At 64.4% G+C, this 45,335-nt stretch carries 42 protein-coding genes and 3 pseudogenes; 20 read left to right on the top strand and 25 right to left on the bottom strand.

Features of this window, described 5'->3' with window-relative positions; translation table 11 throughout:
- Window positions 1-118, top strand: a pseudogene (locus tag GVL12_RS22135) (IS5/IS1182 family transposase); the annotation flags it as partial.
- On the opposite strand, the gene GVL12_RS22130 reads toward GVL12_RS22135, so the two are convergent.
- On the bottom strand, window positions 105-401 hold the full coding sequence (locus GVL12_RS22130) for a hypothetical protein (protein ID WP_235033949.1): 297 nt from the start codon (window positions 399-401) through the stop codon (window positions 105-107). The pseudogene GVL12_RS22135 and the gene GVL12_RS22130 overlap by 14 nt on opposite strands.
- 141 nt (window positions 402-542) lie before the next feature.
- Between GVL12_RS22130 and GVL12_RS22125 the strand changes: the two genes are divergently transcribed.
- Complete coding sequence (locus tag GVL12_RS22125) at window positions 543-923, top strand: hypothetical protein (protein ID WP_200843998.1); 381 nt, start codon at window positions 543-545, stop codon at window positions 921-923.
- A gap of 5 nt (window positions 924-928) precedes the next feature.
- Window positions 929-1,225: a helix-turn-helix transcriptional regulator gene (locus GVL12_RS22120; protein WP_159917726.1), complete on the top strand. Its 297-nt coding sequence runs from the start codon at window positions 929-931 to the stop codon at window positions 1,223-1,225.
- Between the two features lie 145 nt (window positions 1,226-1,370).
- Here the strand turns inward: GVL12_RS22120 and GVL12_RS22115 are convergent, their stop codons facing one another.
- The 7 genes and pseudogenes from GVL12_RS22115 to GVL12_RS22085 form a co-directional block, all read right to left on the bottom strand.
- Window positions 1,371-2,741: a Fic family protein gene (locus tag GVL12_RS22115; protein ID WP_159917725.1), complete on the bottom strand. Its 1,371-nt coding sequence runs from the start codon at window positions 2,739-2,741 to the stop codon at window positions 1,371-1,373.
- A gap of 199 nt (window positions 2,742-2,940) precedes the next feature.
- A complete protein-coding gene (locus GVL12_RS22110; protein WP_159917724.1) occupies window positions 2,941-4,116 on the bottom strand; it encodes a DUF4010 domain-containing protein in 1,176 nt (391 codons plus the stop codon).
- 155 nt (window positions 4,117-4,271) lie between these two features.
- Window positions 4,272-5,790: pseudogene (locus tag GVL12_RS22105) on the bottom strand (heavy metal translocating P-type ATPase); the annotation flags it as partial.
- Between the two features lie 26 nt (window positions 5,791-5,816).
- Window positions 5,817-6,239 (bottom strand): DUF6691 family protein, encoded by a 423-nt coding sequence (locus tag GVL12_RS22100; protein ID WP_159917723.1) that lies wholly within the window; start codon window positions 6,237-6,239, stop codon window positions 5,817-5,819.
- 6 nt (window positions 6,240-6,245) lie between these two features.
- Window positions 6,246-6,671 carry a YeeE/YedE family protein gene (locus GVL12_RS22095; RefSeq protein ID WP_159917722.1) on the bottom strand — a complete coding sequence of 142 codons (426 nt, stop codon included), beginning with the start codon at window positions 6,669-6,671 and terminating at the stop codon, window positions 6,246-6,248.
- Window positions 6,671-6,991 (bottom strand): helix-turn-helix transcriptional regulator, encoded by a 321-nt coding sequence (locus GVL12_RS22090; RefSeq protein WP_200843997.1) that lies wholly within the window; start codon window positions 6,989-6,991, stop codon window positions 6,671-6,673. Before GVL12_RS22090 ends, GVL12_RS22095 begins: the two co-directional genes overlap by 1 nt.
- Window positions 6,992-7,087: 96 nt before the next feature.
- The gene (locus tag GVL12_RS22085) at window positions 7,088-7,603 is read right to left on the bottom strand and encodes an Lrp/AsnC family transcriptional regulator (RefSeq protein ID WP_200843996.1); all 516 of its coding nucleotides are present in this window, start codon (window positions 7,601-7,603) and stop codon (window positions 7,088-7,090) included.
- A gap of 56 nt (window positions 7,604-7,659) precedes the next feature.
- Here GVL12_RS22085 and ilvB point away from each other — a divergent pair, with 56 nt between their 5' ends.
- Window positions 7,660-9,420, top strand: coding sequence for a biosynthetic-type acetolactate synthase large subunit (gene ilvB, locus GVL12_RS22080; protein ID WP_159917720.1), 1,761 nt, complete (start codon window positions 7,660-7,662; stop codon window positions 9,418-9,420).
- 52 nt (window positions 9,421-9,472) lie between these two features.
- On the opposite strand, the gene prpR is transcribed toward ilvB, so the two are convergent.
- Window positions 9,473-11,434, bottom strand: coding sequence for a propionate catabolism operon regulatory protein PrpR (gene prpR / locus GVL12_RS22075; protein WP_159917719.1), 1,962 nt, complete (start codon window positions 11,432-11,434; stop codon window positions 9,473-9,475).
- Between the two features lie 165 nt (window positions 11,435-11,599).
- On the opposite strand from prpR, the gene GVL12_RS22070 reads away from it, so the two are divergent.
- Genes GVL12_RS22070 through GVL12_RS22045 form a run of 6 tightly spaced genes read left to right on the top strand, consistent with a single transcriptional unit; the run spans window position 11,600 to window position 16,992 of the window.
- Window positions 11,600-12,799, top strand: coding sequence for a CaiB/BaiF CoA-transferase family protein (locus GVL12_RS22070; protein WP_159917718.1), 1,200 nt, complete (start codon window positions 11,600-11,602; stop codon window positions 12,797-12,799).
- On the top strand, window positions 12,796-13,722 hold the full coding sequence (locus GVL12_RS22065) for a hydroxymethylglutaryl-CoA lyase (protein ID WP_200843995.1): 927 nt from the start codon (window positions 12,796-12,798) through the stop codon (window positions 13,720-13,722). Before GVL12_RS22070 ends, GVL12_RS22065 begins: the two co-directional genes overlap by 4 nt.
- Before the next feature lie 21 nt (window positions 13,723-13,743).
- Window positions 13,744-14,742 (top strand): tripartite tricarboxylate transporter substrate binding protein, encoded by a 999-nt coding sequence (locus GVL12_RS22060; RefSeq protein ID WP_159917717.1) that lies wholly within the window; start codon window positions 13,744-13,746, stop codon window positions 14,740-14,742.
- 5 nt (window positions 14,743-14,747) lie between these two features.
- The gene (locus GVL12_RS22055; protein ID WP_159917716.1) at window positions 14,748-15,611 is read left to right on the top strand and encodes an oxaloacetate decarboxylase; all 864 of its coding nucleotides are present in this window, start codon (window positions 14,748-14,750) and stop codon (window positions 15,609-15,611) included.
- 34 nt (window positions 15,612-15,645) lie between these two features.
- Window positions 15,646-16,641 (top strand): tripartite tricarboxylate transporter substrate binding protein, encoded by a 996-nt coding sequence (locus GVL12_RS22050; RefSeq protein WP_159917715.1) that lies wholly within the window; start codon window positions 15,646-15,648, stop codon window positions 16,639-16,641.
- Between the two features lie 27 nt (window positions 16,642-16,668).
- Window positions 16,669-16,992, top strand: coding sequence for a hypothetical protein (locus tag GVL12_RS22045; protein WP_159917714.1), 324 nt, complete (start codon window positions 16,669-16,671; stop codon window positions 16,990-16,992).
- Window positions 16,993-17,355: 363 nt separating this feature from the next.
- Here GVL12_RS22045 and GVL12_RS22040 read toward each other — a convergent pair whose 3' ends face one another.
- The 3 genes from GVL12_RS22040 to GVL12_RS22030 all read right to left on the bottom strand — a co-directional run bounded on the left by GVL12_RS22040 (window position 17,356) and on the right by GVL12_RS22030 (window position 20,414).
- Entirely contained in the window at window positions 17,356-18,312 is a 957-nt protein-coding gene (locus GVL12_RS22040; protein ID WP_159917713.1) for a PaaI family thioesterase, read from the bottom strand.
- A gap of 164 nt (window positions 18,313-18,476) precedes the next feature.
- Entirely contained in the window at window positions 18,477-19,649 is a 1,173-nt protein-coding gene (locus tag GVL12_RS22035; protein ID WP_159917712.1) for a CaiB/BaiF CoA-transferase family protein, read from the bottom strand.
- Window positions 19,650-19,652: 3 nt separating this feature from the next.
- Complete coding sequence (locus tag GVL12_RS22030) at window positions 19,653-20,414, bottom strand: IclR family transcriptional regulator (RefSeq protein WP_159917711.1); 762 nt, start codon at window positions 20,412-20,414, stop codon at window positions 19,653-19,655.
- A gap of 201 nt (window positions 20,415-20,615) precedes the next feature.
- Between GVL12_RS22030 and GVL12_RS22025 the strand changes: the two genes are divergently transcribed.
- From GVL12_RS22025 to GVL12_RS21990, 8 genes are all read left to right on the top strand, one after another.
- Entirely contained in the window at window positions 20,616-21,515 is a 900-nt protein-coding gene (locus tag GVL12_RS22025) for a fumarylacetoacetate hydrolase family protein (RefSeq protein ID WP_159917710.1), read from the top strand.
- Complete coding sequence (locus tag GVL12_RS22020) at window positions 21,515-22,468, top strand: cupin domain-containing protein (RefSeq protein WP_159917709.1); 954 nt, start codon at window positions 21,515-21,517, stop codon at window positions 22,466-22,468. Before GVL12_RS22025 ends, GVL12_RS22020 begins: the two co-directional genes overlap by 1 nt.
- Window positions 22,469-22,563: 95 nt before the next feature.
- Window positions 22,564-23,535 (top strand): tripartite tricarboxylate transporter substrate binding protein, encoded by a 972-nt coding sequence (locus GVL12_RS22015; RefSeq protein WP_159917708.1) that lies wholly within the window; start codon window positions 22,564-22,566, stop codon window positions 23,533-23,535.
- A gap of 20 nt (window positions 23,536-23,555) precedes the next feature.
- Window positions 23,556-24,743, top strand: coding sequence for an FAD-dependent monooxygenase (locus GVL12_RS22010; RefSeq protein WP_159917707.1), 1,188 nt, complete (start codon window positions 23,556-23,558; stop codon window positions 24,741-24,743).
- 194 nt (window positions 24,744-24,937) lie between these two features.
- Window positions 24,938-26,395, top strand: a complete 1,458-nt coding sequence (locus GVL12_RS22005) for an NAD-dependent succinate-semialdehyde dehydrogenase (RefSeq protein WP_159917706.1) — start codon at window positions 24,938-24,940, stop codon at window positions 26,393-26,395.
- A gap of 207 nt (window positions 26,396-26,602) precedes the next feature.
- Window positions 26,603-26,992: a hypothetical protein gene (locus GVL12_RS22000; protein WP_159917705.1), complete on the top strand. Its 390-nt coding sequence runs from the start codon at window positions 26,603-26,605 to the stop codon at window positions 26,990-26,992.
- A 62-nt stretch (window positions 26,993-27,054) separates the two neighbouring features.
- The gene (locus GVL12_RS21995; protein ID WP_200843994.1) at window positions 27,055-27,441 is read left to right on the top strand and encodes a hypothetical protein; all 387 of its coding nucleotides are present in this window, start codon (window positions 27,055-27,057) and stop codon (window positions 27,439-27,441) included.
- Window positions 27,441-28,424, top strand: a complete 984-nt coding sequence (locus tag GVL12_RS21990; protein ID WP_159917703.1) for a CBASS cGAMP-activated phospholipase — start codon at window positions 27,441-27,443, stop codon at window positions 28,422-28,424. The genes GVL12_RS21995 and GVL12_RS21990 overlap by 1 nt, the downstream gene beginning before the upstream one ends.
- Window positions 28,425-28,991: 567 nt before the next feature.
- Here GVL12_RS21990 and GVL12_RS21985 read toward each other — a convergent pair.
- The 9 genes from GVL12_RS21985 to GVL12_RS21945 form a co-directional block, all read right to left on the bottom strand.
- Window positions 28,992-29,753, bottom strand: coding sequence for a TetR/AcrR family transcriptional regulator (locus GVL12_RS21985; RefSeq protein ID WP_159917702.1), 762 nt, complete (start codon window positions 29,751-29,753; stop codon window positions 28,992-28,994).
- On the bottom strand, window positions 29,701-30,285 hold the full coding sequence (locus tag GVL12_RS21980) for a cysteine hydrolase family protein (RefSeq protein ID WP_159917701.1): 585 nt from the start codon (window positions 30,283-30,285) through the stop codon (window positions 29,701-29,703). Before GVL12_RS21980 ends, GVL12_RS21985 begins: the two co-directional genes overlap by 53 nt.
- A 12-nt stretch (window positions 30,286-30,297) precedes the next feature.
- Window positions 30,298-32,781 carry a CaiB/BaiF CoA-transferase family protein gene (locus GVL12_RS21975; protein WP_159917700.1) on the bottom strand — a complete coding sequence of 828 codons (2,484 nt, stop codon included), beginning with the start codon at window positions 32,779-32,781 and terminating at the stop codon, window positions 30,298-30,300.
- Between the two features lie 28 nt (window positions 32,782-32,809).
- Window positions 32,810-33,298, bottom strand: a complete 489-nt coding sequence (locus GVL12_RS21970) for an acyl dehydratase (RefSeq protein ID WP_159917699.1) — start codon at window positions 33,296-33,298, stop codon at window positions 32,810-32,812.
- Between the two features lie 16 nt (window positions 33,299-33,314).
- A complete protein-coding gene (locus GVL12_RS21965) occupies window positions 33,315-33,839 on the bottom strand; it encodes a MaoC family dehydratase N-terminal domain-containing protein (protein ID WP_159917698.1) in 525 nt (174 codons plus the stop codon).
- A gap of 21 nt (window positions 33,840-33,860) precedes the next feature.
- On the bottom strand, window positions 33,861-35,021 hold the full coding sequence (locus GVL12_RS21960) for an acyl-CoA dehydrogenase family protein (protein ID WP_306770613.1): 1,161 nt from the start codon (window positions 35,019-35,021) through the stop codon (window positions 33,861-33,863).
- 160 nt (window positions 35,022-35,181) lie between these two features.
- On the bottom strand, window positions 35,182-36,159 hold the full coding sequence (locus GVL12_RS21955; protein ID WP_159917696.1) for a hydroxymethylglutaryl-CoA lyase: 978 nt from the start codon (window positions 36,157-36,159) through the stop codon (window positions 35,182-35,184).
- 61 nt (window positions 36,160-36,220) lie between these two features.
- Window positions 36,221-37,978: a thiamine pyrophosphate-requiring protein gene (locus GVL12_RS21950; RefSeq protein WP_159917695.1), complete on the bottom strand. Its 1,758-nt coding sequence runs from the start codon at window positions 37,976-37,978 to the stop codon at window positions 36,221-36,223.
- 42 nt (window positions 37,979-38,020) lie between these two features.
- Window positions 38,021-39,418, bottom strand: coding sequence for an MmgE/PrpD family protein (locus GVL12_RS21945; RefSeq protein ID WP_159917694.1), 1,398 nt, complete (start codon window positions 39,416-39,418; stop codon window positions 38,021-38,023).
- 288 nt (window positions 39,419-39,706) lie between these two features.
- Here GVL12_RS21945 and GVL12_RS21940 point away from each other — a divergent pair, with 288 nt between their 5' ends.
- Together GVL12_RS21940 and GVL12_RS21935 are read left to right on the top strand one after the other, a co-directional pair.
- A complete protein-coding gene (locus GVL12_RS21940; RefSeq protein WP_159917693.1) occupies window positions 39,707-40,705 on the top strand; it encodes a porin in 999 nt (332 codons plus the stop codon).
- Window positions 40,706-40,722: 17 nt separating this feature from the next.
- On the top strand, window positions 40,723-41,661 hold the full coding sequence (locus GVL12_RS21935; protein ID WP_159917692.1) for a tripartite tricarboxylate transporter substrate binding protein: 939 nt from the start codon (window positions 40,723-40,725) through the stop codon (window positions 41,659-41,661).
- 279 nt (window positions 41,662-41,940) lie between these two features.
- On the opposite strand, the gene GVL12_RS21930 is transcribed toward GVL12_RS21935, so the two are convergent.
- From GVL12_RS21930 to GVL12_RS21915, 4 genes and pseudogenes are all read right to left on the bottom strand, one after another.
- A complete protein-coding gene (locus GVL12_RS21930) occupies window positions 41,941-42,918 on the bottom strand; it encodes a porin (protein WP_159917691.1) in 978 nt (325 codons plus the stop codon).
- A gap of 92 nt (window positions 42,919-43,010) precedes the next feature.
- The gene (locus GVL12_RS21925; protein WP_159917690.1) at window positions 43,011-43,979 is read right to left on the bottom strand and encodes a tripartite tricarboxylate transporter substrate-binding protein; all 969 of its coding nucleotides are present in this window, start codon (window positions 43,977-43,979) and stop codon (window positions 43,011-43,013) included.
- A gap of 48 nt (window positions 43,980-44,027) precedes the next feature.
- Complete coding sequence (locus tag GVL12_RS21920) at window positions 44,028-45,044, bottom strand: flavin reductase family protein (protein WP_159917689.1); 1,017 nt, start codon at window positions 45,042-45,044, stop codon at window positions 44,028-44,030.
- 40 nt (window positions 45,045-45,084) lie between these two features.
- Window positions 45,085-45,335 (bottom strand): annotated as a pseudogene (locus tag GVL12_RS21915) (4-hydroxy-2-oxovalerate aldolase); the annotation flags it as partial.

The raw sequence follows: 45,335 nt of genomic DNA, 5'->3' as shown, positions 1-45,335 counted from the left end.
CAGCTTTGCGTGGCTGGAAAAGAATCGGCGATTGTGGAAGAACTGCGAGCGCCGGATCAATACCAGCTTGCAGTTCCTGCATCTGGCATTCCTGGCGCTCTTGCTCAAAAGACTTTGAACACGTTCTGAGGGCAAATGGCGGCGAGGCGCTCCCGCGCCATCTGCTGCCACTGCGACGCGACAGTGTGCGCATCAGCCATTACCGCTTTCTCAACGCCCTGGCCTACATGGCCAGCAATGGCTGCAAGTTTCGGCCCTTGGCACACGGTGTACATCGCTTTGTCAAAGTAGAGCGAATAGTGCGTACCGCCTAGAGGTGCGTCCGCATGGTACTGCGTCAGCGTGATTTCGCCAGCAAGCGGTGGCATCAATACCGGCGAAGTTGCTGTGCTGATGTTCATCAGTGCTCGGATAGAGGGCGTGAAGCTATTTGCACGAAAAAATATACGAATAAAATGAATGAAAGCATGTATTTTTGCTAAAATTCCGTGCAAATGAGCCATTGCACCCTACAGTTACATGCGCACGGCGCTTGGCATGATGTGGCCAGCGTCCGCTTGCATGGCGCGGAAAACGAAGGCTGGAAGGCCAAGTCCTATGCGGGCTACGCGGTGGACTGGGCGTTCGAGCACATCGGGGCCAATGACGCACATGCGCTGTGTGCGCGCTGGCCCGTGGGCCTGGAGCCGCTGCAGCTGCCGCATTGGCCGGTGTTTCTCATCGATCTGCTGCCCCAGGGTTTTGGCCGCCAGGAACTGCTGCGGCGCATCAGGCAGTCGCCAACGGCGGGCGAGGTCGCCGATTGGCCCTTGCTCCTGGCCGGATCGGGCAATCCCATCGGCAACCTGCGCGTCAAGGAAGCGGCCGCGTGGCTGCGTCCCAGCCTCCTGGCGCGTGCGCGCGAACTTGCGGCTCTGGCCTGATTAGCATGGATAAGCGTTTCAACCCTCTTTCTATTGTCGAGCAACTGGAACTGCGCCAGCAGGCCGTGGAAGACGTGCTGTCCCATCCAGAGTGGTCATTGCCCGAGGCCGTGCGGCATCTGAGAAAGACGATGCGGCTGACCACCGCCGAGATGGCCAAGCTCTCCGGCGTGGCCTATCGCACGCTGCAGGACATCGAGCAGGAGCGCAGCGAAGGCAGCGTGGCGACGATGAATCGCATTTTCGGGATGGTGGGTCTCAAGCTGGGCGTGGCACGCATTGCGCGTGACGCCATGCGCTGAGGACGGGGCAAGATCACGTCAAAAACAATGGGTTGTTCGTTCATGAGCAGCTCTATCGCTACACAGTTTCCGCGTGCTGGCGTTTGAGCGGCTTCTCCTGGAGCAGCATCCTGTCTTGCGCATGGAGGCAAGCTCCCTGACCAGGCTACCTGGGCCGTCCGGCATCTATCCATTTCTGCGTCATGCCGCGCGCGAGGTTGTAGCGGGCGCAGTTGTATTGCTCCATATGGTCCAGTTCGGTGTTTGCAATGATGCGCAAAGCCGCCAGGTCAGCGGTGTCCACACGCACTTCCGCGAAAGCTTCTTCCAGCGTGCGGCCATAGAAGATGACGAACTGCATGAGTTCATTGAGGGCCTGCCGGTACCGCGTTCGAAGCGGATCTGGCGCGGCCAGGGAGGCGCGCAGCACGCTGTACTTCTGAATGGAGCGCCGGTAGATGAATTCAAAGAGCTCCACTGCCGCGGCGACGTTGCGTTGTTCGTAGATACCGAGCATGGCTGTCGCATAGTCCGAGCGCTCCACGTCCAGGAAGGACAGGGGCGCGCAGTTGTACAGCATGAGCGGCATGTTGGCGCTGAGGCGACTCGTGCGTTTGTTGCCATCCGCAAAAGGCTGGAGGTAGGCCAGGTTGACCCAAAGGAAGAATGCGGCCTCCACTGGATTGCGTATGTGGCGGACCTTGTCGATGATGGACATCAACGTTTCTTCCAGGAGCACGGGAATGTTGCTTGGCGAATAGACTGAGCCATCGATGTTCACCACGCGCTGGCGGATACTGCCGATGTCCCGCGAGTCCTTCAAGAGGTCCTTCATCAATTTTGCTTGCAGGTCGACGATGATTAGCACGGTGATGCCCTCTGTCGGCACGGCATCGACCATGAACTCGATGGCGTTCTTGTGGTTGAGCAGCATCAAGGTGTCTTCGTCAAGGGGGCCCTCTTGCTCTGCATGCTCAAAAAGCGCTTTGGTATCGAGCAAGCTCTTGTTGTTGCCCTCCAGGCGCGATGATGACCAGGACAAGTCTATGAGCAGTTGCTCCAGGACTTCGCGGACATAGGTTCCCGCCGGCAGCTGGTTTCGGCTGCGGCCGGCGTTGAACAAGTCCGTGGCCAATTGCGGAGGCAGCAAGCTGGATTGGTTCGGGATGTAGCTGCCTACAAAACTGCTTTCGTAGCCCACCGGGGTACGGGTTCCCAGAGGCGCGCGAAGCGTTTCGATCAAAGGCATTGTCGCTGGCGACCACCGCAGCAGACCAGGCCCCGCTGGTATGGGGGCGGCAGAGGGCTCGCTGCCCAATGCCGCCTTCGCCGCATCCGTGGCCGCATAGCGTGTGGACCGGCCGTTTCCCAGCTTTTCCAGAAAGCCATTGGTCAGGAGGTCTCGCAAAGTTCGGTTGATGGTCGGGCGAGAGGCCTCTAGGGCTTGCTCCAGTGAACGCGGCTGTACGGGCTCGCCGGCGGCAATGACCAGGCGAAGCAACGCTTCGTGGCGGGGCGATAGGAAAGGGGAAGTCATTGAGTAGGAAATCTTGTCAATCTCGTCACAATGACAAGATTAGACTTTAATCTTATCGCCGTGATAAGTTAATGACAAGATTACGGCATAGATGACAAGAAAGCTTTAGAGACCTTGAGGGCTTTGCGACCTAGAGACGCTTGAGATCGGTGCCGGGGACATCCGGGAAAGCAAGGCTAGGCCTGTCTGCGCGCAGAAGTCAGCTCTGCCACCACAGCGCAAGCCCGGCCGTGCCGGTCATCGCCAAAAGGCCCAGCCCTGTGCCCAGCCCATAGCGCCAGCCGCCCAGGGTGAAAGCCAGCAGCGATTTGGCCGCGGCGCTCGCCGCCAGCACCGCGACCACGCCCCATTGGGCCGTGGGCAAGGCAAGGCTGTCGGATGCCTGCAACTGCGCGATGCTTGCCGCCGCCGCATGCACTTCCGCCAACGCCACCACCACGGCCGCGGCGAGCACACCGGCGTCGCCGAAAAGGCGTTGCAGCCAGGCTGCGAGCAAGGCCATCAGCGCCATGATGGCGGCGATCAGCAAGGCTTGCGACAGATGGAAGGCCTGGCCCTGTTGCGCATTAGCTGAGGTGCCCAATGACGGCGCGCGCCACAGTCCGACGCCAGCGGCCAGGGCCAGCCACAGCGCCGCCGCAAACAGCAGCAATGACGCCAACTGCGACAACATGGCACAGGCCGTGGCTGAGGCCCAATGCTGGGCATGGTCCTTGACCTGTTGTCCCAGGTGGGCCACCGCGGCCGTGGAGGACGCGAAACCCGAGAAAAACCCGGCCACCGGCAAGCCCCAGCGGGCCCCCAGCGTGCGAGTCAGCACATGCCCCAGCATGCCCACGGCCATCACCAGCACCACGACACGCCACAAAGTCGCCAGTTGCAGCACGCCCCAGGGATCGACGGGCTGCTGCGGCAGCAGCGGCATCACCACCAGGGCGGCGGCGGCCAGCAGCAGGCCGTTGCGCAATTCCTGCTCGTGCAATAGTTCGCGGCTCCAGCGCTGTATCGCGCCCTTGGCATGTACCAGCAAAGCGCCCACCACTCCCAGGCCCGCTGCAGTGGCGGTGCTCTCGTGCGACAGCGCGCCCAGCGCCATGGAGAACACCAGGGCCACTTCGCCGGTCAGGCCGGGATCGTGCCGTGCGGAATGCCAATAGGCCGCCACCACCAACGCGCCCACCACCAGCAAGGCGGCCATGAAAGGCCCAGGCCCCAAGGTCCAGGCGCCACAACCGAGCAGCGCCGCCAGCGCATGGGTTCGGACGCCGGCGCTGCTGCGTTGGGCCGTCTCGCGGCGTTCGCTGGCGACCCCGATCAGCAGGCCCACGCCAAGCGACACGATCCAGTGGGCTGAACCATTCCAAGCTTGCAGCATATGTCCGTCCCCCAGCAGTCATGCAGGCATCCGTGGCTTCATCGTCACCAGCGCAATTCTGTCCCGGCAGCGCGCGATAAGGAAGCAGGCAAAAAGCGCAAGATGCGCAGCGCTTGAGAGCGTAACGCTTTCATGCCCCGCGCGGTCGGCGCCGACTATTGCGCGTGGGGCGAGGCACGGCGCAGCAGTCGCAAGCCGTTGCCCACTGCCAGCAAGCTGGCGCCCATGTCCGCGAACACCGCCATCCACATCGTCGCGCCGCCGAAAATGGCGAGGACGAAGAAGACCGCCTTGATGGCCAGTGCCAGGCAGATGTTCTGCCACAGGATGGCGTGCGTCCTGCGGCTCAACGCTATGGTTTCGGCGATGCGGCCCAGGTTGTCGTTCATGATCACGATGTCGGCGGCTTCCACGGCCGTGTCGGTGCCGGCGCCACCCATGGCGAAGCCTATGTCGGCCTGGGCCAATGCCGGCGCGTCGTTGATGCCGTCGCCCGTCATCGCGGTCGGGCCGTAGCGCGCACGCATTTCTTCGATGGCCGAAAGCTTGTCCGGTGGCCATGTTGTCGCCCGTGAGCATGACCGGCGTGACGCCCAGTCGCTTGAGTTGCGCCACCGCCGCCACCGAACTGGGCTTGATGGTGTCGGCGACCGCGAACAGCCCAAGAACGCCGTTGGCGTCGGCCAGCAGCGTCACTGTGCGGCCCTGGGCTTCATGCGCCAGCAACTCGGCTTCGAGCTGCGCATCGGACTGGTTGCGCTCGCGTATGAGGCGGTGATTGCCCAGGACCATGGTTCTGCCATCCACCGAAGCTTCGACGCCACGTCCCAGCAAGGCCGTGAAGCCATCGATATCCACGGCCTCGCCCTCAAGGCCCATTGCAATGGATTTGGATACCGGGTGGTCCGAGCGGGCGGCAAGGCTCTTGGCCCAGCGCAGGACCTGTGCCTCGTCGGCCTGGCCCCAGGCCCTGGATGCCACCAGCATGGGCTTGCCCTCGGTGAGGGTTCCGGTCTTGTCCAAGGCAACGGCCTTGAGCAGACGGGCATTTTCGAGATAGGTGCCGCCCTTGATCAGGATGCCGCGGCGCGCGGCCGCCGCCAGGCCGCTCACCACGGACACCGGCGTGGAGATCACGAGCGCGCAGGGGCAGGCGATCACCAGCAGCACCAGAGCCTTGTAGATGGCGGTCAGCCATTCCCAGTCGAGCAGCAAGGGAGGAAGCACGGCCACCGCCAATGCCATGGCGAAGACGGCGGGCGTGTAGATCGCCGCAAAGCGGTCCACAAGGCGCTGTGTCGGCGCGCGGGTCCCTTGGGCCTGCTCCACGGCGTGGATGATGCGCGCCAAGGTCGAATTGGCCGCTGCCGCGGTCACGCGGAACTCGAGTTCGCCGTTTTCGTTGATGGTTCCGGCGAACACCAGGCTGCCCGGCTCCTTGTCCACGGGAATGCTTTCTCCGGTCACGGGCGCCTGGTTGATGGTGCTGTTGCCCTTGGTCACCACGCCGTCGAATGCGACGCGCTCGCCGGGCTTGACGCGGGCGATGGCATGCATTGCCACCTCGGCGGCCTGGACGCGGCGCCAGCTCCCGTCGGCTTGCTGGATCTCGGCATCATCGGGAGCGAGGTCGACGAGGCTCTTGATGGCGTTGCGCGCGCGGTCAACGGCGCGCAGGCGCCACCCCGATATCGCCGGCCTTAGGCGCTGCGCTTGCGGCGCTCGAAGAACTCGAAGATGCCCATGCCCACCAGCATCGCTGCAACAAAAACCAGGCCCTTGACCTCTCCCATCCCGAGCGAGACCAGCGCCGGACCGGGACAAAAGCCCGCGATGCCCCAGCCTATGCCGAAGAGCGCACTGCCGGCCAGCACGCGCCGGTCAATGGAGCGCTTGGAGGGCAGGCGCATTTCAGCGCCCAGCAGCGACGAAGAGCGCCTGCCGGCCAGCGCGAACGCGACCATGCCAATGGCGATGGCGCCTCCCATGACGAATGCAAGCGAAGGGTCCCAGTCGCCCGTCACATCCAGAAATCCGAGCACCTTGGCCGGATTGGCCATGCCCGAGACAATGAGGCCCAGGCCAAAGACCAGGCCGGCGAGCAGCGCAGCAAAGGCAAGCATGGCGTACTACAGGTGACGCGCCACGAACACCGTGGCAAAGCCGCTGCCCATGAAAGCGAGCGTGGCCACCAGCGAGCGCGGCGAAAACCGCGACAGCCCGCAGACACCGTGACCGCTGGTGCAGCCGCAGGCGTACCGCGTCCCCATGCCCACGAGCAGGCCTGCAAGAATCAGTGCGCCATAGCTTGCATCGATCCGAGGTGTGGGCAGCGCCGAGAACAGCGCGTAAACCAGCGGTGCGCCAACCAGCCCGAAGATGAAGGCAAGCTTCCAGGCCCTGTCGCCCGGAGCCGGGCTGAGCAAGCCCCCCAGCACTCCGCTTATACCTGCAATGCGCCCGTTGAGAAGTGCGAACATCCCGGCGGCCAGCCCGATGAGCGCACCGCCAGCCAGCGCGGTCCCTGGCGTGAATTGGTTCCAATCGATAGCCATCATTCCTCCTTGGGGCAATAGAGTTGATAGAGAAGCGCGAGGATTTCCAGCATCGCGGGGTCGGCCACGCTGTAGAAGATGTTCTTGCCTTCGCGGCGTGTGCTCACCACGCCTTCGTTGCGCAGCACGCCCAGTTGCTGGGACAGCGTTGGCTGGCGAATGCCCAGCGCCTGCTCGAGGTCGCTCACACACATCTCCCCCTGCGACAACTGACACAGCAGAAGCAAGCGGTCTTCATTGGCGAGCACCTTCAGCGCGCCGACGGCGCGGCTGGTGGCGCTGCGCAGCGCCTCGGGCGAGATAGCGGGCGAAACGTTCATGAAAGATTGCATAGATTCATTTTATACAAAATATGAAAATACATAATATAGATTCACGTTTTGACTATTGCCTCACCACATCCCTGGACTAAACACCTATGGCAGAAGCGGCGCGTGCGAATCCTTGAGCACGCGCAGCACGAAACTGGATTTGCTGTGGCGTATGCCCGGGATCTTGTAGAGCTGCTCGCGCAACAGGCGCTCGTAGTCGCGCGTGTCCTTCACGGCGATGCGGATGAAATAGTCGTAGTCGCCCGAGACCAAGTAGGCCTCCAGCACTTCGGGGATCTGTGCCAGCACGCGGCCAAACTCGAACAGCGTCTCGTCCGTATGGCTCTCGAGCGTGAGCTGGACGATCACGGTGTCGTGGTAGCCCAGGCGCGCACGGTCGAGCTCGATGCGGTACTGCTTGATCACCCCTTCGGCTTCCAGGCGCTTGATGCGGCTCCAGCAGGTGGTGGGCGAGAGTTTCACCGCCGCGCCTATGTCCTGCAGTGTGCGGCGCGAGTCCTCCAGCAGCTCGCGCAGGATGGCCAGGTCGTGCTTGTCGAACTGCAGCGGTGGTTTTTCTTCTTTTCCTGAATTTTTCCGAATTATTTTCGACGTTGTCATGATTTTGGCACCGAAAAAAGAAGCCAATTTTGCTCGAAAACCAGAAAAATCTGCATATGAAAACCGACGCACTCGAAAAACCACCCGCCACCCACGTCCCCAGCGCGCGCAACGGCGCCGAGACCCTGCTCGACACGCTGGTGGCCTGCGGCATCGACACCATCTTCGGCTACCCGGGCGGCGCGGCGCTGCCGCTGTACGACGCGCTGCATGGCCAGCCGGCGATCCGCCATGTGCTGGTGCGCCACGAGCAGGCCGCGGTGCACGCGGCCGAAGGCTATGCGCGCACCACCGGCCGGCTGGGCGTGGTGCTGGTCACTTCGGGGCCGGGTGTGGGCAATACCATCTCGGGCCTGCTGGACGCCATCAGCGACTCGGTGCCGGTGCTGTGCATCAGCGGCCAGGTGGCCAGCGGCGTGATCGGCACGCAGGCGTTCCAGGAGTGCGATGCGCTGGGCATCTCGCGGCCCGTGACCAAGTGGAACCACCAGCCGCGCGACGCCAACGACATCGCCGAAGCGGTGCGCGAAGCGGTGGTCATCGCGCTCGGCGGCCGGCCCGGGCCGGTGCTGCTGGACCTGCCCAAGGACGTGCAGCTGCAGGGTGTCGATGCGCCGGCCACTGCGGCGTTGCCGGTAGCGTACACACCGCCGGCATTGCCGAATCGCGAAGCGCTGCAGGCCGCCGCCGCGCTGATCGCGCAGGCGCAACGCCCCGTGCTCTATGGCGGCGGTGGCCTGATCAACGCGGGCGAGGCCGCTTGTGAACGCTTTGCTGCGCTGGCGCGTGACTGGCACCTGCCCACCACGCTGACGCTCATGGGCCTGGGCGCGCTGCCGGCATCGGACCCGCTGTTCCTCGGCATGCTGGGCATGCACGGTACGGTGGAGGCCAACCTCGCCATGCACCACGCCGACCTCATCGTCTGCGTGGGCGCGCGGTTTGACGACCGCATCACCGGCCGCCTGAGCGACTTCGCGCCCGGGGCGCGCAAGATCCACATCGACATCCACCCGGGCAATATCGGCAAGGTGATTCCGGTGGACGTGGCGCTCGCGGGCGACTGCGGCGCGGTGCTCGAAGTGCTCACGGCCCTGCTGCCGCCCGCGCTGCCCGCAACGCGGCTTGCACCCTGGTGGGCGCGCATCGAGCGCTGGCGCGCCGCCGACTGCCTGGCCTTCACGCCGGGCGACAGCACCATCCTGCCGCAACAGCTCATGCGCGCCGTGCGCGCCCAGCTCGAAGGCCGCGACGCCATCGTGGCCACCGACGTGGGCCAGCACCAGATGTGGGCCGCGCAGCACCTGGCCATAGAACGGCCGCGGCGCTGGCTTACCTCGGGCGGCGCGGGCACCATGGGCTATGGCCTGCCGGCGGCGATAGGCGCGCAGATCGCCCACCCCGACAAGACCGTGGTCTGCGTGAGCGGCGACGCCTCGGTGTTGATGAACATCCAGGAGCTTTCTACCGCCGTGCAGCATGCGACGCCGGTCAAGCTGGTGCTGTGCAACAACGGCTACATGGGCATGGTGCGCCAGTGGCAGCAGCTCAACCACGGCAACCGCCTGAGCCACAGCTGGAACGCGGCCCTGCCCGATTTCGTCGCGCTGGCGCGCGCTTTTGGCTGGGGCGCACGGCGCGTGGACCAGCCGCACGAACTCGATGCGGCGCTCTCCGAGTGCCTGGCTTATGACGGGCCGTTCTTCCTCGACGTGCATGTGGCCGCGCAGGAGAACTGCTACCCCATGATGCCCGCGGGCCGCGGCCACCAGGAGGTCATGCTGGCCGACGACCGCTGGTATTGCGACGGGCAGTGATTGCCGATATCCGCGCCGGCCCGGCCGGGATCCGGTGGCCGCGGGCGGGTTGTCAGGTGCCCGGTGTCTCGCCGCCGTGTTCGCGCAGCCAGCGCCACAGCGTGGAGCGGCTCACGCCGAGTTGCCGGGCCGCGGCCTGGCGGTTGCCGCCCTGGGCCTGCAGCGCCGCGGCCACACGCGCAGCGCCCAATCCGCTGCCGTTGGGCGCCTCGGGCCCGGCATCGGCATAGAGTTCGGGCAGGTCATGCGGGAGCTCGTCGTAGCGTATGTCTTCGATGCGCTCGAACTGCATGAGGAATACGGCGATGCGCTCGCCGAGGTTTTCCAGCTCGCGGATGTTGCCGGGCCAGTCGTAGGCGCACAGGCGCGCCAGTAGCGGCGCCAGCGCGCGCGCCGGCTCCAGGCGCGTGCCCAGGCGCTGCAGGCAGCGGTCGACCTGCGCTTCGGCCAGCGGCGCGATGTCTTCGCGGCGCTCGCGCAAGGGGGGCAGCGGCAGGCGCAGCGTGTTGAGCCGGTAGAACAGGTCCTGGCGGAAGCGGCGCTCGGCAATCATGCCGTTCAGCGGCTGGTGCGTGGCGGCAATGACGCGCACATCGACCGGGATGGCGGCCGTCGCGCCCAGGCGCGTGATCTCGCGCTCCTGCAGCACGCGCAGCAGGCGGGTCTGCAGTTGCAGCGGCATGTCGCCGATCTCGTCGAGGAACAGCGTGCCGGTGTGCGCCGCCTCGAACAGGCCGCGCTTGCCGCCGCGCCGGGACCCGGTGAACGCGCCTTCCTCGTAGCCGAACAGCTCGCTTTCCAGCAGCGCTTCGGGAAAGGCGGCGCAGTTGACGGCCACGAAGGGCCGCCCTGCGCGCACGCTCTCGTTGTGGATGGACTGCGCGAACAGCTCCTTGCCGACGCCGCTCTCGCCGACGATCAGCACCGTGAGGTCGGTGCGCGCAAAGCGCCTGGCGGTCTGCACGGCACGCACGAAGGCCGGGCTCTGGCCTATCAGGTTGGCGAAGCGGTGGCGCGCCGCGCTCTGGCGCCGGCCCTGCTGCATGCGCAGGCTGGTGTCGGCTTCCTGGATGGCGCGTGCGTCGTAGAGGGTGAGGGCGGCGCCGGCGATCTCGCCGTGTTCGCGTATCGGCGTGCGGTTGACCACCCAGTCGCGCTGCGCAAAGCGCTGCACCACGGCGCGCTCGACCTGACCGCTGTCCAGCGTAGGCTGCAGCGACAGTTCGGGTTCTATCGTCTCCAGCGACTGGCCTATGAGCCGGGCATGGGGTGGGCCGAGCAACTGCTGCATCGGTGGGTTGACCGCGATCACGCGATTATCGCGGTCCACGGCCAGCACTGCTTCCTGCAGGTTGTGCAGCACGCTGTTGAGCTGCTCGTAGCGGCCCGCTTCTAGCCGCGCCACGCGCGCGAGTTCGAGCGCATCTTCAAAGCCCTTGCGCACGCTGCCCAGCGAATAGGCGAGCAGCCCGTGCAGGCCGGCCTGCTCGGCGAGTTCGACCACCAGACTGGAGCCGACGATCACCTCGAAGCCCTCGCGCCGCAGCTGCTCGAAACGCTGGCGCGCGTCGTCGGGCGTTCGGTAGGCATGCTGCACCACTTCGATGTTGAGCAGGTCCTTGACTTCGTCGAGTTCGGGAATGGTCTGGCCATACATCACCACGCCGACGCGGCTGGAAATGCGCCGCGCCTTGATGAGCGCCTGCAGCAGGTCGAAGCCGGTCAGCTGGATGGTGGCGACCGGCGCCTGCAATCCTGCGCGCAGGATGCTGGCGTTCGAGCCCGCGCTCACGAAGGCATCGACCAGGCCGCGCTCCAGGCGGTCGCGCGCGATCGCCAGCGCATCGCCAAACGTGCCGTCGAGCACCTCGATCTCGGCGCGGCCGGTGTATTCCGCGACCACCGGCATGGCGAAGCCGCGGATCTGCCGGTAGCTCAGGAAACACAGGCGCGGCAGCGCGCCGCTGCGCACGGAAGCCGGAAAAAGGGGGGAGGAAGGGCGGTCGCTGGTCATGTTGCATTGAAACACATCATTGTTTCAATGGTGTCGCAGTGCGACGCATGGTGGCAAATGACGCGGCCCCAATTCATTGCAAATCAAGCACTTGCGTGCGTTCCGTGGGCTGGCGCGGCTCTTGCTGTTCCTGGGGTATTCGCCAACCATTCGGAGACATTGAACGTGGCACTTGAACACATCACCGTGCTGGACCTGACGCACATGCTGTCGGGCCCCTACGGCACCATGCTGCTGGCCGACCTCGGCGCGTGCACCATCAAGGTCGAGCCGCCGGGCAGCGGCGAAGGCACGCGGCGCCTGCTGGAAAACGACCCGCATTACTCGCGCGACGGCATGGGCGCGTACTACCTCACGCTCAACCGCAACAAGCAAAGCGTGTGCGTGGACCTCAAGACGCCCGCCGGCAAGGCGGTGTTTCTCGATCTCGTGCGCAAGGCCGACGTGGTGTTCGACAATTTCAGCGTGGGCGTGACCGCGCGGCTGGGCATCGACTACGCGTCGCTCTCGGAGGTGAACCCGCGCATCATCACCTGCTCGGTCACCGGCTTCGGCCAGACCGGGCCGCAGACGCAGCGCCCGGCCTTCGACCAGGTGGTGCAGGCCATGGGCGGCGGCATGTCGATCACCGGCACGCCCGAGACCGGCCCGACGCGCAGCGGCATTCCGATCGGTGACCTCGGCGGCGGGGTGTTCGGCGCGATGGGCGTGCTCGCAGCGCTGGTCGAGCGCGACCAGACCGGCAAGGGGCAGCATGTCGACATATCGATGCTCGACGCGCAGATTTCGCTGCTCAACTACATGGCGACCATGCACCTGCTGTCGGGCCATGTGCCCGAAGGCATAGGCAACGGCCACTTCGTGCATGTGCCCTACAACAGCTACCCGACGGCCGACGGTCACGTGATCATTGCCTGCATAGGCGACCCGTTCTTCGAGCGCTTTGTCGAGTTCATCGACCTGCCGGCGCTGCGCAAGCCCGAATACCGCCAGCAGCCGGTGCGGCTCGCGGCCAAGGCCGAGATCGATGCGCTGGTCAGCGAAGCGCTGCGCCAGCAGCCCACGGCCCACTGGCTCGAGCGCCTGCGCGAGGCGCGCATCCCCTGCGGCCCGGTCAACAACTTCGAGCAGGCGCTCAGCGACGCCCAGGTGCTGGCGCGCGACATGGTGGTCGAGGTGCCGCTCAAGAGCGGCGCGCGCGTGCGCATGCCGGGCAATCCGATCAAGCTGTCGGGCGCCGACAAGGGAAGGGCGTTCACCAGCCCGCCGGCGCTGGGCGAGAACACGCGCCAGGTACTGGGCGAACTGGTCGGCTACGCGCCCGAAAAGCTCGAAGCGCTGCGCGCCGAAGGGGCGATTGCATGAGCGTGCAGGAAGCGATCCACATCACTGATGTCGCCCCGCGCGACGGCCTGCAGAACCAGGCGATACACCTGGGCACCGCGGACAAGCTGCGGCTGATCGAATTGCTGGTCGAAGCCGGCCTGCGCAGCATCGAGGCGGCCAGCTTTGTCTCGCCCAAGGCCGTGCCGCAGATGGCCGACGCCGCCGAACTCGTGCCGCAGGTGCAGGCACGCTTTCCCGCGCTGCGCACCTCGGTGCTGGTGCCCAATCTCAAGGGGCTGGAGCGTGCGCACGCGGCCGGCGCAACGGAAATTGCCGTCGTGCTCTCGGCCTCCGAGACCATGAACCGCAAGAACATCAACATGGGCCTGGACCAGGCCACCGAGGTCAGCGAGCAGACGCTGGCCGCGGCGCGCGCGCTGGGCCTGCGCACGCGCGCCTACGTGGCCGTGGCCTTCGACTGCCCGTTCGAGGGCCAGACGCCGCTCCATGAAGTGCTGCGCCTGTCGGCGCGCATGCATGCGGCCGCGGCCGACGAGATCGTCATTGCCGACACCATAGGCTCGGCCTCGCCGGGCCAGGTGAAGGAGCGCTTTGCGGCGCTGCGCGGCGTGGTGCCGATGGAGCGCCTCGCGGTCCACCTGCACGACACGCGTGGCATGGGCGTGGCCAATGCCTGGGCGGCGCTCGAAGCCGGCGTGCGCCGCTTCGATGCGAGTGTCGGCGGCATAGGCGGCTGCCCGTTCGCGCCCGGAGCCGCCGGCAACGTCGCGACGGAAGACCTCGTGCTCATGGCCGAGCGCAGCGGCTTTGCCACCGGCATCGCGCTGCCCGGCCTGCTCGCGGCGGTGGATTTTGCGCAGGAGCGATTGCGGAGACCGTTAGGGGGCCGCGCCATCACCTGGCTGCGGCGCCAGCGCGATCGGGATACACAGAACACATAAGACAACAACCAGGAGACAAGCATGAACCAGACCTTTCACCTTCATCCCAACCGCCGCCAACTGCTGGCCGGGCTCGCATCGCTGGCAACCGCCGGCATGGCAGGCACGGCGGGCAGCGCGTTCGCGCAAGCGGCCAAATACCCCAGCAAGCCCGTCACGCTGGTCGTGCCTTACTCGGCCGGCGGCGGCACCGATATCGTCGGCCGGCTGATGGCCCAGCGCCTCACCGAGCTATGGGGCCAGTCGGTGGTGGTCGAAAACCGCACCGGCGCCAACGGCGTGATCGGCTCCAGCACGGTGGCACGCGCCGCGCCCGACGGCCACACGCTGCTGCTGGTGGTGGGCTCGCACGCTGTCAACCCGGTGCTGATGAAGTCGCTGCCCTACGACACCGACAAGGCCTTCACGCCCATCACCAACATCGCCAGCTCGCCTTCGGTGCTGGTGGTGCAGGCCAGCGGCCCCTACAAGACGCTGGACGACCTGCTGACCGCGGCGCGCAAGGAAGAGCTGGGCTGCGGCTATTCGGAAGGGCAGACGCGCCTGACCGGCGAGCTGATCCGCCAGGTGGGCAATCTGAAGCTGACCGGCGTGCCCTACAAGGGCGGCGCGCCCATCATGGTCGACATCATCGGCGGCCACCTGCCTATGGGCGTGACCAGTGTGCTCACGGCGCTGCCGCATGTGCGCTCGGGCGCGCTGCGCGTGGTCGGCGTCGCGGCGGATCGCCGCATGCCGCTGTTCCCCGATGCGATGACTTTCAAGGAAGCGGGTCTTCAAGGCGTCGAGTCGCTGAGCTGGTACGGCCTGTTCGGCCCGGCCGGGCTGCCGGCGCCTGTCGTTGCGCAGATCAACCAGGACCTGAAGAAGGTCACGTCCGACCCGGCGCTGCAAAAGCAGATGCACGACCAGGGCGCCGACATCACGCTCACGCCGCCCGCCGAGTTCCGTACCTTCCTCGCGAGCGAGACGAAGAAGTGGGCGCTGGTCGCGCAGCGCGGCGGCATCAAGGCGGAGTAGGCAGCATGGCAAATCCCATATTCCGCCAGAAACTCGACCGCGGCGAATTCATCGTCGCGCCCGGCCTGCACGACATGATTGCCGCCAGCGTGGCCAACAAGGTCGGTTTTGACATCGTCTACGGCACGGGCTACTGGCTCACGGCGTCGAGCCTGGGTCTGCCCGACGCGGGCATCGCCACCTACACGCAGATGCTGGACCGCATGGCGACGCTGGTGCGCACCAGCCAGGGCGCGGTCATTGCCGATGCCGACACTGGCTACGGCGGGCTGCTCAACGTGCACCACACGGTGCGCGGCTACGAGGCGGCCGGCGTCACGGCCATCCAGCTCGAAGACCAGGAGTTCCCGAAGAAGTGCGGCCATACGCCGGGCAAGCGCTGCGTGCCGACGCAGGACATGGTCGAGAAGATCAAGGTTGCGGCCGAAGCGCGCGAGGACAAGGACAACTTCCTGATCATCGCCCGCACCGATGCGCGCGCCGCGCTCGGCGTCGATGAGGCCATGCGCCGCCTTGAGGCCTATGCCGAGGCCGGTGCCGACATCCTGTTTTTCGAGGCGCCGCAGTCCGAGGAGGAGATGCGCCGGGCCTGCGCCGCGTTCGACACGCCCATGCTCGCCAACATGGCCGATGGCGGCAAGACGCCCATCCTGCCCGCCAAGGTGCTGGCGGAAATCGGCTTTGCGCTGGCCATCTACCCCTCGCTCACCAGCCTGTCGGCGGCCGCGGCCATGGAACGCGCGTTGCGCCACCTCAAGAACAGCGGGATCAGCCAGGCGCCCGAGGTGCCGCTGTTCGATTTCCAGGAGTTCTGCGGCCTGATCGGCTTTCAGGACGTCTGGGATTTCGACAAGCGCTGGGCGCGCTGAAGATCCAGTCAACAAAAGAACGGAGACAAGACCCATGACGAATATCGACAACGCTTCGCGCCGCCGCTGGCTGGCCGCATCCGGTGCGCTGGCCCTGGGGATGGGCCTGGGCGCCACACCGGCGCTGGCGCAGGACTTTCCGAGCAAGCCCATTCGCCTGGTCGTGCCCTTCACGCCCGGCGGCGTGACCGACACCGGCGCGCGCGTCGTGGCCGAGCGGCTCGGCGCGCGGCTGGGCCAGCAGGTGGTGATCGACAACCGCCCCGGCGCCTCGGGCAACATCGGCACGCAGGCGGTGGCCAGCGCGGCGCCCGACGGCCACACGCTGGTGCTGGGCTTCGACGGCACGCTGGTCATCAACCCGCATGTGTTCGCCAAGGTGCCGTTCGACACGGTGAAGGATTTCGTGCCCGTCAGCAAGATCGGCGACACGGCGCTGGTCATCGTCACCCACCCCTCGGTGCCGGCAAAGACCCTGCCCGAGCTGATTGTCTATTCGAAGCGCCTGCCGGGCGGCCTGTCCTACGGCAGTTCCGGCACGGGCGGCACGCCCCACATTGCCGCCGAGATGCTCAAGGTGCGAACCGGCGCGGACTTCCTCCACGTGCCCTACAAGGGCGGCGGCCAGGCGCTGGCCGATGTGGTCGGCGGCCAGCTGCCCATGCTCTACACCGCCGTGGCCGGCGCGCTGCCCTTCATTGAAAGAGGGCAGGTGCGCGCCATCGCGATCTCCAGCGCGCAGCGGCTGCCTTCGCTGCCCGACGTGCCCACCGTCGCCGAAACCGTGCCGGGCTTCGAGGTGAGCTCGTGGATCGGCATCCTCGCGCCCGCCAGTACGCCCAAGCCCATCGCCGAGCGCATCCAGCGCGAGCTGCATGCGGTCGTGAACGAGCCCGGGGTCAAGGAGCGGCTGACCAAGCTGGGCATCACGTCGGTGGGCAATACGCCGGCGGAATTCGGGCAGCAGATCCAGGCGGACTTGAAGAAGTACGCGGATGTGGTGAAGGCGGCCGGGATCAAGATCGAATGAGGCGCCGCAAAGGCCAAGCCATGGCTGTTGATCGACGGCGAACTGTTGCAAGGACGCACCCTGACAAGCTGGCCGAGCCTGAAGGCGGATCGCTCTGGGTGGATGTCGAGGGGCCGTCGATCAACAGCTGATCAGCCGCCGCAAGCCGGACGGCATTCCCGCGTTCAACGAGCATTTCCTGAAAGTGCTTGGCAGGGCGGCCTGATCCGGCGATGGGCCAAGGCGGGGCTTGTGGCGCATTGGCTCAAGATAGATGCGACAGGGGGCGAGCGTCTGGAGCGCTGGCTGCAAGAGCAGCCCGACTTGACGCTGCAAGAGTTGGCCCAGAAGCTGCAGGCGGTCCGGCTGTGAGCACACCTACCTTATGCCGGGTGCTGCAGCGTCTTGGCCTGCGTCGAAAAAAGACTCTCCATGCCAGCGAGCGGGACACCGCGCAGGTACGTCAGGCACGCGACCAATACTGGCAAGACATCGCCAGGCACCCCGTAGGTATCTGCCGCCGTACTCGCCCGACGACTCACCCATAGAGCCGTGTTGGTCCAAGCTCAAAATGGGTCTGCGCGCCATCAAGGCGCGCACTCAATACGCCCTGGATAAGGCCCTGTCGAAGGTGATCGACGCAGTGACTACCAGGGATGCTCAAGGATGGCTCGCCCATTGCGGCTATGCCTTTTAGCAATATGAAATCCGCTCTAGGGTGTGCGCCTGGCGCCCTTATCGGCCGCGTAGACAGGTTGCTTGAGCTGAAAAAATGGGTTTGCTTGCCGAATCTACAACGCGGCATTCCACGACGGCAAGGTTGCGGCCTGAGCGCAGCGTGGCGGCGCTGGCATCGATATAGGGTCCGGCGCCGGCATCGAGGTATTGCGCCGAAAGATCCAGCAAGCTCCAGCCTTCAGGCAATGCCGCGGTACAGGTCGCTGCCGCCACTCCCAGCAGTATGCCGCCCTGGACATGCCCCGAGCGGTTGCCGATATGCATGCCCGATTCCACTCGGCAGCTGGCCTGCCCGGGCGCACTGCCTGCTACGGGCAGGATACCCCAGAACCGCTCGATGAAGCTGCCTTGGCCTGCGTCCTGCTCGGCCTGCAAGGCCCGCTCCCAGACCGCCTGTTCGGCTTCATGCAGCTCATGCGTTGGCAGCAGGGAAGCGGCGGACAAGGTGCTTGTGCGTGGCATGGGGTGATCTGCCGTGCCCTGGCGGTTTTCCAGCACCGCAAACGAGGCCGCGCTGCTGCAGCATAGGCTGCCATCCTCGGCATAGATTTCTACGCTGGTCATTGCGCTCTGCATGGCCCCGACGCGCGGGATCTGTTCGAGCTTCGCAACGGCCCGCAGGACACCTTGCGCGGGCAGCGAAGCAAACGTCAGGCGGATCGTCAAGGTCGCAACGCGCGCGGAAGGGCCAAACTCACTGCGCACCGCTGCCGCCATCGCCACATCGGCCAGGATGCTCAGCGTCGCCAGCGAAATGCGGCCGTCGGCCGCCCGGCAGTGCGGTCCCACCTCCAGGGTCACCACGGTGGCGGCTTGGTCGTTCTGCGTGAAGACCATGTCGAGGAAATGTCCGGCAAACATCCATCCCGGTGTGCGGCAGGCCTGAAGTGCCTGCAAGACACGGCGCGTTTGCGGACTGTGCAATGGGGTGGCGATGTTCTTCGAATCAAGCATTTCCTGGCTTCCTGGAATAACGCGTCGGATTACCGGTCAGCGGGTGTGTTCGCGGCTGCGGCGCGCGCGCATGCATGGCGCTAGGGCAGTGGGCATGGCGCCCTTGAGCCCGGTCCGCTTCGGCGCTCGCGCCTTTGCACCGGGGCAGACGCGCAGGGCCGGGCTCAGGCGCGCTCCGCCATGTTCAGCTCGCGCAGGATTTCTTCGGTATGCGCGCCGCGCAGGGGCGGCGCCGTGGCGGGGCCGGTGGCCTGGCCGTCTACATGAAAGCCGCTGCGCGCCAGTTGCAGTTCGGCACGGCCCGCATGGTCGAATGGCACGCTGGCAAACAGCTGGCGGTGTTGAACCTGGGGTTGGGCCAGGGCCTGCTGCACACTCAGCACCTGCCCGGCGGGAATGCCGGCGGCATTCAGGCGCGCTTCCCAACTCGCGGCAGCGGCCGTCGACAGCTGTTGCTCGATCAGGCCCTTGAGGGCGAAGCGGTTGCGCTTACGCGCCTCGCGCTCGGCAAAGCGGGCATCGGTCTTGAGTTCGGGTGCACCGATGATGTCGCACAGTTGCTCGAACTGCTGCTGCTTGTTGGCGGCGATGTTGATCGGGCCGTTGCCGGTGCTGAACGTGCCCGACGGAGCAGCGGTGAAATTCTCGTTGCCCATGGGCACGGGCTGCTGGCCGGCGATCAGCAGGTTGGAGACGATCCAGCCCATCGACACCAGCGTGGAATCGAGCATCGAGACATCGAGCAGCGCGCCTTCGCCGGTCTGCCCCCGGCGTACCAGCGCGGCGCAGATCGAGAACGCTGCGGTGATGCCGCCCAGCGTGTCGCACAGCGGGTAGCCCACGCGCAACGGGCCGGTTTGCGCGTCTCCGGTGATGCTCATCAGACCCGACAAGCCCTGGATGATCTGGTCGTAGGCCGGAGACTTGGCCAACGGGCCATCCTTGCCGAAGCCGGAGATGGCGCAATACACCAGATCCTTCTTGATGGCCTGCAGTTCCTGGTAGCCCAGGCCCAGCCGGTCCATCACGCCGGGTCGAAAGTTTTCCAGCACCACATCCGCCGTCTCCACCAGTCGCTGGAAGGTGCTGATGTCCGCCGGGTCCTTGAGGTCCAGGGCAATCGACCGCTTGCTGCCGTTTTGCGCCAGAAAGGAGGCGCCCAGGTAGTGCTTGTTGAGGCCTTCGTCGGCGCCGAGCTGGCGTGCCAGATCCCCTCCCTCGGGCGACTCCACCTTGATCACATCTGCCCCCAGCAATGCGAGCTGGTAGCCGCAAAAGGGGCCCGAAAGGACATTGGTGAGGTCTAGAACGCGGATGTTCTTCAGCAGAGGGGTCATTAGTCAGATTCCGGTAGGCGGATTGCAGTCGGTGAAGACGGAGGAATCTCCGCCGAAATGGGCGCTGATCTTGGCGGCGCTGATCAGCAGATGGCCCTGGATGGTTTGAATGGCTTCGGGCGTGAAGCGGTGCAGCGGACCTGATACCGACAGCGCCCCTTCGAGCTTTTGCTCCACGCCAAAGACCGGGCAAGCCATGGCCGCGGTTTCCTGGTCACGCTCGCCCATCGTCAGGCATACCAGGCGCTGACGGATGGCGTCATAGCGCTCGCCGGGCTCGCCGGCAAAGGCCAGCAGTACATGCCCGCCCGCACCCCGGTCCAGCGACAGCAGTTCATCCTGCTGCACGTTGTCGCTGATGGCGCGCGAAGACGAGATCCGGTAGGCACACAGCCGCTTGTCGCCGGCGCGGGTATACAGAGCGGCGCTTTCCCCCGTCAAGCTCGACAGCTCACGCAGCACCGGCATGACGAATTCGGACGGATGCAGGCTGCTGCGGTAGATGGCAGCCAGCCGCAAAGGCGTAGGCCCCAGGGTATAGAGGCCTTCGCGGTCGCGGTACAGATAGCCGGCGAGCTCCAGGGATTCGGCCAGGCGCAGCACGGTGCTCTTGTACAGGCCGGTGTGCTCGGCGAGCTGCGTGAGCGTGAAGCTGCGGTGGTGCTTGGAGAAAGCGGCCAGCAGGGAGAGCGCGCGGTTCACTGCGGCAACGCCGACGCCGTCGGTGTTGTCTTCCACGGTCGTTGCAGGGGATGTTTTGCGCATGCGTTGGGATGGAGTCGTGTGAGAGGTCATTGTAAATGCTGTTCTAAAAGAATATAAAACTCATTGAAGAGTAGAACTTTCAAAAAATAAATCTGGCCTTGTTGCCAAGTTCATGGATAGAATTCGCTCATGCAAGCTGCAAATTTGTTGCGTACATTGATTTTGTTGTTTGCTGGTTACAAGATGATGGAGACGTAAAACATGAAAATTGCCCGTTTTAACGAAGGTCGCATCGGCATCGTCGTCGGTGAAGAGTTGGTCGATGTGACGGATGTCGTCGGTGTCGATCCCCAGCAGTGGCCGCCGGTCGGCGCCGTGCAGATGATTGCAGCATGGACGCAACTGCGCGCCAAGGTCGAGGGTGCGCTCGCCAGCGCGCCGCGCATGGCATTGCCGGCGGTGCGGCTGCTGACACCCGTACCCTGGCCCAACAAGGTCATCGCCTATCCCGTGAACTACAACGATCACGGCCAGGAGATGCAGGCCAACTACCGCGCCACGCACCAGGGCTTCTTTCTCAAGCCCGCATCGTCGCTGTGCGGCGCCAGCGATGTGATCGAGCTGCCAGACCTGCCCGGGCGCGAAGTGCACCACGAGGCCGAGCTGGGCATCATCATCGGCAAGTCGGGCCGCAACGTGCGCCGCGAGGACTGGCAGGACTACGTGTTCGGCTATGCCTGCCTGATGGACATGGTGGTGCGCGGTCGCGAGGAGCGCGTGTTCCGCAAGGCCTATGACACCTTCTGCCCCGTGGGCCCCTGGATCACGACCGCCGATGAAGTTACCGATCCGGCCAACCTCGCGATGAAGCTCTGGGTCAATGACGAGCTGCGCCAAAGCGCCAACACCAAGGACCTGGTGTTGGACATCCCCGGCATGATCGAAATGGCCGCTTCGGTGATGACGCTCGAACCCGGGGACATCATCGCCACCGGCACGCCGGCGGGCGTGGGCCAGATCGTCGATGGCGACGTGGTGCGCATCCGCATCGACCAGCTCGGCGAGATGTCCATGAAGGTGGTGCAGGGCAGTTCGGGCCGCACGGTGGTGTTCGAGAACCCCTACGTGCTGGATATCAAGAAGCAACCGCTGGTGGCCTGATGAACAAGCTCGATTCGCTGGAATCCCTGTACCAGGCCTTCGACGGCCTGAGTGTGGAAGGCGGCTGGTACCGCCGCACACCCGCGCTGTGGCCCGAACCCCGCAAGAACTTCGTGCCTTTCCGCTGGCGCTATGCCGACGTCAAGCCCATTCTGGACGCCGCAGGCCATCTGGTCGACCATGCCATGGCCGACCGGCGCAACCTGACCATGACCAACCCCGTGGAAGGCAACCTCTACGCCACGGTGCGTTCCATGGTTGCAGCCTACCAGCTTATCAAGCCTGGCGAGACGGCTGACGCCCACCGCCACACACCGAATGCGCTGCGCATCATTCTTGAAGGCAAGGGAACCTACACCGTGGTTGACGGCACGCGCGTCGAGATGCGCCCCGGCGACGTGCTGTTGACCCCGAGTTGGGCCTGGCACTCGCATTCGAGCAACGGCAACGAGGACTGCTACTGGGTGGATGTACTGGATGTTCCGCTGGTGCATCTGATGGAAGGCATGTTCTTCGAGCGCCATCCCGACAAGCTCGAGCCCGATGTGGTCGATGCCGACAGTTCGCCCATTGCTTTCCGCTGGGAGGACACGCTTGCGGCGCTTGCCGTCGCTGCCCCGCCCGCGCATGGCATGGCCGAGCGCGAAGTCGAGCTCGGCAACCCGGCGCTGCGCACCGTGGCCCTGCATGCGCAGCGCTTCAATGCGGGCTTTTGCTCGGCGCTCTACCGCACCACGGCCAACAGCATCTTCACCGTGATCCAGGGCCGCGGCCGCACCGTGGTCGACGGCGAAACCATCGAATGGGCAATGGGCGATGTGATCGCCATTCCCGCCTGGCGTGCCTACCGCCATGAAGCCGATGCCGAGAGCTTCATGGTGCGCGCCAGCGATGAGCCGGTGATGCGCGCCATCGGCATGCTGCGCGAAGAAGTGATGCGCCAAAGCGTGTAATCCGCCCCCGAGGGCGCCGGTGTGGAAGCCAGGCAGGCGCATGTACGCCGCAGCGCGGCACCGGAGTCCGTGCAGTATCCAAAGGAGACAAGTCCATGCAACGTCGTGCTGTTTTGAAAGCGGGCTGCGCCGCAGCCTTCGCCACCGTCGCCGCCGCGGCCTCCGCGAAAGCCTATCCCAGCGGTCCGATCCGCATCGTGACCCCTTATGACGCGGGCAGCACGGTGGACATCACCAGCCGCCTGGTCGCCGAAGGGCTGTCCAAGCGCCTGGGGCAGACAGTGATCGTCGAGAACCGCCCCGGCGGCCAGGGCGCCATCGGCATGAACGCGCTGCTCGGCGCTCCGGCCAACGGCTACACCCTGCTCACCGACACGCCGGCCTCGGCCATCAACCCCAGCCTCTACAAGAGCCACCAGAGCCGCTACGACGCGGCCCGCGATCTCGCGCCGGTCGCGCAGCTGATGTCGCTGCCGTTCGCCATCGCCGTCGCACCGCAGGTTCCGGCCAGGAGCATAGGCGAGCTGGTCGCGCAGCTCAAGGAGCAGCCCGAGTCGCTCAACGCTGCCGTCGCCGGCACTTCCACGCGCCTGGCAGGCGAACTGTTCTGCATGCAGGCGGGCGTAAAGATGCTACCCGTGAACTACAAGGGCGCGATGTCGGCCATGCAGTCGGTGATGAAGAACGAGACCCAGGTGGTGTTTCTCGACGCCGCCAACCTTGCGCCCTTCATCGAGGCCGGCAAGCTGCGCGGCCTGCTGATCACTGGAGAGCGACGCTGGCCGGTGCTGGCCCAGGTGCCCACGGCCAAGGAGGCGGGCTACGGCCAGTTCGGCGCCAGCACCTGGTTCGGCATGTTCGCGCGCGCCGGCACGCCCCAGCCGATTCTCGACGCCCTCAATGCGGCGATCCGCGAAGTCATGGCGTCGCCTGCGCTGGCCAGCTACCTGAGCCAGCGCGGTGCCCAGCCCTCGCAGCGCAATGTCGCCGAGTTCAAGCAGTTTTTTCATCAGGAAATCAGCCTCTGGCGCGATGTGATCGCCAAGGCTGACATCAAGGTCGAATGAGTCCAACAAGGAGTAGCAAGATGAAAGTAATCATTGCCGGTGGCGGTATCGGGGGCATGTCGGCGGCGCTGGGATTGCTGCGCAAGGGCATCGATGTAGAGATCTACGAGCAGGCGCCCGAGATCAAGGAAGTCGGCGCGGGCATTCAGATCAGCCCCAATGGTTGCCGCGCGCTGGACGCGCTGGGCGTGTTCCAGACCCTGCAGAAGCTGTCGTGCGACCCGGTACGCAAGGAGTTCCGGCTGTGGAACACCGGCAAGGCCTGGCCGCTGTTCGACCTGGGCAAGAAGGCGATTGAAAAGTATGGCTACCCTTATCTGACGGTGTACCGTCCAGACCTGCTCGATACCCTGGCCGACGCGGTGCGTGCGCTCAAGCCCGATGCCATCCACCTGGGCTGCCGCGCGGCCGGCCTGGAGCAGGATGACACCGGCGCGACGCTGGTGCTCGACGACGGCCGCAAGATCCGCGGCGACGTGCTGATCGGCGCCGACGGCTGGCGCTCGGTGATCCGCAACACGCTGTGGGGCGAATGCAATCCCGAGTTCTCCGGCATGGTGACCTGGCGCGGCCTGATTCCCATGCACCAGTTGCCGCAGCACATGCAGGTGCATGTGGGCAGCACCTGGATCGGCCCCGGTGCGCATGTGGTGAGCTACCCGCTGCACCGCGGCGAGATCATGAACTTCGTGGCCACCATCGAAGGCAAGTCCTGGACCGCCCAGGCCGGCTGCGAGCCCGGCACCACCGAGGAATGCCTGGCCGACTTCGCGGGCTGGAGCGAAGACGTGCAGACCATGATCCGCCTGAGCCCGACGCTGCTCAAATGGGCGCTGATGAAGCGTGAGCCTATCGAGCGCTGGTCGCTGGGCCGCGTCAGCCTGATGGGCGACGCCTGCCATGCGACGCTGCCTTTCCTCGCCCAGGGCGCGGTGCACTCGATCGAAGACGGTGTGGTACTGGCGCGCTGCCTGGAAGAAGGCAAGGCCATGCCCGCGGCGGCGCTGCAGCGCTACGAGAGCGCGCGCATCGAGCGCACCAGCCGTATGGTGCGCGGTGCCATGTCGAACACCGGCCGCTTCCACAGCCCGGAGCTGGCGACGGAAGAATCCGCCGACCGGTACCTGGCGCGCGAGTGGAGCAGCGAGCCCATCGCCGACCGCTACGACTGGCTTTACGCCTACGACGCAGCCAAGGTCGCGATCTGAGTGTGACTTCCCGGGCAGCCGCTTGACGGAATGCCCGGGCTGCTGAGCGCGAAAACAGTACCGCTCGACCCACTGCGTGCGCGCGGCGCGCGCCTATTCCCCACCCATGCCAACCCGCCTGCCGCGTCGCAGGCGCGGCCGCGCCATGCCTGCACGGCGCCGGCCTGGCGACATTCCAGAGCGATAGGAAAGAGATGAGCTTAGCAAATGACACGGCCGGTTACCCCGATACGCTGCTGCTGATCGACAACCGGTGGGTCGAAGCCACGGGCGGCAGAAGCATCGAAGTGCTCAATCCGGCCACGGGCCAGGCGATCGGCAGGGTGGCGCATGCCGACGTCGCCGATCTGGACCGGGCGCTGGCCGCGGCGCAGCGCGGTTTCCTGCAGTGGCGCGACGTCAGCGCGCACGCGCGCTGCGCCATGCTGCGCCGGGCGGCAGCGCTGCTGCGCGAGCGCGCCGACGACATTGCCCGCAACCTGACGCAGGAGCAGGGCAAGCCGCTGGCCGAAGCGCGCGGCGAAGTCCTGGCCGGCGCTGAAATCCTCGAATGGTTCGCCGACGAAGGCCTGCGCGTGTACGGACGCATCGTGCCGGCACGCGATCTCGCGGTGCAGCAGATGGTGCTCAAGGAGCCCGTGGGCCCGGTTGCGGCCTTCACGCCATGGAACTTCCCCATCAACCAGGTGGTGCGCAAGCTCGGCGCGGCGCTGGCAACGGGCTGCTCCTGCCTGGTCAAGGCGCCCGAGGAAACGCCGTCGGCGCCTGCAGCCGTGGTCGCGGCCCTGGTCGATGCGGGCCTGCCCCCGGGGGTCGTCGGCCTGGTGTTCGGCGACCCGGCGCAGATATCGGCCCATTTGATCGCCAGCCCCGTGATCCGCAAGCTCACGTTCACTGGTTCAACGCCGATCGGCAAGGAACTGGCCGCGCTGGCTGGCCGCCACATGAAGCGCGTGACCATGGAGCTGGGCGGCCATGCGCCGGTGATCATCGCCGAAGACGCCGACATCGCGCTGGCGGCGCGCTGCACCAGCGCCGGCAAGTTCCGCAACGCGGGCCAGATCTGCATCGCGCCCACGCGTTTTCTGGTGCATGAGCGCATCCTGAAGGACTTCGCCGCGGCTTTTGTCGAGAAGGCGCGCGCGCTGCAGGTCGGCAACGGCCTGGACGCGGCCACCACCATGGGTCCGCTGGCGAATGCGCGGCGCATCACCGCGATGCAGGCGCTGGTCCAGGATGCCTGTGGCCGCGGCGCGGCGCTGGTCGCCGGCGGCGAGCGCCTGGGCAGCAGCGGCAACTTCTGGGCCCCCACGGTGCTGCTCGATGTGCCGCGCGATGCCCAGGTGTTCAACGAGGAGCCGTTCGGCCCCATAGCCGCGCTGCAGGCTTTCAGTTGCATCGAGGACGCGATCGCCGAAGCCAACCGTCTGCCTTTCGGCCTGGCATCCTATGCCTACACCCGCTCGCTGCGCACGTCCCACCAACTTGCGCGCGGCCTCGAAGTGGGCATGCTGTGGATCAACCAGCCGGCATCAGCTTCGGCGGAAATGCCTTTTGGCGGCGTGAAAGACTCCGGCTACGGCTCCGAAGGCGGGCCCGAAGCGCTGGAATCCTATCTCAACACCAAGAGCGTGTCCATCATGGCGCTCTGAGGATTTCAATGCGCAAGGTGATGATTTCCCAACCCGATGGGAGCCAGCGTGCCGGAAATAATCGATGTGGAGCTTTTCACGGGCTGGGCATGTCTGTCCGGAGGATGCACCTCCAGAGGCTCGCCCCGGCGCTCTTGGGACGCTTGCCTTGACAGGCTGGACAACCTGACCAACAATGGCAGGACAACCTGACCAGAAAGCTCCATCATGCCATCCCATTTCTCCGCACGCACTGGTGAAGCTCTGGCCGAGTTGGAGCGCGATCCGCTGAGTCGCGCCTTGCGAGTTCTGAGTCACCTGATCGGCTCAGACGTGCCGCGCAATACTCCGATGCCGATCTCGACCTTCAAGGCCCAGTACGGCTCGGTACTCAGACAGGCCGATCACGACGGGGTCGCCCTGATTTCGCAAGGCAGCAAGCGCTACGTGATCGTCAGCGAGGCCCACATGGTCGCTCTTTCCAGCAACGAACGGGCCACACGAACGGTGGCCGACGTTTGCATGTCGCTTCCACGCCCACGTCGAGCCGTCGATATGTCCTCCTCCCAGATGTCCGGAGCTCAAGGTGACATCGACGTGCCAGCCAGGCACTACTGATGAGCCGGTACCTGCTCGGGCCCCGGTGCTTGCTATGGATGGCGAATCAGGAGCCCCTGGCCATGCAGTGGCTCGGCACGATCAGGCCTGCAGAGTGCATCGTCAGCGATCTTTCGATGGCCATCGCCAAGGCGGCGGTGGCCGAGAAGATCCACGCCCTGCGTGAGCGCAACGAGTGGTTCTCCCTGCTCGATGCGCTATACGCGAATCTGCGCGCCGACGGCGCCTCCATGCTGACGAATGTCGATGACAAGGTGCTGGAGCGCTATATCGAATGGCGCAGCTTTGCGCCGCTGCAAAGCCAGGGGGCTGGGGGGGCAGCGCCACTTGCACAAGATCTGCGCCTGCTCATCGCCACGGCAGACCTGCTCAAGGTCTGCTACACCGAGCCGGACAATCTCTACCTGAAGCAGGTCGCTGCCCGGGGCGTAGCGGTGCACGCGCTCTGATGGATCTCGACGTCCCGTTCCTCTCTGATGCCGCGCGGCAAAACCTGCGTCGCCGGCGGGTCATCCTGAGCCTTTCCGGCGGGGGCTATCGTGGCCTTTTCACCGCCCATGTCCTGGAGCGGATCCACCGCGAGTTCGGCCATGGCAATTTGCTTGAGCGGGTGGACATGTTCGCCGGCACTTCCATCGGGGGAATCATCGCGACGGCGCTGGCCAGTGGCTGCAAGCCGCAGCAGGTCAAGCAGTTGCTGCTGGACCACGGCGAGCGGATTTTTCCGGCCAGGTGGTTCCAAGGCTTTCGCCAGGCCGTGGGCAAGGCCCTCTATGACACAGCACACTTGCGCGCGGCGATCAAGCAAGCAATCCCGAAAGCGGAGATGGACAAGCTCGGGCAACTGCGGGTGCCCCTGCTGCTGCCGACGGTGAACTGGAATTCATCGAAGCTGCATTTATTGGCTAGCGGCGGGATGCCCGACAAGGACCCACTGGGGCTTTCGCTGATGGATGCCATGCTGGCGACGTCTGCGGCGCCGACCTACTTCGCTGCGCATGCTGCCGCCAACCATGTCTTCGTCGATGGCGGCCTCGCCGCCAATGCGCCAGACATGCTCGCGCTGCAAAGCGCCAGGCAGCTTTGGGGGCCGGCGGCCGACATCGTGATGATTAGCATCGGAACGGCCAACCCGCAACATGGACGGGATCCCGTGGGCATGCCCCAGCGCGGACTGACGCTGGTCAAGCCTTTGCTGGACGTCGTCATGGCCGCCCAGGAGGTGCAGGCTGTGACCGCGGCCGGCAGGGAACTGGGCCCGAGCAACTACATCCGCTTGAACTTCACCCAGCCGCCAGCCCAGCAAAAGCGCCTGGGCCTGGATGTCGCCGATGCAGATAGCACCAGGCTGCTGCAGTCCCTGGGTGACGAGTGCATCGCGGCCCTCTCGGACCAAGAAAAAACGCTCCTCAGGAACATCCTGAGCCATTGATCCGGTCCGCAACAACTGGGCAGGGCCTGATGCCTGTCCGATGGTGATGAATGCCCTGGGAGTCTGCCGACAAAAGGATGTCCGAGAAGCTGGCGTCCGTGTACTTTGTCATTATGAGGACCAAATCGCGCAAGGGATGTCGAGCTTGCAAGCGCACGATCTCAGCCGACTGAGACACGCAAAACCCCGTTCTCAGTCATTGAGTCGCCAAGCGCCTGGACTCCCGATTCATGGTGATGCCCACAGCGCGAGCCGGGTATGGACAGGCTCATCCGGCAGGCACTGCTGCAAGTGCTGCAACGAGCGATCCGGCTGATTCGTGGTACCTTCGCCGCAATTCTGGATGGCGGGCCGCTGAACGCAAGAAGGTGCAGACGATGGCATACCTTGACCGGCTTGTGCCAAGATGGTCTTGACCTCAGGCGCTCGCGCTGCCCGGTGCGCACCCGCATGCCCGGGGGCCAAGATCCTCTCCATGCACACGCATATCCGGCGTGCCCCTGGCGCTCAGCCCCGTCGCCTGAGCCGAGGCGCATTTCCTGCCACAAGTCAGGTCGTTGGCGGGAATCAGTACGTGGAGGGCAGGGTGGTCGCGCTGAACGGCTGTATGCCGGCAATGGCCAACTGCAACAGGTTGCGAAGCTGCGACAGGCCCTTGGCCACATCGGGCTTGTCCGACACCAGCCAGTTGTGCAGGTTCTGGTTGTAAATGGCCCACCATAGTTCCGCCACCAGTTCGGCCGAGATTGCCGGGCGCAGAAAGCCGGCGTCCTGCTTTTCGCGCACGATGGCCGCCAGGCTTTGCAGCAAGGTGGGCTTCCAGGCTGCATAGCGCAGCGCTTCGGGGCCGCTAGGCCGGCCCAGCAGCACCACGCCGACCTCGCGCCGGGCCTGGCGCGCCATTTCGGGATATTGGGCCCAGTAAGCCATGTCAAGACTGGCGAAATCCAGCAGGATCTCGATCAGCGGCCGGGTCAGGGTCTCGCTGCCGAATCGGTCGGCGCGCAGCACTTCCAGATCATCGTTGATGATCATCAGCAGCAGCTCCGACTTGGTCGGCGCGTAGGCAAACAGGGTCCCTTGCGATACATCGGCGCGATCGGCGATCTCGCGCGTCGTCGCGGCCTCGTAGCCACGCTCCAAAAATACAGTGCGCGCCGCTTCCTTGATACGGATGCGGCGGCGCTGTTTGCCGCGTTCGCGGACACTCAGCGTTTCGGTGGGGAGGGTGAGGTCTTCGGACATGTAGGTGGCGATGCCGCGGCGGAGGATGCGCTCAGGCGGCGAAGTTAACGGTAGCGGCTTTTTCCACCGTGCAGAAGCGCGCAATGCTCTGGATCGAATTCTGGTGCTCCTGCTCGGAGTGTGCGCAGCAAGCATCTTCAATCACTATGACTTCAAAGTCACGGTCATGGGCATCACGCACACAGGCCTGCACCACGGCTTGCGTGCTGACACCCGAACAGTATATGCGGCGAATGCCGGCGGCACCGAGCTGGGCCATCAACGTGGTGGAGTAGAACGGACTGACACGGTGCTTGGTGACCTGGATGTCGCCTGCGCGCTGATCTAGCGCAGGGTGGATTTCGGTGCCCCAGGTGCCGAGCTGGAACATGCCGCTCTTGGCGGCGCCGCCAAACAACGGCGAGGCGCTCGGGCACTCGTGGTAGTCCGCCGAGAAGCCGATGCGCACGAAGCCGATCTTCACTCCGGCGGCGCGCGCGCGCTCGATGGCCAGCTGGGTGTTTTCCAGGGTGCTGCGTTGCTTGAGCAGGGCGCCCATCGGGCCTTTGGCAGCGGGTCCGTCTTCATGGACCAGTTCGTTTTGCATATCAAGCACGAGGTAGACAGATGGGATCATGGTGAAAGTTTCTTAAACAGCAGTGGGTGAAGGAAGGGACGACGAGCGTTCGCGGTAGCGGCTGTCATAGGCTTTGATCGTGCCGCGGGCGACCAGCGACGCGATGTCGACGGGACGCAACTTGGGCGGCTGCAGTGGCGTGTCGGAGACGACCTGGCTGGCGTGCAGCGCCGCCACGCGCTCGGCGCACAGGTGCAGGGATTCGAGCACCGCGGCGTTGTCCTCGCCAAAATGCGGGGCGCGTCGGCGGATGCCGACAGGTGCGCCCTGCCATTGGTACGGTCTGCCGATCAGAGCGCGCACGCCGATGTCCGACTCGAAATCCACGCACTCGAAGAAGCCCCGCGCCAGCAACTGCGGATCGCGCAGCAGGTCGCTGGCGTCGTTGACGGCACCGGCGGCGATGCCCGCCGACTGCAGCTGTTCGGCCGCCACCTGGGCGCTGCGCTGCAGGCACCAGGCGCGGCAAGCGCTTTGAAGCTGCTGCACGCTGGCGCTCGCGGGCAGATCCAGGGTGCGCCGCAACTGCTCAGCTGTGGCCCCGGAAGAGGCGGACACCGCCACCCATTGGTTGTCGCCCGCTGCCGGGAACACACCGCTGAAAGCCGCGCCCCACTCGGCATTGCCGCGACAAGCGACATCGGGCTGCCCGCTTTGCACGGCGATCAATGCTTCGGGGATGACCATGGCGCCCAGCTGGTACATGCCCAGGTCTATCCACTGGCCCTGGCCGGTTTTTTCACGGTGCACCAGCGCTGCCATGATGCAGGTCATGCCCGACCAGGCCGCCAGGAAGTCCGGATAGGACTGGCCGACCTTGGTGGCGGCCTCGCCCGCGTAGCCCGCGTAGGCGCTCAGGCCCATGGTGGCTTCGAGGGTGGTGCCCTGGGCCTTGAATTCGGACCAGGGGCCGGTGGAGCCGTAGCCGGTGTTCGACAGCATGACCAGGCGCGGGTTCAGCGCGGCCAGCTTTTCATACGGCAGACCCCAGCCACGCATTACGCGCGGAGTGAAGTTGTCGATCAGCACATCGCTTTGCGCGACCAATTCGCACAGCACTTCGCGTCCGGCAACGGTTTGCAGGTCCAGCACCACCGAACGCTTGCCACGGTTGAGCATCTGGAAAGTCGAGCAGCGGTTCCAGCCTGCGTCGCCGGGATCGTTGTCGACCAGGTAGCCAAAACCGCCGGCGCGCAACTGGTCCAGGCGTTTCGGGGCTTCAATCTTGATGACTTCGGCGCCCAGGTCCGCAAGCAGCGCGCCGATATAGGGCGCGGCGAATACCGTGGACAGATCCAGCACGCGCAGGCCGGCCAGCGGCGCCTGGGGTGCCAGGGCAGGCACGCCTGCCGCCGCCCGGCGGGCGCTTGCCGCCGCAGCTTCTGCCAGCGCATCGGCGCGCGCCATGCTGCCCAGCGCCGGCGCTGGCTGGTGCACCGCCACCGGCGTCGCCGACAGATGGGCGATGCGCGCCGGCAGCTTCCATGGCGCGCCGTGTGCGCCGCCCGCCTCGGTCCAGACATCGCGTTGCGCCAGGTGCTCGCATTCCATCAGTTGCGCGGCCGATTGCAGCACGCCGCTGAGAAGCCCTTCTTCATTGGCCTTCTCGAACAGCTCGCGGCCCGAACGCTCGGCGAGGCAGGCGTGCAGCAGCGCGCGCAGCTCTTCGGCATGGTCGATGCGCCCTTGCTGCGACGCAAAGCGCTTGTCGCACAGGCGCGGCTCGCCGAGCAACTGGGCAAAGCGGTCCGGACCGTACAGGGGATTGACCTGCAGCGTGACATAGCCATCGCGCACCGGCAGCGGCTCGCCACTGAGCAGCGGGTCCTGCACGGCCGAGCGCCGCGCCGCCACCACGCCGGCCAGCGAGTACGCCGGGAAGACCGACACCAGTTCCGAGGCCACGACTTCCATGGCCGACAGGTCGATCAGGCTGCCCTGGCCGGCGCGCAGCGCATGAAAGTAAGCCGCCATCGCGGTGTAGGCCCCATTGAGGCCTGCACAATAGGCCGACTGGCGCAGGCCGGGCTTGAGCGGTTCGCGGTTTTGCAGGCCGCTGAAGGACATGATGCCGCCCATCGCCTGCAGCACCAGATCGCCGCCCTGCCAGTGGGCCTTGGGGCCGTGCCAACCGAAGTCGCTCACCGCCACGATGGCCAGGTGCGGCAAGCGCTGGTGCAGCGCTTGCGGGGTCCAGCCCCAGGCCTGCGCCGTCTCGGTGGGGCCATAACCGTATATCAGCACGTCGGCCGCTTGCAGCAGCGCTGCCAGCGTGTCTGCGTCCGCAGCGTGTGTGGGGTCGAGCTGCAGGCTTTGCTTGTTCCAGTTCAGGTACTCGAACAGTGCGCTGTGCGCGGCGCCGGGCGCCGCCGGGCCCTCGTGGCGCAGCGGATCGCCGTTCGGACCTTCGATCTTCAGCACCTGCGCACCGAAGTCACCGAGCAGTCGCGCGCCAAACTGGGCCGCAAGATGACCGCCCAATTCGACTACGCGCACGCCTTGAAGCGCGCTCCTTGGCGCGGCGTTATGCATCATGGCTGGCAAACGGATAGGGCACGGCCTGGCCCTGCTTGAGCGGCAGCACGCCGATGGCGGTGCCGGGTGTGCTTTCCTGGCCGTCCTGGTTGCGAATCCCGATCTCGCAGGTCACGTAGCCCATGCCGTCGCGCACTTCGAGCGCGGTGATGCGGCCCCAGGCGGTAAGGGTGCTGCCGACAACATCCAGCTTGCGGAAGCTGAAGTCGATCTTCCACAGCCAGCCTGCGGGTGTGAGCCATTCGCGCATCATCTGCACCAGGAAGTGCTGCTTCCAGGTGCCGTTGACCGGCAGGCCGGGCAGCTTGTCATGTTCCGTGGCGAACGGCAGGTCGTAATGGATGCGGTGCCAGTTCTCGATGGCGGCCGACCAGCGCATCAGGTGCGAGGTGGTGATGGGGCCGCGCACCAGCGCGGTGATGTCGTCGCCCACGCGCAGGTCCTCGAAGACCGGGGCATTGGTAGTAGCTTGGCTCATTCCTGTATCTCCTGGATCAGCGCGCGAGTTCGGTGTGGACGATGCGCAGCAGCTTTTCGCCATGCTGGTTGGTGTAGAGCGTCTCGGTCTTGAAGACGATCATCGGGCCCGACGAGGACTCGCGTTCACTGAGATCGACATAGCGTGACTGGCGGCTGACCACATCGCCGAGCTTGGCCAGCTGGAAGAACTCGCAGGCATAACCGCCGTTGAGCAGCCGCTTGAAGGGCAGGTTCAGGCTGGGCAGGCCCTTGCTGACTGTGCCGCCCATGCCGTCCCAGTCGGGCTTGTCCTGGAAGCGCTCAAAGGTATCGGGCGTGCCAGCCGGGCGCGCGAACAGGTGCATGGGCTGCAGCGGCGTGGCGACAAGCACGCCAAAGCCGCGGCGCTCGGCCTCTATCGGATCCCAGTGCACGGGATCGCTTTCCATCACGGCCTGGGTAAAGCGGCGCAGCGTGTCGGGGCCCAGCGGCGTGGGCGCGGTCTGCACTTCGCCGGGCACGCCGATCAGGGCCTGCATTGCGGGAGTGATATGGGACATGTCGTCTTCCTTTGCGCGGGTTTACTTGAGCAGCTGACGCGCGATCAGCATCTTTTGCATCTCGGTCGTGCCGCCGCCGATCTGCATGTGGCGCAGCAGGCGGTAGAACACCGTCAGGGGCAGTTCCAGGGCTTCGCCCATGGCGCCATGGATCTGGATCGCGTGATCCAGCGTGCGTGCACCCCATTCGCCGGCCGTGAACTTGACCAACGAGGCTTCGTTGCGCACGTCTTCGCCGCGGTCGCCGCGCGCCGCTGCAGCGTAGGTCAGCGCCCGCAGCGCTTCGATATCCACATGCATGTCGACCAGGCGCCACTGGATGGCCTGGCGCTCGGACAGCGGCTTGCCGAAGGTCACGCGCTGCTTGGACCACTCCACCGACATGTCCAGCGAACGCTGCATGCGACCCAGGGCCTGGGGCGCGCGCAGCAGGCGGTCATGGATCGTCAGCCAGCGCTGGCCCAGGCGAAAGCCATTGCCAACGGCCCCCAGCACGTTGCCGTCCGGAACGAACACATTGTCGAAATGCACGACGTACTGGGCCGAGCGCGAACCCAGCCAGGTGCGGATGCCGCTTTCCTCGATGTGCAGGCCTTGCGCGCCCTTTTCCACGATGAACATCGTGATGCCGCCGCGCTGGCGTTTTTCGGCATCCGTTACCGCCTGCACCTGGATGATGTCCGAACTCATGGCGTTGGAGATCCACATCTTGGTGCCATTGATCAGCCAGCCGCCTTCGGTCCTGGTGGCGCGGGTCTGCATCATGCCGCCGGGGTCGGAGCCTGCATTGGCCTCGGTTTGCGCGAAGCAGGCGGTCTTGTCGCCGGCAATCACCGGCCTGAGAAAACGCTCGATCTGGTCGCCTGTGGACTCGTACAGGATGTTGGGCACGGAAGCCATGGGAAACGGCACGGCGCAGTAGTGCAGTTCCTCGCTGACGACGATCTGGGCCAGCAGGCCCATGCCGGTGCCGCCGTGCTCCTCGGGCACGGTCATGTTCCATAGCCCGGTGTCCTTGGAGATCGACACCAGGCGGTCGACGATCTTCTTGTCGAAAACGCCCTTGAGGTTTTCCATCGCCGCGCCATAGGTGGCCCAGTCGCTGGCCAGGTACTGCTGCTCCAGCGGCATCAGTTCGTCGCGCACGATGCGGCGGGTCATGTCGCGGATCTCCTGGACCATGGGAGGGAGCTGGAAGCTTGGGGCGTCCGTATCAAATTCGGCAACTGCGTTCATGTTCGTTCTCGGTAGCGGTTTTTTGGGCGTGCCACTTCCCGCAGCGCGCCCCAGGGGCGCTGTGGGTGCGGGGAAATGCAACGGTGGAAGGCGGGCGCCGGGGGACTCAGGCAGCGACGGCCTGGGCCTGGCGCACGCGGTCGCGGATGCGGTCGAGGTTGCGGCCCAGCTTCACGCGTCCGGGCAGCGGATGGCCGACGATCTCTTCGGCCAGCTGCGCGCACTCGATCAGCTTGTCCAGGTCAATGCCGGTCTCTATGCCCATCTCGTTGAGCATGAACACCAGATCCTCGGTGCAGACGTTGCCGGCAGCGCCCGGGTTGCCGGCAAACGGGCAGCCGCCCAGGCCGCCCACGCAGGCATCAAATGAGGTCACACCCATCTCCAGGCCGGCGTAGGCATTGGCGATGCCCATGCCGCGGGTGTCGTGCAGGTGCAGGCCGATCTGCTTGTCCGGAAAGCGCTCGCGGATGGCGCCCACGGTCTTGCGGATCGCCACCGGCGTGGCCCAGCCCATGGTGTCGAGCAGGCTGATGCGTTCGGGATGCAGGTCGTTTTCCCGGGCGATGCGCAGGCCGGCGTCAATCAGCGACAGCACGCGCTCGAGCGGAATGTCGCCATCGAAGTTGCAGCCGAATGCCGACGCTACATTCACATTGCGCACCGGAATCTGGCTGGCAGCGAAATTGGCGGCAATCCGGCTGGCTTCAGCCTGGTTGTGCTCGAAGCTGGAGTTCTGGTTCTTTTGCAAGAAAGTGGCCGAAGCCGTGAGGGTGATCGAGCCGGTGATGTCCAGCACGCCCGTGCCCTTGGCGCGGTCCAGGCCTTTTTCATTGAGCCACACGCCGGTGTACTTGACACCCGGCTGGCGCGTGATGCGCTGGCAGATCTCGTCGGCATCGGCCATCTGCGGCACCACCTTGGGATTGACAAACGAGCACACCACGATTTGCTGCAAGCCGGTCTGCGACAGGGCGTCGATCAGGCGCACCTTGTCGTGCGTGCTGATCTGTGCTTTTTCGATCTGGAAACCTTCGCGCGGACCTTCTTCTTTGATGGCAACCGCTTTGGGGAAGTCGTTCATGGCAAATCCTTGTCTGAATGGAGTAAAAATCGTGGAGGAGGCCGGGCTGCGCGCCGCAGCCTCAGGCGCCCATGACGTTGAGCAAGGCGTGGCGCTTTTCCACCGTGACCGCGTGGATGGCGCGCTGCAGTGCCGGCAGCAATTGCTCGCGGGTCGAGACCTTTTCGCCGTAGCCGCCCGAGGCCTGGGCATACAGCTCGAAGTCCGGCATATGGCCCAGACCCGACAACGGGGCATGGCCGTGTTCCTTGACGTAGGCGCGGGTGGCGCCATCGGGGTAGACGGCGAGCGTGGTCTGCTCCACGGCCTGCCAGTGGTGGTTGTTGAAGACGATCATCAGCACCGGCAGACCGTGCATTTCCGCCGCCTGGTGGCACGACGCCGGGTTGGTGAACATGTAGGCGCCGTCGCCTTGCACGCAGATCACCAGCTTGTCAGGTGCGGCCTGCTGAGCACCCAACGCTGCAGGAAAGCCCCAGCCCAGACCGCCGGCGGTCGAGTTCAGGAAGTAGGAGCCGGGGGCGGAGAACGACATGTTCTCGGCCCGGATGGTGTATTCGCTGACCACGATGGAATCCTCGCCACGCACCTGGTCGACGGCCCGCGACAGGTATTGCTTGGTGATCAGGCCGCCCTGAACCTCGTCCTGCGCGACTTGCCGCGCCAGACCGTCGCGCCATGCCTGGCTGTCGGCGCTGATCTTGGTGAGGCGCGCGGCGGCGGTGTCCGCAGCGCCAATGCGCGCCAACTCGGCGGCCAGCGCCTGCAGGAACGGCAGCGCGCGCGACACCAGCGTCACCGTGGACTGGAAACTGCGCAGTGGCAGGTCCTGGAACAGTGGGTCCACGCCGACCTGCGCAATGAAGGCCTCCTCGGCGGGCTCGGCCCGGCCGGGCACCCAAGGCACATCGCTTTCCAGAGCAATTACCACGTCGGCGCGGCTGACTACCGCGGTGGCGTCATGCCCGAGGTGGTGGGGGTGGCCGTACGGCACGTTCACATAGTGGCCCATGCTTTCGGCCACGGCGATGCCGTAGGTGCGCAGCAGCGCGTCGAGCACCGGCACGGTCTGGGTATCGGCACCGCTGGAGCTGACGACAAACAGGGGGTACCTGGCCGCCTTGATGGCCTGCGCGATGCGTGCCACTCCGTGCGGATCGGGATAGGCGGCGCTGACCATGGGCTGGGCCGGGCGGCGCTGGTAGTCGGCTGGCATGGGCTGGGCCAGCACCTCGCGCGGCAGCGTCAGGTAGATCGGGCCGCGTGGCTCGGCCATGGCGATCGACAGGCCGCGGTCGACGACTTCGTCGACATTGCGGCCGTCACGCAGCTCGTAGTCCCACTTGACCAGCTCGCGCGCCATGCCGGCTTGGTCAAACATCTCCTGCGCCCAGTGGATAGGGCTGTTGCGCGCGCCGAGCACGCCTTTTTCATACAGCGGTGTGCGCCCCGCCGTGAAGAACATTGGCACCTGGCTGCGCGCGGCATTCATCAGACCGCAGACTGCATTGGCTGCGCCCACGGTCACGTGCAGCATCACCGCCTGGGGCTTGCCGGTGACCATGTAGTAGCCATGGGCCATGCCGACGGCCAGGTTTTCATGCACGGCGACCACGGGCGTGGGAAAGTCCTGCCCGGTCTGCGCGCCTTTGGCATAGGCCTCGACGATGGGCGCGGTGTCAGTGCCCGCGCCAATGTAGAAGTAGTCGATGCCGCGCGTCTTGAGCAGGGACAGATAGGCTTGGGCCACCGACGGGGGGCAAGCGCCTGCAGTGGGCTGCGCAGCGATTTCGCTGGGCAGTTCTCGGGGCATGTTCATGGAAGATCCTGCAAAAATAAGAAAGAGATTGCGAAGTTGCGGCTACGGTGCGGGTCTGAGCAATGCGGCAAAGATGCGGAAGTCGTTGCAGTGGGGCAGGGCCGCGATGGCCTGGTCGATGGCCTCAAAGCGTTCCTGTCCCAGACATGGAACCATCAGCGACTGCGCCTTGGCGCGCAGCTCGGCGTCGGTGATCGGGTTTTGCGGCGCGCCCTTGGCAAACTGCACCTGCGCCTGCAGCCTGCGGCCGTCGGTGCATTCCACCTGCAGCAGCGGGCCATGGATATGGTCGGCTGGCAGGTCGGGTACCAGGGCGATGGCCTGCATCAGCCGCTGGATCTGCGGGTCCTGCGCCCGCGGGGGCGCAAACTGGGGCAGATTCGCCTGGCCGGTGGCGGCGGTGACGGCCAGGGCATACGGCAGGCTCATCTGCGCGTCGAGCACACTGTCCACGCGATAGCTGCCCACGAGCTTGGCGGTGTGGGCCGGGCAATGCACGGCGATGCGGGCAATCTCGTCGGCGCGCAGGCCGTGCTCTTGCTGCAGCTGCAGCAAGGCATCGATGGCGCCGTGCGAGGCGCGGCAGCAGGCGTAGGGCTTGATACCGGTCAGAGTGATGGCGTTGAAGGTACCGAGGTCTTCCAGTACGCGCTCGGGGCGCGCATGGGGGCCGCAATAGGTCTTGAAGAACCCCCCCCACTCTGATTCGAGGATGTACCTCGGCCCGGTCATGCCGGCCTGCGCCAGATAAGCGGCGGCCACGCCGGTCTCTGCGGCCTTGCCAGGGTGCATGCGCTTGGTCATCGCCCCGTCCTGCATGAACGCCCAGACGCCGCCCAGATAGGTTCCCGCGATGCCCAGTGCCTGGGCGGTGCGATCGGCGTCGAGCTGCAACACGTATGCTGCGGCCAGCGCGGCGCCAAACGTGCCGCAGGTGGCCGTCGAGTGCCAGCCCAGACCGTTGTGCGGACGGTAGCCGCCAGCGGCGTTGAGCATGCGACCGGCCAGGTCATAGCCGGCGGCAATCGCCGTGATCACCGTGGCACCATCGGCGCCGCATGCCTGGGCCACAGCGCATGCGGCCGGTACCACCACGGCGCCGGTATGGCCGCAGCCATCAAAGTCATCGAGCTCGCGGGCATGCGCGGCCGTGCCGTTGACCAGCGCAGCCTGCGCCACGGGCAAGTGCAAGGGCAGGCCCCAGACAGCGGCCGGGGCCGGGGATTCAAGGTTGCTGCCATACATCGCCACCACGCCGGCGCGCACGGCCAGGGTCTCGGGCGCCTGCGTGCCCGCCATGCCTGCGGCAAGGGTGTCCAGCAGGCGCTGACGCACCAGCGCGACTTCGTGGTCGGGCAGATCGTGAAAGCGGCGGGCGCACCAATGGGCGGCGATCTGCTGGGTCAGCGTCAAGGAGGAAGTAGCTTCCCGGTCAATCATGAAGTCATGCACCTAATTTGTTGTATATGTGAATTTTATACTTCACATCAAAAATAAGACAAGATCAATGTTTCAGGGAATTCCCTTGCTTCCGATGCCCGGTGAGTTCAAGAGGGGGCATTGCCCGCGGAGCGCAGGTGTCCGCGCCTGCCCAAGAGAGTCATGGCGCCGTGGCGCGCCCAGGTAGTACGGGCGTCACCGTCGCAGCAACCCAGTGGGATGAGGGTAAACCGCAGTTGTTCTATTATTTAATGAAAAAACATAATAAATAGAACAAAAGAGTGTTCCATGGTGAGAAGTAAATTGGCTTTCGCAGTGATCCTGGGTGCCGCCTCCTGCGCAGTCAGCGCCGCAAGCAAGGTTGAGATCTATGGGGTGGTCGACCTCGGGGTCGCCAAAGGCAACGGCGGGCAGTCCGCCAACGCTGGCGCCAATGGCGCCAGTGATGCCTGGCAGGTCAAGCAGGCGTCTGCATCGCGATGGGGGTTCCGCGGCACGGAAGATCTTGGCGCAGGGTTGTCGATGGGCTTTCTGCTCGAGCACCGGTTCAATCCGGACACCGGCACGTACCCGAGTCAGCAGCCGTTTTTCATGCAATCCACCCTTGGTTTGAGCCATCAGGACATCGGCACGATGTGGATGGGCCGTGACTACATGCCGGCATTCTGGGTGGCCATCAAATCGGACCCCTTTGGCGCCGACGGTGTCGCACAGGTTGGGACAGCCAATCTGTATGCGGTTTTCAGCTCGGCGTCTGACAATGCTTCACGCACCAATAACTCCATCGGCTTCAAATCCAAACGTTTCAATGGATTGAGTTTTGATGTCGCCTATGGCATGCATGAAAATCAAGGAAGGGCGCAAAGCGGATTCAATCTGCAGTATCAGGAAAACAAACTCTATGCCGGCCTTGGCTATGCCAAGAAAAATAATGCAGTCGTCGCCAATGCGGCGGTCAATGACGAGCTTGTCAACCTGGGATTGATTTACTGTTTTGAAGCATTCCGCGTCATCGGTTACGTGGCACAGGGGAAAAACAAGAATTTCAATACCACCTCCAGGCAATATATGCTGGGCATGGATGCGAGATTAGGCCCCGGCCGGTTGAAGGCCGCCTATTCTAGATTGGACAGCGACTATGCTTTCAGCGAAAGACAGAAGTTTGGCATTGGCTACGACTACAACTTGAGTAAATTGACGCGTTTGTATTTTGATGTGGGCGTTGGAAAGAAAAAAAATAAGTCGAGCAATTCTGCCTTTGCCATTGGCATGAGAAAAGCGTTCTGATTTTTCAAGGAGTTTCGATGAAAATTTTCAAGTATTTCCGATTTTCCGCTTGTACGTTGCTTTTGGCGACTGCCAGCCAATACGCCGCAGCAAACGCCTCGGCCCCCGTCCGGCTGCTCGTCGGCTTTGTTCCCGGAGGGACGAGCGACACGGTCGCACGCCTGCTGGCGGAAGAATTGCGTGGCGAGCTAGGCAGAAATGTCATTGTCGAAAACAAGCCCGGTGCCGGCGGGCGCATCGCTGCCGAGATGCTCAAGTCGTCCAAGCCCGACGGGACGACTTACATGTTCGCTCCCGACAACTGGGCGATCTTTCCCACGCTCTTGTTGCCAGAAACCACGCTGCGCTACAACTACCTCAAGGACATGGCGCCCGTGGCCAAGGTCATCAGTTACCCGCTGGGCTTCTATGGCAGCCAAATGTCGGGCGCCAAAGATCTCAAGGAGTTTGTGGAACTGGCGAAGAAAAACAAGGACCTGACCTTGTATGCTTCTGCCGGAACCGGCAGCATTACCGAATTTCTCGGAATTTTGATGAGAGAAAAGTTCGGCGTAAAAATGACGGTGGTGCCGTACAAAGGCGGGGGCGAGGTGAAAACTGCTTTGCTCGGAAATCAAGTGGCTGCAGGAATCATGGCGCCCAGTGAAATTTTGCAGTTCACCAAGGAAAGAAAAATAACCGCTTTCGGTTTCATGACCAAGGAACGCTGGAGCGTGGCGCCGAACATTCCAACCCTCAAAGAACAAGGGTTTGATGTTACCCAGGGAGAAGCTTTCATGGGCGTGTGGGCTTCGTCAAAAACGGAGGCAAGCGAACGTGAAAAAATGGAGAAGGCGATTAAAAATATCGTCGCCAAAGATTCATTCAGGCAAAAGGTGTTGAAAACCTCGGTTTATCCTGAATTTTCTGGGTCGCAGGATTTAGACAGGGAAGTGAAAAATCTGTTGAATTTCTGAAGGCCCTTGGTGAAGGAGTATGCGATGGCGAGTGGGAAATAAAATGAAGACTCCCCCTCAATAAACACCCATGGGTGTTTATTGAGGGGTTATTGGGTCAAAGGGCGCAGCGCTGGGACGTCGCCACCCCAGCGACCTATCGCAGCTTCATCAACACCTAAACCCCATCCAGGCGAAGCGGCTTTAGCTTGAAGCCGCTTCGCCTGACAGGGGGAGTGCGCGGATTTTGGTGCTGACCCCGCTGCTTTCTTGCGCGGCGGGGCCAGTGCCGCGCGCCAATCAGAAGCGGTGGGCCATGCCGAGCATGAAGGTCACCCCCTTGTCGTCCCTGGCGCGGATGTCTGACTGAGTCCGGCCCACCTCGGAAAAGAACATGGTGCGCTTGCTCACGCGGTACTCGGCGCCGAAGGCGACGGTCCGTGATTGATCCCGGTTGGCCACTTCCAGAAACTCATAGCCGAACTTCAGCGCCAGTGCATTGGTGAGGGGGTAACGTGCACCCAGGCTGTAGCGATCGGAGTCCTGGGCTTGGCCCGGCGCGGACACCCGACTGTAGGTCAGGCCCAGTTGCAGCTTGCTGAAGTCGTAGCGCCCACCGACGGTGAGCACGTCGCGGTCCTTGAAGTTGTCGACGGCCGAGGCGGTATTGCCAGCATTGAGCGTGTAGCCCAAGCCCAGGACCAGCGGGCCGTTCCTGTAGCGGGCCGCCAATTCGGTCGTGTGCTGCTGCTTGGACGCCATGTTGCTCTTGGAAACCACCGCACCCGACACCCGCACCCCACCGACTTCAGGCGACATATACATCAGCGTGCCGTTGTAGCGCGTGGGCGCATCGAGGGGGCCGCCGTAGACCGTGGTGCCCAGGCCCAGCGGCATGTAGACATCGAGCTGGCGGCGCAGCAGTTCGTCGACCGGGCCCCACATCTTCCCCATGGAGATTTCGCCGAAACCACCTGAAATGCCGATCTTGGAATTGGTGAAAAAGCTGCTGCCAGTTTGCGAGCCGGTGGTTGGATCGAATCGGTGGTTCAGGACGAAATTGGCTTTCAGTCCCGACCCCAGATCCTCCACACCCCGGAATGTCAAATTACTTCCGGCGGCCTCGAGGTTATCTATCGCGTTCTTGGAAGCAGTTCCATCGCTTTTCGATGGGGTGAATTTGTAGCCTGCAACAAAACCGCCACTCACGTTCACATGGGATTGAGCATGGACAAGGCAGGGCGCAGAAAGAGCTACCGCACAAAAAAATCGCAGCATATTTTTCCTAATATGAAAATTTTCAACTATGGAGACTGAATATCTCCAATTGCTCGAATAAAGCGCCTGCCATCTTGTGACAGGCTTTTTTATTATTGAGCCTTGAGGTTGGCTTCCTTGACAATAGGAGTCCAATAATTAATCAGCTGATCAACCTGTTCGCCAAGCACCTTTCCCTCGGCAAAATCCGCGCGCACGTAGATATGGGCCAGACGCTCCTGAACACTGGGCTTGCCGAGCACCTTCTTCAGCGCTTCTTCCATTTTTCTTCGCTCGGCTTCGGGCGTCTTGGCATGGGTCCAGAACGCGGAGAATGCGCCGCCATGGACAATGTTGAAGCCCTGCTCCTTGAAAGTCGGCACCTGTGGCGCGATCGACCAGCGTTCTTCGACGAAGAAACCAAGAGGCTTGATCCTCGTGCCGACGTCCGCCAGGCCATCGCCTGGTGTCATGATGCCCACGGGCACCTGACCGCCGATGAGGTTGGTCTTGACTTCACCACCGCCCTTGAATGGCACGACGGTCATCTTGAAACCAAATTCCTGGGACATGATGATGCCCAGGAATTCCGTGATGCTGCCGCTGCCGGACGAGCCATACAGCGCGATGCCCGGATTGTCCTTGGCTTTTTTCACATACTCCTTCAGCGTATTTACGCCGGTGCTTTCCGCAACGAACAGACCCAATGGGAAGGAGGCGATGCGTGCTACCGGCGAAAAATCTGTTTTCAAGTTGTAGCGCAGTTGTGCCTCGGTATTCAGAATCGTCGGGAAAATAGCCCAGCTATCGGGTGCGAGCATATAGCTGCTGCCATCGGCCGGCCCTGACTTGAGCGTCTGGGCCGCGAGGCGGCCACCCGCACCGGGCTTGTTTTCCACAATGACATTGCGTCCCAGCACCGGGCGCAGTTCTTCCGCGAGCATGCGTGCAATGATGTCGCCATTGCCACCGGCTGCAAAACCGATGATGATGCGCACCGGATTATTTTCCTGGGCATTTGCCAACATGCATGTGAGGCCCAAGATTGCCGGAGCAATGATTTTAATTTTTGGTTTTTTCAAAACTTTGTCTCCTTGATGAAGTTATTGGAATGGATTATTAATTTTCATTCAGCTGTCAACGCTCTCCTTCAAAATAAATTCATCGCTCCACAGGTTGGGCGACCCACCTTCTGTCTTTTGAATGAACTTGTGGAGAAGATGCTTGAGCAGTACTCCATCCATGTCGTCCATTTTTCCCAGCAACTGTTCTTCATGGGATTTGGCGATCGCCAGCAGGCTCACGCTGTCGAAAACGCCCTTGTCGGTCAGGCAATACACCGGTTCTTCGCCCGCCGTGTGCTCAACGGTGGTGACCCAGCCCTTGTCCTTGAGCGCGGCCAGCGTCTGCAGAATGGTGTCCAGCGCGGCATCCTGATTGAACTGGCCGAACATCGTGCTGGTCAGGTTCTTCTTGGTCAGCATGATGGTCAACAGCCGCCATTCGTAGTCGCTCAGCCCGTGCTTTGCCAGGTGGCCGCGCATGCTGTCCAGGAAATTTCTGCGCGCGCGGCCGAACATGTAGCCCAGCATGTCGGCACGGAACGACGGCGGCTCGGTGCCGGCCGGCTGCGAGAGGTGCAGAGCGACATCCTTGCACGCCGCTAGCGCATATTTGCCGGCGTGAAAGACCAGCGGGGGATGGGCATTCTTCTCGAACTGCGTGACCTCCCCCACGAAGATGATGTGGTCTCCACCTTCATACTGGAAAGTGGTCGTGCATTCGAAGCGCGCCGCGCAGCGTTGCAGCAGTGGCACGCCATGCTCCGATGGCACGCAGGCCACGCCAGCGAACTTGTCCTGGCCACCGCGCGCGAACTGGTTGGAAATGCCTTCCTGTTCGGCGCTGAGTACATGCACGGCCCAGTGCCTGGCGGCGACGAAATCCTGAAGGCTGAAGGCTTTTCTGGCGAGACTCCACAACACCAGCGGCGGGTCCAGCGAGACCGAGTTGAAACTGTTGGCCGTGAGACCAATGGGCTCGCCGTTGCGGCCCACGGCGGTGATCACGGTGACGCCGGTCGCAAAGGTGCCGAGCGCGGCACGGAAGGCCTTGGCGTCAAATGAGGGGGCGATAGTTTCTTGCATGTTCTGTCTCCGAAAGGCGGTGGGTCTGGTCTCGGGGCGGTTAGCGTTGGCGCGCTGCGAGGATGTCCAGCGCCACGTCGACGATCATGTCTTCCTGCCCGCCGACCATGCGGCGCTTGCCCAGCTCGACCAGGATGTCGACGGCTTTCAGGCCGTACTTGGCCGCAGCCACTTCGGCGTGGCGCAGGAACGAGCTGTAGACGCCCGCGTAACCGAGCGCCAATGTCTCGCGGTCCACGCGCACCGGACGGTCCTGCAGCGGACGCACGATGTCGTCGGCCGCGTCCATGA

The organism is Pantoea sp. 18069, assembly GCF_902706035.1.
Taxonomy (GTDB): domain Bacteria; phylum Pseudomonadota; class Gammaproteobacteria; order Burkholderiales; family Burkholderiaceae_C; genus Comamonas.
This window is presented reverse-complemented; position numbering and strand designations above follow the sequence as displayed.

Bases quoted from the DNA above. Each gene is read 5' to 3' on its own strand.
- GVL12_RS22130 (WP_235033949.1), bottom strand. From the start codon at position 401: ATGAACATCAGCACAGCAACTTCGCCGGTATTGATGCCACCGCTTGCT.
- GVL12_RS22120 (WP_159917726.1), top strand. From the start codon at position 929: ATGGATAAGCGTTTCAACCCTCTTTCTATTGTCGAGCAACTGGAACTG.
- GVL12_RS22115 (WP_159917725.1), bottom strand. From the start codon at position 2,741: ATGACTTCCCCTTTCCTATCGCCCCGCCACGAAGCGTTGCTTCGCCTG.
- GVL12_RS22110 (WP_159917724.1), bottom strand. From the start codon at position 4,116: ATGCTGCAAGCTTGGAATGGTTCAGCCCACTGGATCGTGTCGCTTGGC.
- GVL12_RS22100 (WP_159917723.1), bottom strand. From the start codon at position 6,239: ATGCTTGCCTTTGCTGCGCTGCTCGCCGGCCTGGTCTTTGGCCTGGGC.
- GVL12_RS22095 (WP_159917722.1), bottom strand. From the start codon at position 6,671: ATGGCTATCGATTGGAACCAATTCACGCCAGGGACCGCGCTGGCTGGC.
- GVL12_RS22090 (WP_200843997.1), bottom strand. From the start codon at position 6,991: ATGAACGTTTCGCCCGCTATCTCGCCCGAGGCGCTGCGCAGCGCCACC.
- GVL12_RS22085 (WP_200843996.1), bottom strand. From the start codon at position 7,603: ATGACAACGTCGAAAATAATTCGGAAAAATTCAGGAAAAGAAGAAAAA.
- ilvB (WP_159917720.1), top strand. From the start codon at position 7,660: ATGAAAACCGACGCACTCGAAAAACCACCCGCCACCCACGTCCCCAGC.
- prpR (WP_159917719.1), bottom strand. From the start codon at position 11,434: ATGACCAGCGACCGCCCTTCCTCCCCCCTTTTTCCGGCTTCCGTGCGC.
- GVL12_RS22065 (WP_200843995.1), top strand. From the start codon at position 12,796: ATGAGCGTGCAGGAAGCGATCCACATCACTGATGTCGCCCCGCGCGAC.
- GVL12_RS22060 (WP_159917717.1), top strand. From the start codon at position 13,744: ATGAACCAGACCTTTCACCTTCATCCCAACCGCCGCCAACTGCTGGCC.
- GVL12_RS22055 (WP_159917716.1), top strand. From the start codon at position 14,748: ATGGCAAATCCCATATTCCGCCAGAAACTCGACCGCGGCGAATTCATC.
- GVL12_RS22050 (WP_159917715.1), top strand. From the start codon at position 15,646: ATGACGAATATCGACAACGCTTCGCGCCGCCGCTGGCTGGCCGCATCC.
- GVL12_RS22040 (WP_159917713.1), bottom strand. From the start codon at position 18,312: ATGCTTGATTCGAAGAACATCGCCACCCCATTGCACAGTCCGCAAACG.
- GVL12_RS22035 (WP_159917712.1), bottom strand. From the start codon at position 19,649: ATGACCCCTCTGCTGAAGAACATCCGCGTTCTAGACCTCACCAATGTC.
- GVL12_RS22030 (WP_159917711.1), bottom strand. From the start codon at position 20,414: ATGCGCAAAACATCCCCTGCAACGACCGTGGAAGACAACACCGACGGC.
- GVL12_RS22025 (WP_159917710.1), top strand. From the start codon at position 20,616: ATGAAAATTGCCCGTTTTAACGAAGGTCGCATCGGCATCGTCGTCGGT.
- GVL12_RS22020 (WP_159917709.1), top strand. From the start codon at position 21,515: ATGAACAAGCTCGATTCGCTGGAATCCCTGTACCAGGCCTTCGACGGC.
- GVL12_RS22015 (WP_159917708.1), top strand. From the start codon at position 22,564: ATGCAACGTCGTGCTGTTTTGAAAGCGGGCTGCGCCGCAGCCTTCGCC.
- GVL12_RS22010 (WP_159917707.1), top strand. From the start codon at position 23,556: ATGAAAGTAATCATTGCCGGTGGCGGTATCGGGGGCATGTCGGCGGCG.
- GVL12_RS22005 (WP_159917706.1), top strand. From the start codon at position 24,938: ATGAGCTTAGCAAATGACACGGCCGGTTACCCCGATACGCTGCTGCTG.
- GVL12_RS22000 (WP_159917705.1), top strand. From the start codon at position 26,603: ATGCCATCCCATTTCTCCGCACGCACTGGTGAAGCTCTGGCCGAGTTG.
- GVL12_RS21995 (WP_200843994.1), top strand. From the start codon at position 27,055: ATGCAGTGGCTCGGCACGATCAGGCCTGCAGAGTGCATCGTCAGCGAT.
- GVL12_RS21990 (WP_159917703.1), top strand. From the start codon at position 27,441: ATGGATCTCGACGTCCCGTTCCTCTCTGATGCCGCGCGGCAAAACCTG.
- GVL12_RS21980 (WP_159917701.1), bottom strand. From the start codon at position 30,285: ATGATCCCATCTGTCTACCTCGTGCTTGATATGCAAAACGAACTGGTC.
- GVL12_RS21970 (WP_159917699.1), bottom strand. From the start codon at position 33,298: ATGAGCCAAGCTACTACCAATGCCCCGGTCTTCGAGGACCTGCGCGTG.
- GVL12_RS21965 (WP_159917698.1), bottom strand. From the start codon at position 33,839: ATGTCCCATATCACTCCCGCAATGCAGGCCCTGATCGGCGTGCCCGGC.
- GVL12_RS21960 (WP_306770613.1), bottom strand. From the start codon at position 35,021: ATGGTCCAGGAGATCCGCGACATGACCCGCCGCATCGTGCGCGACGAA.
- GVL12_RS21955 (WP_159917696.1), bottom strand. From the start codon at position 36,159: ATGAACGACTTCCCCAAAGCGGTTGCCATCAAAGAAGAAGGTCCGCGC.
- GVL12_RS21950 (WP_159917695.1), bottom strand. From the start codon at position 37,978: ATGAACATGCCCCGAGAACTGCCCAGCGAAATCGCTGCGCAGCCCACT.
- GVL12_RS21945 (WP_159917694.1), bottom strand. From the start codon at position 39,418: ATGATTGACCGGGAAGCTACTTCCTCCTTGACGCTGACCCAGCAGATC.
- GVL12_RS21940 (WP_159917693.1), top strand. From the start codon at position 39,707: ATGGTGAGAAGTAAATTGGCTTTCGCAGTGATCCTGGGTGCCGCCTCC.
- GVL12_RS21935 (WP_159917692.1), top strand. From the start codon at position 40,723: ATGAAAATTTTCAAGTATTTCCGATTTTCCGCTTGTACGTTGCTTTTG.
- GVL12_RS21930 (WP_159917691.1), bottom strand. From the start codon at position 42,918: ATGCTGCGATTTTTTTGTGCGGTAGCTCTTTCTGCGCCCTGCCTTGTC.
- GVL12_RS21920 (WP_159917689.1), bottom strand. From the start codon at position 45,044: ATGCAAGAAACTATCGCCCCCTCATTTGACGCCAAGGCCTTCCGTGCC.